Annotated in this window: 53 protein-coding genes and 1 tRNA gene (2 of these 54 cut by a window edge); 37 read left to right on the plus strand and 17 right to left on the minus strand. The window is 50.9% G+C overall.

What is annotated here, in order from left to right; all coding sequences use genetic code 11:
* The 4 genes from HYT76_07275 to HYT76_07290 form a co-directional block, all read right to left on the minus strand.
* On the minus strand, positions 1 to 1,258 hold the 5' portion of the coding sequence (locus HYT76_07275) for a DUF4215 domain-containing protein (protein ID MBI2083357.1). Its footprint begins 623 nt before the window's first position; the window shows 1,258 of its 1,881 coding nt (coding positions 1–1,258); the start codon lies at positions 1,256 to 1,258; its stop codon lies beyond the left edge, outside the window.
* 187 nt (positions 1,259 to 1,445) lie between these two features.
* Positions 1,446 to 2,834 (minus strand): serine/threonine protein kinase, encoded by a 1,389-nt coding sequence (locus tag HYT76_07280; GenBank protein ID MBI2083358.1) that lies wholly within the window; start codon positions 2,832 to 2,834, stop codon positions 1,446 to 1,448.
* A 43-nt stretch (positions 2,835 to 2,877) separates the two neighbouring features.
* Positions 2,878 to 4,425: an alkaline phosphatase family protein gene (locus tag HYT76_07285; protein ID MBI2083359.1), complete on the minus strand. Its 1,548-nt coding sequence runs from the start codon at positions 4,423 to 4,425 to the stop codon at positions 2,878 to 2,880.
* Positions 4,406 to 5,956 carry a methylmalonyl-CoA carboxyltransferase gene (locus HYT76_07290; protein ID MBI2083360.1) on the minus strand — a complete coding sequence of 517 codons (1,551 nt, stop codon included), beginning with the start codon at positions 5,954 to 5,956 and terminating at the stop codon, positions 4,406 to 4,408. The genes HYT76_07285 and HYT76_07290 overlap by 20 nt, the downstream gene beginning before the upstream one ends.
* 71 nt (positions 5,957 to 6,027) lie before the next feature.
* Here HYT76_07290 and hisC point away from each other — a divergent pair, with 71 nt between their 5' ends.
* The 9 genes from hisC (at position 6,028) to grxD (ending at position 13,683) form a co-directional block, all read left to right on the plus strand.
* Entirely contained in the window at positions 6,028 to 7,068 is a 1,041-nt protein-coding gene (gene hisC, locus HYT76_07295; protein ID MBI2083361.1) for a histidinol-phosphate transaminase, read from the plus strand.
* A gap of 150 nt (positions 7,069 to 7,218) precedes the next feature.
* The gene (locus HYT76_07300; GenBank protein MBI2083362.1) at positions 7,219 to 7,671 is read left to right on the plus strand and encodes an Rrf2 family transcriptional regulator; all 453 of its coding nucleotides are present in this window, start codon (positions 7,219 to 7,221) and stop codon (positions 7,669 to 7,671) included.
* Between the two features lies 1 nt (position 7,672).
* On the plus strand, positions 7,673 to 9,109 hold the full coding sequence (sufB, locus tag HYT76_07305; GenBank protein ID MBI2083363.1) for a Fe-S cluster assembly protein SufB: 1,437 nt from the start codon (positions 7,673 to 7,675) through the stop codon (positions 9,107 to 9,109).
* A gap of 27 nt (positions 9,110 to 9,136) precedes the next feature.
* Positions 9,137 to 9,898, plus strand: coding sequence for a Fe-S cluster assembly ATPase SufC (sufC, locus tag HYT76_07310; GenBank protein ID MBI2083364.1), 762 nt, complete (start codon positions 9,137 to 9,139; stop codon positions 9,896 to 9,898).
* A complete protein-coding gene (gene sufD, locus HYT76_07315) occupies positions 9,895 to 11,208 on the plus strand; it encodes a Fe-S cluster assembly protein SufD (protein MBI2083365.1) in 1,314 nt (437 codons plus the stop codon). Before sufC ends, sufD begins: the two co-directional genes overlap by 4 nt.
* On the plus strand, positions 11,208 to 12,422 hold the full coding sequence (locus HYT76_07320) for a cysteine desulfurase (protein MBI2083366.1): 1,215 nt from the start codon (positions 11,208 to 11,210) through the stop codon (positions 12,420 to 12,422). The genes sufD and HYT76_07320 overlap by 1 nt, the downstream gene beginning before the upstream one ends.
* A gap of 111 nt (positions 12,423 to 12,533) precedes the next feature.
* Positions 12,534 to 13,010, plus strand: a complete 477-nt coding sequence (locus HYT76_07325; GenBank protein ID MBI2083367.1) for an SUF system NifU family Fe-S cluster assembly protein — start codon at positions 12,534 to 12,536, stop codon at positions 13,008 to 13,010.
* A complete protein-coding gene (locus HYT76_07330) occupies positions 12,988 to 13,296 on the plus strand; it encodes an SUF system Fe-S cluster assembly protein (protein ID MBI2083368.1) in 309 nt (102 codons plus the stop codon). The genes HYT76_07325 and HYT76_07330 overlap by 23 nt, the downstream gene beginning before the upstream one ends.
* Before the next feature lie 78 nt (positions 13,297 to 13,374).
* Positions 13,375 to 13,683, plus strand: a complete 309-nt coding sequence (gene grxD / locus HYT76_07335) for a Grx4 family monothiol glutaredoxin (protein MBI2083369.1) — start codon at positions 13,375 to 13,377, stop codon at positions 13,681 to 13,683.
* Positions 13,684 to 13,689: 6 nt separating this feature from the next.
* Here grxD and HYT76_07340 read toward each other — a convergent pair whose 3' ends face one another.
* Both HYT76_07340 and HYT76_07345 read right to left on the minus strand, forming a co-directional pair.
* Positions 13,690 to 14,595 carry a hypothetical protein gene (locus HYT76_07340; GenBank protein MBI2083370.1) on the minus strand — a complete coding sequence of 302 codons (906 nt, stop codon included), beginning with the start codon at positions 14,593 to 14,595 and terminating at the stop codon, positions 13,690 to 13,692.
* Positions 14,596 to 14,633: 38 nt separating this feature from the next.
* On the minus strand, positions 14,634 to 14,927 hold the full coding sequence (locus tag HYT76_07345; GenBank protein MBI2083371.1) for a hypothetical protein: 294 nt from the start codon (positions 14,925 to 14,927) through the stop codon (positions 14,634 to 14,636).
* A 75-nt stretch (positions 14,928 to 15,002) separates the two neighbouring features.
* Between HYT76_07345 and HYT76_07350 the strand changes: the two genes are divergently transcribed.
* Positions 15,003 to 16,160 (plus strand): aminotransferase class V-fold PLP-dependent enzyme, encoded by a 1,158-nt coding sequence (locus HYT76_07350; protein ID MBI2083372.1) that lies wholly within the window; start codon positions 15,003 to 15,005, stop codon positions 16,158 to 16,160.
* Here HYT76_07350 and HYT76_07355 read toward each other — a convergent pair.
* Positions 16,138 to 16,437 (minus strand): MGMT family protein, encoded by a 300-nt coding sequence (locus HYT76_07355; protein MBI2083373.1) that lies wholly within the window; start codon positions 16,435 to 16,437, stop codon positions 16,138 to 16,140. The genes HYT76_07350 and HYT76_07355 overlap by 23 nt on opposite strands.
* Positions 16,438 to 16,640: 203 nt before the next feature.
* Between HYT76_07355 and HYT76_07360 the strand changes: the two genes are divergently transcribed.
* Genes HYT76_07360 through HYT76_07370 form a run of 3 tightly spaced genes read left to right on the plus strand, consistent with a single transcriptional unit; the run spans position 16,641 to position 19,798 of the window.
* Complete coding sequence (locus tag HYT76_07360) at positions 16,641 to 17,018, plus strand: hypothetical protein (protein MBI2083374.1); 378 nt, start codon at positions 16,641 to 16,643, stop codon at positions 17,016 to 17,018.
* A gap of 7 nt (positions 17,019 to 17,025) precedes the next feature.
* The gene (locus HYT76_07365) at positions 17,026 to 17,664 is read left to right on the plus strand and encodes a hypothetical protein (GenBank protein ID MBI2083375.1); all 639 of its coding nucleotides are present in this window, start codon (positions 17,026 to 17,028) and stop codon (positions 17,662 to 17,664) included.
* A complete protein-coding gene (locus HYT76_07370; protein MBI2083376.1) occupies positions 17,546 to 19,798 on the plus strand; it encodes a DNA internalization-related competence protein ComEC/Rec2 in 2,253 nt (750 codons plus the stop codon). Before HYT76_07365 ends, HYT76_07370 begins: the two co-directional genes overlap by 119 nt.
* On the opposite strand, the gene HYT76_07375 is transcribed toward HYT76_07370, so the two are convergent.
* From HYT76_07375 to HYT76_07385, 3 genes are all read right to left on the minus strand, one after another.
* The gene (locus tag HYT76_07375) at positions 19,768 to 20,091 is read right to left on the minus strand and encodes a hypothetical protein (protein MBI2083377.1); all 324 of its coding nucleotides are present in this window, start codon (positions 20,089 to 20,091) and stop codon (positions 19,768 to 19,770) included. The two genes, HYT76_07370 and HYT76_07375, sit on opposite strands and share 31 nt — an antisense overlap.
* Positions 20,088 to 20,543, minus strand: a complete 456-nt coding sequence (locus HYT76_07380) for a peroxiredoxin (protein ID MBI2083378.1) — start codon at positions 20,541 to 20,543, stop codon at positions 20,088 to 20,090. Before HYT76_07380 ends, HYT76_07375 begins: the two co-directional genes overlap by 4 nt.
* 1 nt (position 20,544) lies before the next feature.
* Positions 20,545 to 20,616: transfer RNA gene (locus HYT76_07385), tRNA-Val, on the minus strand.
* Positions 20,617 to 20,665: 49 nt separating this feature from the next.
* On the opposite strand from HYT76_07385, the gene HYT76_07390 reads away from it, so the two are divergent.
* Positions 20,666 to 21,769 carry a hypothetical protein gene (locus HYT76_07390; protein MBI2083379.1) on the plus strand — a complete coding sequence of 368 codons (1,104 nt, stop codon included), beginning with the start codon at positions 20,666 to 20,668 and terminating at the stop codon, positions 21,767 to 21,769.
* Here the strand turns inward: HYT76_07390 and HYT76_07395 are convergent.
* On the minus strand, positions 21,726 to 21,914 hold the full coding sequence (locus HYT76_07395) for a hypothetical protein (GenBank protein MBI2083380.1): 189 nt from the start codon (positions 21,912 to 21,914) through the stop codon (positions 21,726 to 21,728). The genes HYT76_07390 and HYT76_07395 overlap by 44 nt on opposite strands.
* A gap of 183 nt (positions 21,915 to 22,097) precedes the next feature.
* Complete coding sequence (locus tag HYT76_07400; protein ID MBI2083381.1) at positions 22,098 to 23,168, minus strand: hypothetical protein; 1,071 nt, start codon at positions 23,166 to 23,168, stop codon at positions 22,098 to 22,100.
* Positions 23,169 to 23,339: 171 nt separating this feature from the next.
* On the opposite strand from HYT76_07400, the gene HYT76_07405 reads away from it, so the two are divergent.
* Positions 23,340 to 25,034 carry a pentapeptide repeat-containing protein gene (locus HYT76_07405; protein MBI2083382.1) on the plus strand — a complete coding sequence of 565 codons (1,695 nt, stop codon included), beginning with the start codon at positions 23,340 to 23,342 and terminating at the stop codon, positions 25,032 to 25,034.
* On the opposite strand, the gene HYT76_07410 is transcribed toward HYT76_07405, so the two are convergent.
* Entirely contained in the window at positions 25,027 to 26,229 is a 1,203-nt protein-coding gene (locus tag HYT76_07410) for a transglycosylase SLT domain-containing protein (protein ID MBI2083383.1), read from the minus strand. The two genes, HYT76_07405 and HYT76_07410, sit on opposite strands and share 8 nt — an antisense overlap.
* Positions 26,226 to 27,632, minus strand: a complete 1,407-nt coding sequence (gene dacB / locus HYT76_07415) for a D-alanyl-D-alanine carboxypeptidase/D-alanyl-D-alanine-endopeptidase (GenBank protein ID MBI2083384.1) — start codon at positions 27,630 to 27,632, stop codon at positions 26,226 to 26,228. Before dacB ends, HYT76_07410 begins: the two co-directional genes overlap by 4 nt.
* 27 nt (positions 27,633 to 27,659) lie before the next feature.
* Between dacB and HYT76_07420 the strand changes: the two genes are divergently transcribed.
* From HYT76_07420 to HYT76_07440, 5 genes are all read left to right on the plus strand, one after another.
* On the plus strand, positions 27,660 to 29,168 hold the full coding sequence (locus HYT76_07420; GenBank protein ID MBI2083385.1) for an ABC transporter substrate-binding protein: 1,509 nt from the start codon (positions 27,660 to 27,662) through the stop codon (positions 29,166 to 29,168).
* Positions 29,165 to 30,088 carry an ABC transporter permease gene (locus tag HYT76_07425; protein MBI2083386.1) on the plus strand — a complete coding sequence of 308 codons (924 nt, stop codon included), beginning with the start codon at positions 29,165 to 29,167 and terminating at the stop codon, positions 30,086 to 30,088. Before HYT76_07420 ends, HYT76_07425 begins: the two co-directional genes overlap by 4 nt.
* On the plus strand, positions 30,085 to 30,888 hold the full coding sequence (locus tag HYT76_07430) for an ABC transporter permease (GenBank protein ID MBI2083387.1): 804 nt from the start codon (positions 30,085 to 30,087) through the stop codon (positions 30,886 to 30,888). The genes HYT76_07425 and HYT76_07430 overlap by 4 nt, the downstream gene beginning before the upstream one ends.
* Positions 30,872 to 31,924 (plus strand): beta-N-acetylhexosaminidase, encoded by a 1,053-nt coding sequence (nagZ, locus tag HYT76_07435; protein ID MBI2083388.1) that lies wholly within the window; start codon positions 30,872 to 30,874, stop codon positions 31,922 to 31,924. Before HYT76_07430 ends, nagZ begins: the two co-directional genes overlap by 17 nt.
* Positions 31,925 to 32,126: 202 nt before the next feature.
* Positions 32,127 to 33,164 (plus strand): hypothetical protein, encoded by a 1,038-nt coding sequence (locus HYT76_07440; protein ID MBI2083389.1) that lies wholly within the window; start codon positions 32,127 to 32,129, stop codon positions 33,162 to 33,164.
* Here the strand turns inward: HYT76_07440 and HYT76_07445 are convergent.
* Positions 33,161 to 33,391, minus strand: coding sequence for a glutaredoxin (locus HYT76_07445; protein MBI2083390.1), 231 nt, complete (start codon positions 33,389 to 33,391; stop codon positions 33,161 to 33,163). The genes HYT76_07440 and HYT76_07445 overlap by 4 nt on opposite strands.
* Positions 33,392 to 33,454: 63 nt before the next feature.
* Here HYT76_07445 and HYT76_07450 point away from each other — a divergent pair, with 63 nt between their 5' ends.
* Positions 33,455 to 34,516, plus strand: coding sequence for a DNA recombination protein RmuC (locus HYT76_07450; GenBank protein ID MBI2083391.1), 1,062 nt, complete (start codon positions 33,455 to 33,457; stop codon positions 34,514 to 34,516).
* On the opposite strand, the gene HYT76_07455 is transcribed toward HYT76_07450, so the two are convergent.
* Entirely contained in the window at positions 34,517 to 35,383 is an 867-nt protein-coding gene (locus tag HYT76_07455) for an NAD(+)/NADH kinase (protein MBI2083392.1), read from the minus strand.
* Positions 35,384 to 35,405: 22 nt separating this feature from the next.
* Between HYT76_07455 and HYT76_07460 the strand changes: the two genes are divergently transcribed.
* The 16 genes from HYT76_07460 to HYT76_07535 all read left to right on the plus strand — a co-directional run bounded on the left by HYT76_07460 (position 35,406) and on the right by HYT76_07535 (position 57,296).
* On the plus strand, positions 35,406 to 35,903 hold the full coding sequence (locus HYT76_07460) for a nicotinate-nicotinamide nucleotide adenylyltransferase (GenBank protein ID MBI2083393.1): 498 nt from the start codon (positions 35,406 to 35,408) through the stop codon (positions 35,901 to 35,903).
* A gap of 142 nt (positions 35,904 to 36,045) precedes the next feature.
* Positions 36,046 to 36,249, plus strand: coding sequence for a hypothetical protein (locus HYT76_07465; protein ID MBI2083394.1), 204 nt, complete (start codon positions 36,046 to 36,048; stop codon positions 36,247 to 36,249).
* A complete protein-coding gene (locus tag HYT76_07470; protein MBI2083395.1) occupies positions 36,250 to 36,990 on the plus strand; it encodes a hypothetical protein in 741 nt (246 codons plus the stop codon).
* Positions 36,991 to 37,890: a hypothetical protein gene (locus tag HYT76_07475; protein ID MBI2083396.1), complete on the plus strand. Its 900-nt coding sequence runs from the start codon at positions 36,991 to 36,993 to the stop codon at positions 37,888 to 37,890.
* Between the two features lie 10 nt (positions 37,891 to 37,900).
* On the plus strand, positions 37,901 to 39,430 hold the full coding sequence (locus tag HYT76_07480) for a hypothetical protein (GenBank protein ID MBI2083397.1): 1,530 nt from the start codon (positions 37,901 to 37,903) through the stop codon (positions 39,428 to 39,430).
* A 24-nt stretch (positions 39,431 to 39,454) separates the two neighbouring features.
* Positions 39,455 to 40,342: a hypothetical protein gene (locus HYT76_07485; GenBank protein MBI2083398.1), complete on the plus strand. Its 888-nt coding sequence runs from the start codon at positions 39,455 to 39,457 to the stop codon at positions 40,340 to 40,342.
* A gap of 8 nt (positions 40,343 to 40,350) precedes the next feature.
* Positions 40,351 to 42,042, plus strand: a complete 1,692-nt coding sequence (locus tag HYT76_07490) for a hypothetical protein (GenBank protein MBI2083399.1) — start codon at positions 40,351 to 40,353, stop codon at positions 42,040 to 42,042.
* A 5-nt stretch (positions 42,043 to 42,047) separates the two neighbouring features.
* Entirely contained in the window at positions 42,048 to 45,944 is a 3,897-nt protein-coding gene (locus tag HYT76_07495; protein ID MBI2083400.1) for a hypothetical protein, read from the plus strand.
* Positions 45,944 to 50,125, plus strand: a complete 4,182-nt coding sequence (locus HYT76_07500) for a hypothetical protein (GenBank protein MBI2083401.1) — start codon at positions 45,944 to 45,946, stop codon at positions 50,123 to 50,125. Before HYT76_07495 ends, HYT76_07500 begins: the two co-directional genes overlap by 1 nt.
* Positions 50,126 to 50,281: 156 nt before the next feature.
* Entirely contained in the window at positions 50,282 to 51,319 is a 1,038-nt protein-coding gene (locus HYT76_07505; protein MBI2083402.1) for a hypothetical protein, read from the plus strand.
* Between the two features lie 45 nt (positions 51,320 to 51,364).
* On the plus strand, positions 51,365 to 52,738 hold the full coding sequence (locus tag HYT76_07510; GenBank protein MBI2083403.1) for a TolC family protein: 1,374 nt from the start codon (positions 51,365 to 51,367) through the stop codon (positions 52,736 to 52,738).
* A complete protein-coding gene (locus HYT76_07515) occupies positions 52,735 to 53,565 on the plus strand; it encodes an ABC transporter substrate-binding protein (protein ID MBI2083404.1) in 831 nt (276 codons plus the stop codon). Before HYT76_07510 ends, HYT76_07515 begins: the two co-directional genes overlap by 4 nt.
* Complete coding sequence (locus HYT76_07520) at positions 53,541 to 54,944, plus strand: alkaline phosphatase family protein (GenBank protein MBI2083405.1); 1,404 nt, start codon at positions 53,541 to 53,543, stop codon at positions 54,942 to 54,944. The genes HYT76_07515 and HYT76_07520 overlap by 25 nt, the downstream gene beginning before the upstream one ends.
* 44 nt (positions 54,945 to 54,988) lie before the next feature.
* The gene (locus tag HYT76_07525) at positions 54,989 to 55,564 is read left to right on the plus strand and encodes a TetR/AcrR family transcriptional regulator (protein MBI2083406.1); all 576 of its coding nucleotides are present in this window, start codon (positions 54,989 to 54,991) and stop codon (positions 55,562 to 55,564) included.
* Positions 55,561 to 56,337: an electron transfer flavoprotein subunit beta/FixA family protein gene (locus tag HYT76_07530; GenBank protein MBI2083407.1), complete on the plus strand. Its 777-nt coding sequence runs from the start codon at positions 55,561 to 55,563 to the stop codon at positions 56,335 to 56,337. The genes HYT76_07525 and HYT76_07530 overlap by 4 nt, the downstream gene beginning before the upstream one ends.
* Complete coding sequence (locus tag HYT76_07535; protein MBI2083408.1) at positions 56,334 to 57,296, plus strand: electron transfer flavoprotein subunit alpha/FixB family protein; 963 nt, start codon at positions 56,334 to 56,336, stop codon at positions 57,294 to 57,296. The genes HYT76_07530 and HYT76_07535 overlap by 4 nt, the downstream gene beginning before the upstream one ends.
* 4 nt (positions 57,297 to 57,300) lie before the next feature.
* Here HYT76_07535 and HYT76_07540 read toward each other — a convergent pair whose 3' ends face one another.
* Positions 57,301 to 57,671: the 3' portion of a hypothetical protein gene (locus HYT76_07540; protein MBI2083409.1), read on the minus strand. Its footprint extends 127 nt past the window's final position; 371 of the gene's 498 nt are visible here — the last part of the coding sequence; its start codon lies beyond the right edge, outside the window; its stop codon occupies positions 57,301 to 57,303.

A 57,671-nucleotide genomic window follows, 5' to 3' on the forward strand; every position in this document is an offset into this window, starting at 1 on the left:
CCAAACCTTCAACATCATTCCACCCCAGGATGTAAAGATTCCCCACTCCATCCAAAATAAGAGAAGCGGGATAATCCCTGTAACCAGATCCCGTATTATATGTGCGCTCCCATTCCAGAACAGGCTCACCCTCTTCCTCCTTGTATTTCCTGATCCAGACATCGTCGGAGTTTTCGCTCGTCAGCCGAGTGCTTCCCGTAGCGTAGATATTCCCATCGCAATCGACAGCAATTGCCGTCCCGCCATTGAAATAGGAGATGGTATAGGCTTCTCGCGTTGAAATCGACCCTGTATAAGAGGTATCCCAGACAACCACCCCGCTATAATTATATTTTCGAATCAAAATATCGTTGAACCGAGCGGTGATCACATAACTATTGCCATTTCCGTCGACCGCAATATGGTCGACCGATTGGGCGATTGTATTCGGAATCCTCTTTTCCCAGATAATCGTCCCACAGGTATCGATCTGCCGCACAGCGGTTTCATGGCGCCACTCCCCTCCGGCAACACCTATCCCCGGTGTCCCGTCTGGATTGTAATGAACATACTCCTGCGAAACAGTGTAGAGGGTACCGTTGGCATCGATCTCCAGACTTCTTCCGACATTGCTGAAACTTGTGCTCCCTCCTGTTGACCCTACAGTGCCTCTTGTATCAATGGTCCTTGTCCATGGCGAGGCCGAATCGGCACAAAACGGGTGGGAATCGGCAGCGCAATTTACCGGCGCCGGCGGTGTCATGACACAGGTGTCCACGGGACATCCTGCCGTAGAATCACAATTCTCCATCGGTCGATCGACGACCCCGTCCCCACACCGTGCCAGTTGACAATCCTTACGACAAACAGATGAATAATCAGCAACAGGGGCATCTGTGTTTGCAGCACCGGCATCACACACCTCGCCCGAATCGATGACTCCATTGCCGCAACTGGTCGGACAATGCAGCGAGGCAACGGAACCGGGCCTCGTCGCACATTCAGGGAGACATGTTGAACTACATCCATCGCCAGAAACGGTATTTCCATCATCGCAACCCTCAGTGCCGGCTCGAATCCCGTCACCGCAAACCGGAAATAGCCTCCACCACCAATCCTTCCATTTGCCTGTGGTAATAATTTCCCTCTTTATTTTTGCTTCTGTAGTTTTTTTGATAACTCCCCTCTTGGGTAAAATCGGTGGTGGTCCGGCAAAAATGGAAGCGGAATAGCCTCCAATTAAACTGAATAGTAATAAGAAAAATGTCCCCCTTTTCATTTAGCCTTTGATAGTGCAAAAAAAAGGCCAAGTTGCGGCTCGAGGAGGTTTTTCAACTATTCAATTTATATAGATATTATTTTATCAAGCAACACATTACCATTCTCAAAATGAGAAAATTATCAATTTGAGAATCTAAAGAGGAATACTCTTTCACCTTCTCAGAGAGCCACATCTTGATCAACGATTAGATCTTGAGATGAGAATAGGTCTGCTGCCAAAGTCTCAACGCACCTGAAAACTCTTCCACGCTCTGCCAACGATTCTCCGGTCTAAACTGGGTCGCTCTCTGGCAGACCAATTCCAGATGGTCGAGCGCCTGACATTCTGAGGAACCTAGCTGATCATAACGCAGTAAATCTCTAAAACGACGAGGTGGTTCCATTAATAATTTCCGAAAATAGACCTCATTCGACATAAAACTTTGGTAGTTGGACCATACTCGTAGATTATATGGGTGATGACCCGTAACGATCTGAAAAAGGGTAATCCCTAAAGAATAAACATCGGAAGAAAAGGTCGGTTTGTGGAGTGGTTGTATCCCCAAACGAGGCGCAGCCTGATCAATCGTTGTCAATTCCACAAAAGTCTCAGGAGCCATGTAGGGCAAGGACCCCAAATTATCGGGTTCAACCGTTTTCAAAACAGGATCAACCGTACGGGCACATCCAAAATCAAAGAGCATTGCCTCATGCGACTTATGAAGCATAAAAACATTTTGTGGTTTGATATCATGATGAAGAATCCCCTTTCGATGCATCGCAGAGACACCCTCCAGGACTTGAAGCATGATCGTCACTGATTCATGGGCCGTGAGTCTCTTCCCTCCCCTGTTCTGCACAAAATGCTCAAGCGTCGACCCTTCCATCAAAGGCATGACAATACCCACTTCGTCCAAAGGACCACGATAAACATTATGATAAACATCATAAAGAGGCATGAGGTGTGGGTCGGATGGACCTCTCATTTTTTCTACCATTGTCGCTTCTGTGCGAATCATTTTTTTAGTGGATTCGACATGTGCCCGCTTAAGAGCGACCCACTCCTTTCGCTTGGGATGCCAGACCTTGACCACTGAAGTTCTACAACTCTCAAAAACAGGAAAAATCTGACGACTTGGCAGACCAAAGAGAAGCGTTATCCCACCTTGAAGAACAACCTGGCCCGCCGTCACCTGTTCTGGTTCTTTTTGGTGTCGATCGACTATACGGATCAACTCAATCGCATCAAAAAGACTCCCAGCCAAGGAAATCAAAAAACCACCGCTTCGCAAACCTTTCTGGGCAATATTGATACTGCAAACACCCAGCACAGCACCTGCTAAGAAGAGGAGGTCACTGATCGGGTCTTGAGATTTCTCGTGCCACTGGGTCGTCAGTCGATCTAAAGATCGGTACCCATTCCAATAAAGGGGGATTTTCCCGATGCCGGATGAAAATCGGAAAAAACCCATCCCCTCAGGAAGAAATGACCGTCGAGTGGCTACTTGGCAAACCCTGGCCACCCCCCCTCCAACAAAAGAGGCCCATCCGAGCCAACAGGCGACATTGTCGATCCCTTCAACTTGAGAAACCATATCAAGGCGATTATCGGGGAAAGTCAGAAAAAGTTTTGGTAAATTAAAGACAATTAACATTACCATCCAGCCAGGACGGCGGATCCACTCCAATTGACCGCATGACAACAGGCATGAGATCAACGAGTCGAATCGGACACTGGCTTGCCTTTGCGGGACGATCCAGCCCATGGACAAGCATTGGAATACGCATCACCTTTTCCTGTAGCCCTCCATGATCACCGAGCAGTCGATAGCCGGTATCATCCTCCAACTGAATCACCAGATCCGGCGAATCCTTTTGAACCATCGTATTGAGAATGGGAACAGGGGAAAGAAAATCCGGAACCTTTTCCCCTCTAAAAACGGAACAGAGTTGATACCCGGCGTCTTGAACCACCTCCTGTTTCTTATAAACGGCAATGGCCCCCGGCATTTTTGAAAATGAACGGCATTGGCTCTCTGAATCTTTTTCTGCCTCCTCCGTCAACCAAATGCGTATCGCTGTGTCGGCGATTCCGTGATCCACAATCTCCCTCTGAAACCATTTCTGGGCCGCCTGTGGCATCTCACGATGATCCTTTTTAGACAATTGGCCATAAATGAATTTGAGTTCCCTTGGGTCTCCATAAAAATTCTTGGCCGCTGAGAGCCCCCCATGATCCGCTGTCACGATAAAAAGGGTTTCCTCCCATTGATTTTGCCTTTTAAGTTCGGCGATGATTTTTCCAACCTGTTGATCGGCAACCTTGAGGATGCCCGAAAGACGGAAGGAAGGATTTTTGGGCTTATGCCCGTCCATCTCACCATAAATATGTCCGATCTTGTCAATCCCTCCCATGGTGATGAGGAGTACTCGCCAATTCTTCTCCCTCCTCATAACTTCCAAGGCTGCATCCGCAGTCCAAACGTCGCCTCCTTGATGCCCCGGATCGTCGCCGGGAACATAATGATCCCCGTCGAGGGGATAGAGGGTCTTTTTGGTTCCGTAATCGCCAGAACAGTGCAGATAGAATCGTCCCCCCTCCGGTTTTGAAATATAAGTCGGAACCCTGAGACCCGAGGGAACACACCAGCCCTTCCATTCCCCCTCCTTAACCCGCTCCAGAGTGATCACTCGATCCGCATCCCTCCCGCCCAAAAGGATGGTCGCATAACTCTTTTGTCCGACGGCAATAGCAGTTCCCTTCAACTTCCTCTTAAGAAGGGAGAGGGCGCCTGGGCGTGGAGTAAATTTTTTGAAAAACCTTCGATATTGCGGAAGGGAAAGTTCATAAGAGCTGTGCCACGATCCTTTTTCGCCAACAAGTCCCTCAGCATCACGAAAAATCTCATCACCCCAACCAAATCGTTTGGGAAAGAGCCCCGTGCCGATCACGGCATGACTCACTGGTGTGATCGCCGGAAAGTGCCCCACGGAGGCGTTGACAAAATCGACCGAATCCCTTCGCAAGCCCCGCAGATGAGTGAGGTCATAGTTATTGATGAAGTCAGGTCGCATCTGATCAAGCACCACAATAACGACCCTTTTGGTCCCGGCCTCAGAGGACGAAAGAGAGAGGGTGATCAGAAAACCAGCAAGAAGAAATGATCTATAAAGGGATATTCCCATGTTTTTTTGGCGGGTTTTTGTCGCGTTTATTTTTGAGCATCTCCAACGCATCGATGATCCGGCGGCGGGTGTCGCGGGGGAGGATCACATCATCGATAAATCCAAGTTCGGCTGCTTTGTACGGATTTGCGAAGGCCTTTCGATAGTCGGCAACTAGTCGCTCCTTCTCCCTTGCTGGATCCTTCGCTTGTGCGAGTTGATTTCTAAAAATTATATTAACCGCCCCCTCAGGTCCCATGACTGCAATCTCCGCCGTCGGATAGGCCAGATTAATATCGCCACGAACATGTTTGGAACTCATGACGTCATACGCTCCACCATACGCCTTTCGCGTAATGATCGTGACCTTCGGGACTGTTGCCTCACAGAAGGCGTACAGAAGCTTCGCCCCATGCCGGATGATCCCACCATACTCCTGATCCGTTCCGGGTAGAAAACCGGGGACATCAACAAACGTGACGATCGGAATATTGAAGGCATCGCAAAACCGGACAAATCTGGCCCCCTTGATTGAGGCATTGATATCGAGACAACCGGCGAGATGGGCCGGCTGATTGGCGACAATCCCGACTGTTTTTCCATTCATCCGCGCAAATCCGATCAACATATTCTTCGCCCAATCGGTCTGAACCTCCAGAAAGGAGCCTTGATCGACAACGAGCTCGATCAATCCCTTCATGTCGTACGGCTTGTTCGGATTGTCCGGGACCCACTCATCCAATTTCTCTTCGATGCGATCTGAGGGGTCATTTGCAGAAACGACTGGTGGATCCTCCAAATTATTCGAGGGGAGATAACTTAAAAGTCGACGGGTCGTCGCAAGACAATTTTTGTCGTTCTCGGTGATGAAATGGGCAACCCCTGATTTCGCGTTATGGGTCATCGCCCCACCGAGGTCCTCTTTGGAAACCTCCTCATGCGTTACCGCTCGGATCACGTCAGGGCCGGTAATAAACATATGACTCGTCTTGTCGACCATCAGCACAAAATCGGTCATGGCGGGTGAATAGACCGCCCCACCGGCACAAGGTCCCATCACCACGGAAATTTGAGGAATCACACCCGAGGCCAAGACATTCCTCAAGAAAATATCGGCGTAACCGGCGAGGCTCATGACTCCTTCCTGAATCCTCGCCCCGCCGGAGTCATTGAGGCCGATCACCGGTGCCCCCACCTTCATCGCATGATCCATCACCTTGCAGATCTTCTGCGCAAACATCTCCCCCAGCGAACCACCGAAAACAGTGAAATCCTGTGAAAAGACAAAAACGAGTCTCCCTTCGACTCGGCCATAACCAACAATGACCCCATCCCCCGGGATTTTTTGCTCACCAATCCCAAACTCGGTCGCGCGATGGACGGCAAATCGATCGATCTCGACAAAGGTCTCTGGATCGAGAAGGAGATCGATCCGCTCACGGGCCGTCAGCTTTCCGGCGGCATGCTGCTTCTCGACCCGCTCCGGGCCCCCTGACTCGATAGCCTCCTGATTACGACGGCTGAGCTCATCAACTTTTTCCTGTGAAGACATAGAGTTAATCTCACGAAATATTTCTTTTCTATTGAACTTGCAAAGCATTTTTTCTTAGAGTCGGACGAACCATGCTTCGCGAACATGTCAAAAAACTAAAGGCCTATTCGGTCGAACAACCAGCTCACCGGATCAAGCTGAATCAAAACGAATCTCCGTACGACCTTCCGGCTGAGTTAAAAAATAAGGTCATCGAAAAGATCCGTGATCTGAACTGGAATCGCTACGCCTCCCCTTTTGCCGATTCCCTGCGTCGCGCCATTGCCAAAAAAGAGGATTGGGATCCGGAAGGGGTTCTCCTGCAAAATGGATCAAACAGCCTTATCAATATTATCGTCACCGCAACGGCGATACGAGGCAAGCTCATGACGGTAGCCCCCAGCTTTTCTCTCTACGCCATGGAAGGGAAAATCTTTGAAAATCGCGTGATCGAGATCCCCTTGGATCCGGAAGATTTTTCATTGCCGCTGAAATCCTTTTTGCAAAAGCTAAAGAAAGAAAAACCGTCGGTTGTTTTTTTGGCCAATCCCAACGCCCCGACCGGCAATCTTTTCCCTGAAGAGGAACTGCTTCAAATCGTGAAGGCAAGGAAAGAAACGATCGTGGTGGTCGATGAGGCCTACTACCCCTTCTCCAAAAAAACGATGAGACCGCACCTCAAGGATTATGAGAATTTAGTCATTCTGCGCACCTTCTCGAAGGCCTTTTCCGCCGCAGGGATCCGTCTCGGATATCTTCTGGCTGCCCCCTCGCTCGCTCGGGAACTTAGAAAGGTTATGCGCCCCTTTTGCATCAACCTCTTTCAGGAGGCTGTGGGACAAGTGATGCTCGATCACCCTGGATATGTGAGTGATGTTGTCAATCAGATCGTCCGGGAACGGGAGATGCTTTTCAATGAGCTCAAAAAAATCCCGGGGACGATCTCCTACCCCTCTCAGGCGAATTACATCCTGTTTCGTGTTGCGAACGCCTCCAAGACATATACCAGTCTCCTGGATCAGGGGGTTCTCGTCCGTCCGATGCACGGCAAGGGGATCGAAAACTGCCTTCGTGTAACGATCGGAACCCCCGAAGAAAACCGGCTCTTCCTTCAGGCCTTATCAAAACCTTGACAAGCAGCCCGATTTTCACCTAGTGGGTCTTGACTCGGATATAGGACCTTGCTAGTCTTATATCGCTAATATTGGTGGGGTTAAACACATTAACATACTGATTTAATTAACTAAAATAAACGCCCCATCAAAGACTAAAAGGATCTTAAAATGCTTCACTTCAATAGAAAAACAGAATATGCCCTCCTGGCGCTCGAGCATATGGCGCGAAAGGATGATTCGACGGAAACAGTCACGAGCGCCCGGGAAATAGCGATTGCTCACCGGATCCCGTACCCGATTATGGCAAAAGTGATGCAGCTCCTCGCGAACAAAGGGTTCATTAAGTCGGTCCAGGGGACCAAGGGAGGTTATGTCCTCGCAAAAAGCCCGGAGGAGATCACTGTTGAGAACATTGTCTATATCTTTGAGGGGTCATTGGCGGTCGCCGAATGTTTCAAAGAGGAGAAGATCTCCTGCCCTCAATGGGATGGTTGCTTGATCAAAGGTCCCTTCTCGGAACTCAATCGAAAGATCCATACCCTCTTGGCCCAAACGACGGTGAAACAACTGATCAAAACGGATCACAAAGAATTCGAGCTCCCGAGTCATAAGGAGATGTGAAATGGAAGAAATAGAGAAAATAACGAGTCAGGAATACAAATACGGCTTCATCAGCCCGATTGAGGCAGAGTCTGTACCAGCAGGGCTCAACGAAGAGACGATCAAACTCATCTCAAAAAAGAAAAATGAACCGTCTTTCATGTTGGAATGGAGGCTGAAGGCGTATCGACACTGGCTCACGATGCAAGAGCCGAAGTGGGCCAATGTCCATTATTCCCCGATCGATTATCAGGGAATCGTCTATTATTCGGCCCCAAAATCCAAGAAGGAGGGGCCAAAGAGCCTGGACGAGATCGATCCAGAAGTTCGAAAGACATTTGAGAAACTTGGCATCTCGCTCGAGGAACAGATGAGATTGTCGGGCGTTGCGGTCGATGCGGTCCTCGATAGTGTCTCTGTCGCAACGACTTTTAAGGAAAAGCTTGCGGAGCTGGGAATTATCTTTTGTTCGTTTTCAGAGGCGGTCCAAAACCATCCTGACCTCGTGAAGAAATATCTGGGATCGGTTGTTCCTTATACAGACAATTTCTTTGCAACCCTTAACTCAGCAGTCTTTTCCGATGGCTCCTTTTGTTACATCCCAAAAGGGGTCCGCTGTCCGATGGAACTTTCCACGTATTTCCGGATCAATGCCGCCAATACCGGTCAGTTTGAACGAACATTGATCATTGCGGATGAGGGAAGTTATGTCAGTTACTTGGAAGGTTGTACCGCCCCGATGCGTGATGAAAACCAATTGCATGCCGCTGTCGTGGAACTGATCGCCCTCGATAACGCCCAGATCAAGTATTCCACCGTCCAGAACTGGTATCCTGGAGACAAAGAAGGCAAGGGGGGGATCTACAACTTCGTTACGAAACGAGGCAAATGCGTCGGAAAAAATTCAAAGATCTCATGGACGCAGGTCGAGACCGGCTCCGCAATCACCTGGAAATATCCGAGCTGTATCCTTCAGGGTGACAACTCCATCGGAGAATTCTATTCTGTTGCGGTGACGAATAACTATCAGCAGGCTGACACCGGCACGAAAATGATCCATATTGGTAAAAATACGCGCAGCACGATCATTAGCAAAGGGATCTCGGCGGGCCATGGGCAAAATACCTATCGCGGACTCGTCAAGATTCAAAAGGGGGCGACTAATGCAAGGAACTATTCCCAGTGCGATTCCCTGCTGATGGGGCCCCAGTGTGGGGCTCACACATTCCCCTATGTCGAGGTGAAAAACAGTTCTTCAACACTTGAGCATGAGGCCTCGACCTCGAAGATTAACGAGGATCAACTCTTTTACTGTCGCCAGAGAGGGATCTCTTCGGAGGATGCTGTGAACCTGATCGTAAACGGATTTTGTAAAGAAGTCTTCCGCGAGCTCCCGATGGAGTTCGCCGTCGAGGCTCAGAAACTTTTAGGGGTTAGCTTGGAAGGAGCGGTTGGATAAGGGGGAAAAGGAGAAATTAAAATGACGATGCTCGAAATAAAAAATTTGCATGCACGAATCGGCCAGGATGAAATTCTTCAAGGAATCAATCTGAAGGTTCAGCCAGGAGAGGTTCATGCCATTATGGGACCCAACGCCTCCGGAAAGAGCACCCTCGCCAACGTCCTCGCCGGACGGGAAAGTTATGAGGTCACGAAGGGAGAGGTTCTTTATGAGGGGAAGAATCTCCTCAAGGTATCCCCGGAAGAAAGGGCTCGGGAGGGGATCTTCCTCGCCTTTCAATATCCTGTGGAGATCCCGGGAATCAGCAATGCCTACTTCCTCAAGGCGGCCCTGAATGCGATCCGAAAACATCGTGGTGAAGAGGAACTCGATGCGATGGAATTTCTGGCTCTGGCAAAGGAAAAGATGAAACTCCTTCAAATGGAGGATTCTCTCTTGAATCGTCCTGTGAACGAAGGATTCTCCGGTGGGGAAAAGAAGAGAAACGAGATCCTTCAGATGGCGATCCTCGATCCGAAACTGGCCATTTTGGATGAAACCGATTCCGGTCTGGATATCGATGCGTTGCGCATCGTCGCAAATGGCGTCAACACACTCCGAAATAAGAATCGAGCGATTATCATGGTCACCCATTACCAAAGGCTCCTGAATTATATTGTCCCTGACTTCGTTCATGTCCTCGCGGACGGTCGTATTGTTCATTCAGGAACCAAAGAGCTGGCTCATGAACTCGAGGCCAAAGGCTACAGCTGGCTCGAGAAGGAAAAAAAGACGGCGAACTTATGACGAATGAGATGACCCAAAAATATCTCTCTGATTTTGAAGGCGTGGGGACCACCCATCCCTTGTGGCTTCAGAAAATCCGGCACCAGGCGATGCGTCGGTTTGGTGAATTAGGTTTCCCAACAACGAGACAGGAAGAGTGGCGTTATACCTCGGTCGAACCGATCATCAAAAAAACATTCCGAACCCCGGAGACCTATCGCCCCGATGGTTTAAACCCCTCCGACCTCGATCCTTTGGGGTGCGGTGCGCTTGCCTCGATCCGACTCGTCTTCATCAATGGGCAATGGATGGAAAAATTCTCTCATCTGGAGGGAATCGATGGGATTCTTGTCTCATCTCTCGCAAATCAGCTTAAGGCAGGAGATGACCGTGTAAAAAACTCTCTCACCCGTTATGCACCTTATTCAGAAAACCCTTTCACGGCGCTGAATACCGCTTTTATCTCCGACGGGGCTTTTATTTTGCTGCCTAAAAACAGCCGTTTTGAAAAACCGATCGAAATCCTCTGGTACACCGACAGCAAGGACAACCCCCTGATGACACACCCTCGTCACCTTATTATCGCTGAAGAGGGGAGTGAGGCAACTATCCTGGAAAGTTATTTCGGGCAAGGATCCTACTTCACGAACGCGGTGACCGAAATTGTGCTGGGCGAAAATGCCACGCTTCATCATTATAAGTTGCAGCGAGAGGATGAAGAGGCCTTTCACCTCTCAACGATTCAGGCCTCCGAGGGTCAGGCAAGCCGTTTCACCTCTCATTCCCTTTCGATGGGGGGAAGAATCGCCCGAAACGAGATCCGCTCCTCGCTGAATGAAGAAGGGGCTGAATGTGTGCTGAATGGATTTTATCTGACTCAAGGAAATCAGCATGTCGATCATCATACCTTGATTGACCATATCAAACCGCATGGGACAAGCCTGGAGCTCTACAAGGGGATCCTCGATGGTCAATCAACAGCGGTCTTCGATGGAAATATCATCGTCCGCCCTCATGCGAATCAAACGAACGCGAGACAGACAAACAAAAATCTCCTGCTGTCCAACGATGCCCTCGTGAACACGAGACCGCTTCTGGAGATCCATAATGATGATGTCAAATGCAATCACGGGGCAACGATCGGTCGATTGGACGAGACACAGCTCTTCTATCTGCGTTCGCGAGGGATCGAAAATCAGGAGGCTCGAGCCCTACTGACCGCTGCATTTGCCCAGGAGGTCATTCAAGGGGTCAAGATCGACCCCCTGAAGGCCTATCTCGATCATGAACTTCGAAACCGGCTTAAGAATCGAAGACAGGAGGTGTCGTAATGTCCTGGGGTGATTGGTGGTACGATTTTCCTATCCTGCATCAAAAGGTTCGTGGCAAGCCACTCGTCTATCTGGATAGCGCCGCAACCTCCCAAAAACCGAAGGCAGTTCTCGAGGCGATGGAGCGATACTATCGTCAGGACAACGCCAATATTCACCGCGGGATCCACACCTTAAGCGAACGTGCCACTCAAGAGTATGAAAAAACCCGTACAAAAGTTCAGCATTTTCTGAATGCCCGTGAGAGTCGTGAAATTATCTTCGTCAGAGGGACAACAGAGGCGATTAACCTTGTGGCGCAAACATTCGGTCGTCAACAGGTCCATGCCGGCGATGAAGTCCTGATCTCTCACATGGAACACCACTCCAATATCGTCCCTTGGCAAATTCTCTGTGAGGAGGTCGGCGCGCATCTTAAAATTATTCCGATCACGGACGCCGGGGAACTCAGGATGGATGACTATGAAAAACTCCTCGGCCCGAGGACAAAACTGGTCTCGATTGCCCATGTCTCGAATGCGCTGGGAACGATTAACCCGGTCAAAGAGATTGTTCGTTTGGCCCACAAGAAAGAAATTCCGGTACTGATCGATGGAGCCCAGGCAGCACCGCATATGAAGGTAGACGTCCAGGATCTCGACTGTGACTTCTACACCTTTTCTGGGCACAAACTTTACGGACCGACCGGCGTCGGCGTCCTGTATGGGAAGGCTCAACTTTTGGAATCGATGCCTCCGTATCAAGGGGGGGGCGACATGATCAGCGCCGTGACATTTGAAAAAACCACCTACAATGTCATCCCGTACAAATTCGAGGCGGGGACCCCGCACATTGCGGGTGTCATTGGGCTCGGAACAGCGATCGATTACCTTGAGACCGTGGGCCTGCAAACTATTGAGACCTACGAGAAGAGTCTCCTGAAGTATGCGACAGAGGCACTCCTTTCTGTCCCGACCGTTAAAATTATCGGGACGGCGCGTGAAAAGGCGGCGGTGATTTCGTTCATCATGGATGATATTCACCCCCATGATATTGGGACGATCCTCGATCAGGAAGGGATCGCGATCCGGACAGGCCATCACTGTGCGATGCCGCTCATGGATCGTTTTCAGGTCCCCGCAACAGCGAGGATCTCATTCGCCCTTTATAATAAAAAAGAAGATATCGACGCCTTGATTAAAGGGCTTAAAAAGGTCGTGGAGGTGTTTGGGTGAATTATCAAATAACCAGCCCCAAAGGGGCGTTGAGGGGGAGGCTCCATCCCCGCCGTTTCCAAGGCGGGGTGGAGGGGGCGACGTGAGCCCCTACAAAGTTGAGGTGTTTGGATAATGTCTGAACTTTCTGGACTCTATCAAGAAGTGATTCTTGATCATAATCGCCAACCCCGAAATTTTCAAAAAATGGAGGGGGCCGATCGGATTCAGGAGGGATACAATCCTCTCTGTGGGGATCGTCTCACCCTCTTCGTCAAACTGGAGGGGGATCGGATCCAGAATATCAGTTTTGTCGGATCGGGATGCGCGATCTCGAAGGCCTCCAGTTCCTTGATGACCACCGTCGTGAAAGGAAAGGAGATCCAGGAGATCGAAAAACTCTTTAGTGGGTTTCATGACCTGGTCACCACCAAAACGACCTCAATCTCCCAAGAAAAACTGGGTAAGTTAGTCGTTTTTTCGGGCGTCTCTGAATTTCCAGCCAGGGTCAAGTGTGCTACACTCGCCTGGCATACGCTCCTCGCCGCGCTTCATGGGGAGAAGAAAATTGTTTCAACAGAAGAGGATGGGGATGGAACTCAAGGATGAAATTATTGAGGCGTTGAAGAACTGCTACGATCCTGAGATCCCGGTAAATATTTATGAACTGGGATTGATTTATGATATTCAGGTTGATGAATCGAAGGCTGTTGCAATCAAAATGACCTTGACCTCCCCTGCCTGTCCTGTGGCCGGTTCTCTGCCTCCGGAGGTTCAGAGAAAAGTAAAAGGGGTCACTGGAGTCACTGATGCGAAGGTTGATGTCGTCTGGGATCCGCCCTGGGGACCCCAGATGATGAGTGAGGCGGCAAGGTTGCAGTTGGGGATAGGGTAATCACCTCTCCCTCCGTCTCCCTCTCCTTATTAAGGAGAGGGAGAGTCAGAGGGTGAGGTCAAAAAAGGAGAAACAAACATGTCAGATGACCTGCATAAAAAAATCGAGGGGATCGTGAGATCAAACAAGATCGTGATCTTTATGAAAGGAACCCCAGAAGCACCACGATGTGGCTTCTCGAATCAGGCAGTCCAGGTCTTGAAAACACTGGGCCAACAGATCCATGCCGTCGATGTCCTTCAGGACGAACTTCTCTGGGATGCACTCGAGAAATACACCGAATGGCCGACGGTTCCTCAGATCTTTATCAACGGGGAATTTGTTGGAGGGTGTGATATCGTCACGGAACTCAATGAGCGTGGTGAGTTGGCCAAACTGGCAAAATAATTTCTACTAATTGGTGACCGTACAGCTTGTTGTAATGTCTTCTTCACAAACCCCGCTTGCACCGATGACCGGTGTTCCGTTCCCAACATTCGTCGTACAACTCACCCCTGAAATGGCGGTACGGGTCGTCTTCCTGACAGTCACCTGACAAGAGGTCTTTGTCACTGAAATCTTCTTGGTCCTTGCTGCGCTAAAGGTACACCCATTGATGGTGGTTTCTCCGAGAGAGTTTTCCCATGTTAAGACATTCCCAGATCTTGTGTACGTCACATTGGTGCTCCCCGTTCCTTCAACAAAAACGGAGGTGACCACTTGTGTCTCTGACTCGCTTGTCACCGTATCTGTGACTGTCACAAGCGGCGGAGGGCCAAACGGCCCAACCGGTGATTCAGGACAGGTCGTCGTGTAGCCCGACTCTACAATCCTCCATCCCAAGGGAAGCGTGCTGGCCGTTGTCGTCCCTCCATCATCATCACTCGAATCATTCGTCGTACTCGTAGTTACGCTTACGGAAAGTGTTGTATCGGAAATCTTCTTCGCCTTGGAATCGGCAATCCCCGAGGCAGAAAAGACACAGGTCGCCCCTTCCGGCAAACTGTTGTTGGGCACAAAACAACATTCATTATCGGCGATGTCATCACTATCGACCGAGGTGTGAATCACACCAGCAACTGCGGTATTATTGCAAACCAGTTTCAAAGTCTCCGTTGTGCAGGTCGAGGTATCGACCGACTTGTTAAAACTGACACAGAAAGTTGCGTTTTTACCGACGGAAGAATTCGATTCGATCGTGTTTCCTAGATCGTCCTGGAAATTATCGACAGTCGGATCTGCTGCAGCCTCTTCCGTCGTCCCAACACTCGAGGCACACCCGATACAAAAAAAGGCAAGGCTAACCCCCCAAATAAACAAGGAAATTTTAACTGTTTTACTACTGACCATCAAATCGATTACATCCTACCACGACCTTGAAACCTTTTCATCCGAAAAAAGTAGGCGAGGAAAACCACCCCACTAAAGAAGATCAGATTCATCGTGGCGAAGAGCTTGAAGATCCAATCGGTTGAAAAAAGGGCTAGGGGCTCCATCGCCACCATACAGAGGTAAACCCCTGTAACCCAAAGAAGACTAAGATCGGCAGAGGAGCGTCTCTGAATCATTCGAACGATCAAGGGGATATTAAAAAAGGGGAGGATCACAGAGGCGACAAGTCCGATTTTTTGCCACAAAACAATCTGACTCATAAGAAGTACTTCTCCTTATCTCATTATCAGCTCGTTGACAAATTGATCTAATAGAAGGATGGTCGGAAAGTTCTTATGTCTCTCAAACTCCCAATTTATCTGGATAATCACGCCACCACACCTGTTGACCCACGTGTCTTTGAGGTGATGAAACCTTATTTTACGGAAATCTTCGGGAACGCCGCCTCGAGTACGCACCCGTTTGGTTGGCAGGCAGAGGCAGCGGTCGAAAAGGCGCGCGAACAGGTCGCCGCTCTGATCAACTCAGAACCCAAAGAGATTATCTGGACAAGCGGCACGACCGAATCGATCAATCTCGCAGTCATCGGCGCTGCTCAACTCTATCGCTCTAAAGGAAATCATATGATTACCTGTGTCACGGAACACCGCTCCTCGCTCGGCCCCTCAAAATATCTCGAAACCCTTGGCTTCAAGGTCACCTTTCTCCCGGTTAATAAAGAAGGATGTCTGGATTTAGAAGAGCTCAGGAAGGCGATCAACTCTCAGACAATCCTTGTCTCCCTCATGGCGGCAAATAATGAAATCGGAACAGTCCATCCGATCGAAGAGATTGGCAAGATGACAAGGGAGAAAGGGATCCTTTTTCATGTCGACGCCGCGCAGGGGTGTGGTCGCATTCCTATCGATGTCCAGAAAATGGGGATCGACCTTCTTTCGATGTCGGCCCATAAGGTCTATGGGCCTAAGGGAACTGGGGCCCTCTACATCCGCAAAAAAAATCCCCATGTCCGTATCATGCCGATCCTCCACGGAGGGAGTCAGGAGGGGGAAATCCGTCCGGGAACCTTGGCGGTCCCGAATATTGTCGGGATGGGAAAGGCGTTCGAGATAGCCCGCCAGGAAATAACGGAGGAGTGCCAGCGCATCCTGAGATTTCGTGAAAAGCTAAAGGACGGACTCATGAAAAACCTCGATAACGTCTACCTGAACGGACACCCAACCCAGCGGTTAGCAGGAAATCTGAACTTGAGTTTCCCCCCATTGCGATCAAGCGATATCATGTCAAACCTCCGGGATGTCGCCGTTTCCTCAGGCTCCGCCTGCGCCTCAGGATCCTTCGAACCTTCTTATGTCCTGAAGGCGCTTGGTGTCGGCGATGAAAGGGGTCGATCTTCTATCCGTTTCGGTATCGGCCGATTCAATACGGAAGAAGAGATCGATTACGCGATTCAGGCGGTTACAGAGACAGTCAAGAAACTTCGTTCAGTTTAATTCCTTCCTTAGCAAGCAGTCGTCTCTTTTTTCTCGCTCCCCCTCGACCACTATACCCCCCAATCCCATTCGAAGCGACAATACGATGACATGGCACATGGGGGGCTAAGGGATTTTTGCCAAGCGCATTTCCGACAGCCCGGCAGGCCTTCGGACTTCCAATTGTTTTGGCAAGCCACCCATAAGTCCTCACCTCTCCTCGAGGAATCTCCAAAAGCGCCCTCCAAACCCTCTTCTGGAACGGAGATGCCTTCTGTTTTAGAATGAGCCCGATCATTTTTCCCTTCCCCTTCATCCCCCCTCCTTATCAGTTTGATTGTATCAAAATGAGAAAATTATCAGTTTGAGAATCGCGTTAAAAATTGACAAAATAAAAAAATCGTTTTAAATCAAATGGTTATAAATTTTGCGGCATTGCCTCTAATTGGCATACGAAATGCATTTTCTTCCCAGTGAAGGAGTTAATTAAAAGGAGATCCGGTGTCAATAAACTCGAATGAACCGAAGCTGGAAAGATTAAACGACATCAAAGAAAAATTGTCACAAAAGGGGCCTGCCCCTTCCGGGCCAGAACGTCCCTCTCCACTTTCTTCAGTAGATCAACTCATGAGTTTTGGACAAAAAATCACCTATACCTTTATGCATGAGAAAGAGGTCGGCTCTATTCACTTCGATAAGGCGCGTCATGAGATTTATTACAAAGGACATAACCTTAAAAATATGGAAGTCGAGTCGGAGCATCTCAAGATGTTGGAGCAGATGAGGGTTGTCCTCAAATCTGATTCGAAAGGAAAACGTTTCGCCGAGGCGTATAGTCAGACCTTAGACAAATTGATCCTGCGAAAAAAGAAGTCCTAGGGGTCAAATGTCACGAACGCGTGATATCAGCTCTAAAGGCCGCGTTAGTCGCCCTCTAGGGCGACCGAGTTATCCTGCCCCACTGCCTGGTCTCGATCGAGACCTTACCTACTACCGGGAAGGGATGCGATGGAGTTTTTCCGGTGGGAAAATTCTGCTGGACGGTTACGATGTCAACGAATTGATCTCCAACCCGAATGCGGAGATCGGGATGTGGTTGGGGATCGCCGGTGGTCTTGATGACTATCGAAAAAAAGTAGTCAAGGAGGCAAGGGATCACAATCAGTTTGTCAGGTTCGAGGCTGTCATCGAAGCGCTTCTGGGAAAGGTCTTTGGACGTCTCAAAAAGGTTTACGATGAAAAAACAAGCGGCATCACCTGGTCAATGGAAAAAGGACAATTTATTCTAAACGGCATCAATGTCCGTTCCTTTCTTGCCCTTTATCGTGTAAAGAGGACCGAGAAGGCGAGAAGGTTTCTGGAGGGGTTGAAGACCAAATTAGCACTGATTCTTAGAAATCCTGACCATGAGAAGATTCGGAAAACGGTTGAAGAGCTTTACGAGGAAATCACTGAAGAGCTTAAGTCTGGGTCGCCCTCTTCTCCCACTCGCACTCTGCCTGCTCCTCCTCATTTGGGCCGCTGACCGATACCTCCCCCACCCCTTCCCGAAAGAGCTTCAAAAATTTCTTGGCGAAAAACAGACGTACGAAACAGTTGTCCTGTCGGCTCCAAAACAGGCCCGATCCGGATTTCGCATTGAAACAAACCTTGCCCTCTTGACCCTTGAGACCGAATCGGAACAGGACTTCCAGAGGGTTCAGGGTCTCAGACAGGGAGACACAATCTCCTTCACGACACGCCTGAAGCGACCCAACTGGTATAAAAATCCGGGCGGATTTAACTATCGACGATTCCTGGAGAGGAAAGGGATCTATCTGACGGGATATGTCCCGGCTGAAAAATGGCGGATTCAGAAAAAAGAAGCCTCTTCACTCTTCTCGTTAGATCCACTGCGCCGTGAGCTCAAGAAAACGATTGATGCCGGGATTTCACCTCCAGCCAACAGCCTCCTCAAATCCCTTCTGGTCGGAGACACCTCGGGATTGACACCCGAAATCTGGGAAGACTTCCGAATCACCGGAACAGCACACCTTCTCGCCATCTCGGGCCAACATATCGCCATCATCGCAGCGATCTGTTTTGCCTTGTTCTCCTGGCTCTTAAAACGCTCTCCACGATTGATACTCGCCTTTTCTGTCAGAAAACTGGCGTTGCTCCTGACCATCATCCCTGTCATCGTTTATATCTTGCTTGCCGGCTCCCCTCCTTCCGCTGTTCGGGCAGGGCTCATGTTTTTCGCCACTGTCCTCGCCTTTTCTCTAAAAAGGGATCTGGACCTCCTCTCATCCATCGCCTTCGCAGCGATCATGATCACTCTCTTTGATTTCTCAGCCCCTTTTAGTCTCTCCTTTCAACTTTCTTTCCTCGCCGTTCTCTCGATGGTCCTTTTTCTTCCCCCTTTTCAGCAGAAGGCGCCTCGTTTGCTTCTCCCCCTTCTGGTGACAATTGCCGCGACACTAGGCACTGCTCCTTTAGCCGCCTATCATTTCCACCTGCTCCCGATCAGCGGTGTTCTCATGAATCTCTGGGCAGTCCCTTTCGTTGGATTTCTCCTCCCTTTAAGTGGAGCCTCCCTTTTCTTGATCTTGCTTTTGCCTCCGTTAGGAATGCTACTTCTTCCCCTTCTGGAAAAGCTCTCCCTCCTCTTTCTGGGACTACTGCACCGTTCCGCTTCCTGGTCCTTCGCCTATGAGGTTTACCCAACCGAAACGACCATTCTTCTGGTTTATCTCCTCCTCGCCCTCTTTCTAACGATCCTTTATAAAAAATGGATCCGATCATTCGCCCTCATCTCCATAGGACTTCTCCTCATGATCGGACTCAAACCACTCCTTTCTTCCCAAGATACCCTCAAGGTGACCTTCATCGATGTCGGTCAGGGGGACGCTGCACTGATCGAATCCCCTGAGGGACAGACGATCTTGATCGATGGAGGGGGATTTTTGATCCCCGATCAGAAGAATCTGTTCGATGTCGGACGAGAGGTTGTTGTCCCCTTCCTGAAGAGAAAAGGGGTTAAGAAAATTGATCTCATGATCCTCTCCCATCCGCATCCAGACCACTACGGAGGACTGGCCGCAGTCGTCGAGTCTTTTCCTATCGATGAATTCTGGTGGAATGGTCAGAAATTCCTCGATGAAAGCTTTGATCTCCTCATGAAGGCTTTGGAAAAGAATCAAACGAAAATTCAAAAGGTCAGCGCCCCCTTCGTTCGAGACATCGGTCCACTTCAATTCTCCATGATTCATCCAGAAAAAATTGACCGTTCTCAAAACATCAACAACAACTGCCTCGCCGTTCGAGCGACCTTCAAGGATGTCAGTTTCTTTTTTGCCGGTGATATTGAAAAGGATGCCGAAGAGGAAATTATTCGTAAAGGAATAAAAATTGAATCAACCGTCCTGAAGATCCCCCACCATGGGAGTCGAACCTCCAGTTCGGTCCCTTTCATCGACACGGTAAAACCACGATATGGCGTGGTGAGCCTCTCTGAAGGAAACCACTTTGGCTTCCCTCACCCCGGTATCTTGGAAAAATATGAGCGGCGTGATGTTCAACTCTTCCGAACAGATAGAAATGGTGCCGTAACCTTTGAATCCGATGGCAAGAAAATCGAGGTGAAGCGCTATCTCTTTCCCAAATTCTCCCAGGACTGATACCGCCACCCCAAGGCTTTCCTCTGAAGTGTTACACGAACGCGATACACCGAACTCCCTTCAGCGAGGTAGGTAAACGCCTCGACGGAGGCGAGATTCTTCTGGATCTCTTCGATATGATCGATCTCAACCTTCTCGACCTTGTAGCGTCCGAAATCGGTCTCCTTGTATTTCTTTCCGTACTTCTTGAAGTGCTTGGTGACCACTCTTTCGGCGGTATGAGGAGACGGGAGCCGACCCCCACAAGCGGTCAATATAAAAAGGCAAACACCGTAAAGAAAAAATCTCTTCATGGATTCCCCCTCAAAACCTTTTTCGCCTCTTGGATATGCCGTTCCACCTGAAATTGGGAAGAGAAAATATGTCGAACGATCCCATCTGGATCGATCACATAGGTCACACGTCCTGGCAGAAATCCAAGGGTCGACGAAACCCCAAAAAGTTTGCGCACCTTTCCTCCCTCATCGCTCAAGAGAATAAAGGGGAGTCGGTATTTTGAGGCAAAATTTTTGTGGGAATCAACTGAGTCCGAACTCACGCCAATCACCTCGGCCCCAATCCCTTTAAATTCCTCATACGCATCGCGAAAGGTACAGGCCTCCTTCGTACAGCCGGGCGTCTCATCCTTCGGATAAAAGAAAAGGACGACCGCGGAACGACCCTTGAAATCCGCCAACCGGATTTTTCTCCCCTCCTGATTTTTTAATTCAAAATCAGGGACACTGTCTCCTATCTGAATTGCCATATGGGCGCCGCTGGGATCGGACCAGCGACCTCTTCCGTGTGAAGGAAGCGCTCTACCACTGAGCTAGGCGCCCGGGGAATTTTCCTTTCGAAAATTCTGATCTGTCGTATAACGACTGAAGCATGAAACTTCAAATCCTTTTCTCCACCCTGACCCTCTTCATGCCGATCTGTCTTTTGGCTGAAGCGGATTCGATAAAATGGTCCATCACCGATCCTCAAGTCTATGACCTCCATCTCCCGCAAAATCTCTTTCTGGGAAAACTTGGTTCAAACAAAAATCAGAAAACCTGCCACACCCAAGGACTCGCGATCACGGATTCCGAAATAGGGATCAGTTGCTGCCTCTATGATCCCAATAACAGAAAAGAGAGGACCTACCAGAACGAGGCCTATCTTCTTTCTACGGACTTGAAACCACTCCTCTCCGGGTCAACCCGAAGACCAAAATGGAGGCTAGAAAAAATAACCGAGTTTGCACCTCTCGAAGAGAGTGAGCGGATCTCAAAATCGGTGCTTGAGAAAAATGGGAGATTCGATCCCAAGCGAGACCGCTTCCCGATGGGTCATCCATCCGGAATTGCGTTGGATGAAGATTCAAAAAAACTGATGCTCGCCTTGAGTGTCTATGGCCCACGCGGCTACTCACGACTCAAACAATTCAATCTCGAATCACAATCCTGGGACAAAAAATCTTACGACATCCCGGATCACCTCGGAGCGGTTGTTCCCTTGCCAAAAGATCTTATTGTAGGGCCGACATGGGGCAGCCATGAATTTATCGTTCTCGACAGGAAAAGTGGAGAATGGAGAAAATATCCGAATCGTCTCCCCGAGCAGGTTGACTATCAGGAATGCGAGGCGCTGGAGAAACGGATTTTTATCTGTAGTGGAAACCTGATCGACAGGGAATGGCTCGTAAAACGTCGCATTGGGAAAATCCATCTCATTGAACTTATCGGTGCCCATTTTGATTCCTTCCAATTCGAGCTAAAAGGAGAGATCAAAGGAGACTTGGGGGTTCGCGAATTCAGCTACCAGGAAGGCGAGGAGGTCGTTGAGAAACGACAAAACCGCTATGGCACCTATTGGATCCCACTGACTCTACCCAATGAGGGACTCTCTTTAAGCCCTGATCAAAAATTTATCTATTTTCTTCCTGAAGATATTCCGGGAGGGAGGCTTATTCGCTATCGTCTGATCCATCCCTCTTCTTCCGACCAATAAAGGTACGGGTCGTGATCTCAAGGAAGTCGATGAACTGATACTGTTTCCGACTGATCGCCTTCAGAAAAACCTTAAAGGTCCCCAGCAGGCCGTAGATCGAGAAGACTTCCCTTGGATTCAAGAAAAGGTCTTTGGTTTTAATCACCCCGACGATCATAAAGGCTCCTACCCAGTTAGAAAGCAACCTTCGTGCCAAAATTTCAAAGCGCACGATCTTTTCTAACCATTTGATTTAAAAGTAATTTTAAATATGGTGTTTCAGGGATGGGGCCTTGGAGACCCCAGAAGGTGTCAAAAATTCACCACCCCGGTATCAATTTGATAACAATTAGCGGTGGTCAAATGGGAGTGTCACCAAAAACGCCTCAAACCCCTTATGGGGAAGTCGATAAACAGCCTCCTCCCCTGTCTGAACCCAGGTCTTACGAAAACATTCAAGCGTCCTTCCAGAACGTGTATCTTCGCGTACCAGGATAGAACCGTTGAGAAAAGAATTTGTTCCAAAAGGTTTGTGTCCGAAGGAGACCTTCCACCATCCTGGGACAGGGGTCGAAAGATAGGATTGAAAAGGGTCTATTTCCGTGTCCCAGCCAACCCCATTCATGTCGACCTCCCTCACGCCATAAGTGTAAGCCCTTCCTTTCCCCCGCCTGGCGAGTCGCGTGACCGCCGATACAGGATGTCCCGTCACTCCCCGAACGGAAGGATTAAGAAAAATAACCCCACCTCTTTCAAGCGCAATAAAGCTCTCCGTGCCCGGAGCGGTCATCAGCATCGCGAGTCTTTCGGCAAGCCAACAATGATCAGTGCCGGCCCGCTTCCCGTCCCACAAGGTTTGGTTGTCGATCAAAAATCGGTGCCACGGAGTTCCTACCCCAAAAACCACCTGTCCCCCTTCTCCCCCGACATCCACAAATGACAGGGAGATGGAGCCATCGGCACGAGGGAGAAACCTCACAGTTTCTGCACGCGCCTTGTAGCTGAATCGAAGGGTTGGTGCCTCTGTGATGACCTCGGTTAGTGGTTCCGGAGCGAGCATTTTTGAATGAGAACCGGTCATGACCTTTTCAATCTGATAGACCCCATCCTCTCCGCGTCTGAATGCGGTCAAGAGCTCGGTCTCATGGAGCGTGACCGGGCTGTGGAATCGCCTTGCAGACACATTCCATCTGACAGCAGAGAGAAAGCGGACCAGGACTCCTCCCCCAACAAGCCTTAAGGTTGCGTAAATCCCCAGAGAGAAAACAGAGACAGCGAGTAAACCCTTACCTATTTGACAGAACTCAGGTGAAAGATAGTGATCAATGCCTGACCTGTCTTGAATAGGATCAGGGGCACCTTGAATTGGAGTCAACCGGCTGGTGGAAAAAAGATATCCCGTAGTTTCTCTCAGTGCCATTTCTTGCGGAAAGATCGGTTGTTTCAATGTGGAGTTGCTATAAAGACACTTGAAAGCTCCATTTTCAGAGCAACAAGCTCTTAACAGAGGTCGAAGTTTCCAACAGTGATCCACCAGCTCTCATCAGCAGGAGTTGCCACGTTGAGGCCACCCCCGATCGGGTTGTCAGTAATGCCGAAGGCGCTGCCGTTCGTCGGGAGTGCATTTCTCGTTGCCACCGCCGGAGTGGCATTCCAACGTATAATCGATGGAAATACCCAACAAAGAGCTGATGAAAATACACCTGACCTCCTTCTGCTAGCAGGTAGTCTCATCGGTCTCATTGTGCTGAGTGTCATCACACGTAAGGCTCCTCCCGCCTCTTCAACCCCTCCCGCTTTATCTCCCGCCAGAATACTGATGGCCTCTCCGACCCCCGGCAGTCCCCTCCGAACCAATCAACAAATTTTTCAGTCGGCAATCGTCCGGTACTCCACGACTAAGCGCACTACCAACTGGAATTTCGATTTCGTCGATGCCCTTATTCAAGAGCAGGCACGAACCAGAAAGATCCTGCAGGATGGCGAATGGAAGGTGATCATCGACATGACAGGCATCGATGGGAGTAACCTCCAGCTCAAGCATATCGATTTCTGGAAAAAGGGGTACATCCTCGACTTCACCGGATCCAATTTTGACAAACTCAATCTGACGGAATGTGACTTCACCCGATGCATCCTCGACGGGGTCAAGATGCGCGGGATCGATTTTTCGGCGACCAAATTCATGCGATGCCAATTTGGGAAACGGGCCGAGATCAAGGGAAAGATCTGGGGGAGTTCCCGATTCGAGGAATGTCTGTTCCAGCAAGGCACAACCCTCGATGGATCGACGTTTGAGAATGTGCAGTTTGTCCGCTGCCGCTTTCGTGGGGTCACGCTCCGCTCTTGTCTCTTTGATAAGGTCGATTTTGAATGGCGCCCCTCTCTCAATGAGTACGACGCCCTGCAACCGGATTTTAATGGGGTCATCTTTGATCGAAGCGAGTTCAAGAGCGGATCCTTCGATCTGATTACGGCGGTTGAAACCAGCTTCCGGGGATGCCGGTTTGATACATTTGAATTTAAAAGACTTCGTTTTAACGGCGTGACTTTCGATTCGTTCCCCAGCACCGAAAAAAACTGGGAGACCATATTTGACAGCTGTGGCCTCGGCGAAAATTCACGATTGACACAATGTGAACTTCGCCGCGTGCGATTTCGGAATAGTTTGATCATCGGGGGTAAACACCCTAATATTTTCGAACATTGCGATTTCTCGGAAAGCCGGTTTGAACCCGGAACCGACCCTGTATTTTTTCTCCTTCATATCACCGGTTCTCATTTTAAAAAGTGTCGCCTCAATCGTGTTTTTATCGATCCTCGCTACCAATTTGGTGATCCAGATGATGTTAAGGCCAAGGTGATCTTTGAATCTTCTGACCTCTCGGAATCGATCCTCTCCGCAATCATAGACCGTCAATGGGTGGGGGCGACGCTTGGACCAGAATTGGTTGAATTCCGCGGATGGAATCTCTTTAAGAGAGCGATCTGGAGATTTGTGCAGATGGCTGATCCAAACCGTGTCGGGTCGAAAATTGAGGGGGATTTCACGGAGGCCTATCTCACAGGGGGCGACTTTTACATGAGGGATTTTGGAAGATCAATTCTCGACACAACCCACCTCGAAAGAAGTCGGTGCCAAAGTGTACGATTCAGAGGGTGTCAAAAATTGAAAAAAGCAATTGTCAGTGACCAAACTGCGCTCTACCGTGCCGAACTCCCACGCGATGTCCGCTACTCCCCGATTGGAAAGATCGGGGCAAAACAAGGTGCAGTTTTTAATTAAGATTGGCCAAGGTCCGTCCCTTCGGAACACGGATCTTCGCGCCTACCGGAAGTTTCATCCCTTCTAGAAAAACGCGCGACTCATACGCGGGATTGAGAAACTGGATCTCGAGCAGTGACGAGCCACTGAGTTCCGCCACCTGCAAAAAAGTCACACTGACCGGCAGGGTCACTTGATCGAATTCAAGGACCGGTTCTTTCTCGAGGGACCCAAAATAACGCTCCCGATTTTCATAAACATGATAGGCAGCCAAAAACGAAGGGTAGAAATTCCGGGAGGCGAAACCAAAACCATCGCTTCGGTAACGTTTGATGATCGTTCCGATATCGGTTGTCCCTACCGTATGAACCGCCTTCTTCACATGACCGGTCCCGGTATTATAAGAGGTGATTGCGAGGGGCCAACTCCCGACCTCTTCCATATTCTTGAGGAGGAGCCGTGCCGCCGCGTGAGTGGAGACGATCGGGTCGTAACGTTCATCAATCCAGTGATCGACCTTGATAAAACGCCTCGCGGTCCCCGGAAGAAACTGCCAGAGCCCACCTGCCCCTACCTTTGAACGGGCCCGTTCCTGAAACATTGATTCGACGAAGACAAGTCGCGTGATCTCCTGGGGAACCCCGTAAGAGACAAAAATCTCCTCGAAGAGAGGCAGATATCTTCCGGAGACCCTTACCGCCTGAATAAATTTGTCTTTAAGTCCGGTTTGACTTCGGACACGATCAGCATGCTCCTCATCGAGACGCTCCTGCAACAATCGAGTCGCCTCCAGAACCCGTGACTCCCGACTCTTCATCTTTTCCTTTTCCGGCAAATTATTGAGATCTTTAAGATCGATCACCCCATAAATGACCGAGAGATCCTCGGCATCATGCAAAACCACCTGGTCTGAATCATAAACCGCGTAGATCTTCCGCCAAAAATCAACCGCCGCCTCCAAGGCAGCGGGGACGGAGAAATCAGCCGAGGTAATGAGCGGAAGGGGCTCGATTGAAATGGAGGTCTGGGATCTAAGTGGTGTAGGTCCCTCCTGAACCGGCTCCTCGATCTCGGCAATAATAACTTCTTTGGAAGGAAGGGGATTTGGGAAACGGGACTGAAGAACCCCGCCCAAATTTGCAAAAAGAAACCACAGACCGGTGATCAGACCACCGGCGACCAAAAGACTTCCCCAATTTTTCCGTCCCGAAGTCATCGAACTGCCCTCATCGCGTGAACTTCCTTATAGACCGCCTCCAGAATCTTCTCCTCTGCCCTCTGAATTCGGTGGGGGGAGGCTGAAAAATCATTGAAGAGAAAGGCAAAGGCGACCGGCTCTTCCTCCACAAAAAGATACCCGGCCAGCGATACGACCTGATTTAAGGAACCGGTCTTTCCAAAAACCTTTCCCTTAAGCATCCCCCTAAACCTGCGTCTGAGAGTACCATCAATTCCCCCAACACTCAAGGATGAGATTGCCTCTTCACGCCACCGCTTCTGGTAAAGTTCGCGAAGCACAGCAATGATCTGGTTCGAAGAGAGCCTGGACAGCTTCGAAAGACCCGAACCATTTTCAACATAGTAATTGTTCGAAACCCCAAGGGAGGCGAGATACTCGGCAGCGGCCCGACTCCCCTTGTCCAAAACACCGGGAGGACCGTACCGCGCAGCGCCCAGGGCGAGAAAGAGCTGTTCCGCCACAAAATTGTTTGAAAGCTTCCCCATCGCCCGCATCAGCGTCGGCAAAGGGGCGGAGAGATGTTGCAAGACAGGCTTGGCCGCAATCGGCACCGGCTCCCTCCGGATATGTCCGCCAAAACTGATTCCTGCCCGCTCCATCGCCTCCCGAATTACGGTTCCGGTATAGAGGGTCGGCTCTGAGACCGCCTGCCGGAAACTCGCACCGCGAGACCGAAGCGGCACACGCCCCTCGACAATCAGCCTCTGTCCCTGGACTTCGAGGGAGGAGGAGACACTGGCCCTCCTTCCATCAGTTTTCGTCTGATTGACGACAGAGAAATACTGCGTCTCGGGTTTAAGTTGAATCAGCGCAGGAACCCCACGATGGCTGGCCGGCCGAACAAAAATCTCTACCGTATTAAAATTAAAAGAAAGCGGACCGGTCACCACACGATACACCTTTTCCGATTCGTCGGAAAAATAGGTGACGGGATGATCATGATTAAAAAAGGTATCATCAATCAAAAAATCCCCCTCCACCTTCGTCCATCCTTTTGATTGAATGGTCTGGATCAACATCTCCAACTCTTCGGTAACAAAAAGGGGATTGCCGTACCCCTTCACCCAGAGATGGTGAAAAACCCCCTCGGCCTTCTCCTGATCGGTATAAAACTCTGTGCGAAACTGATAGTCAGGACCCAAAATCTGAAGCGCAGCGGCGGCGGTCACTAATTTCGAGACCGAGGCGGGATTCAACAGGCGATCAGGATCCTTTTCATAGAGAATCGCCCCATCAGAGAGCCGGATGATCTGCATCGAAACCTTCGCCGATAACAACCGCTGATGTTGAAGGATCTCGTCAATCTTCTGGGAAAGGGTTGCCGCCTCTGCGGTGGCCGCTAGAAAAAACAGGAGCAGGGCAAATTTAACTCGAATCAACGTGGTCACTGTGATACCGAAAAATTTGTGCGCATTTTCTCTTCTTTACCACTATTTTTATTTCTTTTCATTATTTCCTGTTCCCCCTCCATCAAAACACCGTCCGATACCATCGTGATCGGTATCGAGGCAGCCCCCAAGACACCCAATGACCCCCGCCTCTCGATGGCGGATGCCTACTCCTCAAAGATTTCCGACCTGATTTTCAATGGCCTTTTCCGGATCAATGAACGGATGGAGGTGATCCCTGACCTCGTGAAGTCGTATCAGTTGATCCAGCCAACCCTCTACCGTTTTCACCTCAAATCAGGTGTCGTCTTTCATGACGGCCGCCCCTTGACCGCCAACGACGTCAAGAAAACGATCGAGGCGATCCTCGATCCGACACTCGCCTCTCCGCATCGAAGTCTGCTCTCGAAAATCGAGGCGATTCATGTTTTAAATGACCTTTCTCTTGAGATCAAATTGGCAGAGCCTTTCGCCCCCCTCCCCGACGCCCTCCGATTAGGAATCCTCCCGGACGGGAAAGATATCGGTATCGGAACAGGCCCCTATAAGATTGAAAAATTTATCCCGGCGGAAGGGATTACTCTCACACGAAACGAAAACTATTTCGGAGAAAAACCGCGAATGGCCCGCCTTCATTTTAAGGTGATCCCCGATGACAACGTGCGTGTGCTGGAGCTTCTCAGCGGACAGGTCGATTTTCTACAAAACAACATCCCCTATCTGATGGTTGATTATCTCAGAAAAAAACCGGCGCTTCAGGTCGCTGTCACGAACGGTGTCAATTTTACCTACCTGGGAATGAATCTGAATCAGGAGCCACTCAATAAACAGGAGGTGCGAGAGGCGATCGCGCATGCGATCGATGTCCCGAGCATCATCCGTTATCGATTTGGGGACCTCGCCACTCCGGCGACAGGGATCCTGCCACCAATCCATTGGGCCTACGAAGGCAACGTCAAAAAATATCCCTACAATCCACCACTGGCCCGCAAGCTTCTCGATCAGGCAGGATACCGAGACCCTGACGGTGTCGGTCCCAAATCCCGTTTTTCCTTCACCTACAAAACATCGACGAATCGTGAGAGGATCGGACTCGCACGATTGATCGCGCGTTATCTCAAGGAGGTCGGGATTGGGGTCCATATCTTGCCTTTTGAGTGGGGGACATTCTTTCATGATATCCAGACCGGTAATTTTCAGCTCTACTCGCTAACCTGGGTCCGAATCACCGAGCCGGATATCTATCATTATATCTTTCATTCATCCCAAACCCCGCCAAACGGTGCCAACCGCGGATCTTATAAAAATGAATCGATCGATCGACTCACCACGGAGGCCCGCAAGACACTCGATCTCCCAAAAAGACACGAGCTCTATTCCTATACTCAAAAAGTCATCGCACAGGAGATTCCCTATATTAACCTCTGGTATGAGAAAAATGTGGCGGTCTTTCAGAAAAATCTGAGAGGGGTCCGATTGCGGCCCGATGCCGGGTTTGAGATTTTTACTGAAGTCTATAAAGAATGATGGCCTATCTTCTCAGACGCCTCTTGCTTCTGATCCCCACCCTCTTTTTCGTCTCCTCTCTTGTCTTTTTTCTGATCCACCTTGTCCCGGGAGATCCTGTCGACCTGATCCTTGGGGAACAGGCCTTATCTGTGGATAAAGAAGCCTTTCGCCAGATGCTCCATCTCGATCGGCCTCTTGGGGAGCAATACCTGCTCTTTTTTAAACAACTGTTTCAGGGGGATCTGGGGGTTTCTCTTTTCGACCGTCGGGCAGTTGCCGACATTCTTTTCGAGCGTTTTCCTGCGAGCCTCGAACTCGCCCTCACTTCACTGGGGATCGCCCTCCTGATGTCTCTTTCCCTTGGAGTCTTTGCCGCGATCCGAAAAGATACCCCTTGGGATCGGGGGGCCCTCCTTTTCTCACTCCTCGGAATCTCCATCCCCTCTTTTTGGCTTGGCCCCCTTTTGATCCTCTTTTTCTCTATCTTTCTCTCACTGCTCCCGGTCTCGGGTCGTAGCAACATCGCAAGCCTGATCCTCCCCTCACTGACACTTGGGACAGGCATGGCAGCGCTCCTGACCCGAATGACACGATCGTCACTTCTCGAAACGCTTCAGGAGGATTACGTCCGAACCGCCCGGGCCAAGGGAGTTCCCGAAAAAAGAGTGATCCTCCGGCATGCCTTGCGAAATGCCCTGAATCCTGTCGTGACGATTATTGGTCTGCAATTCGGATCGGTCCTGACGGGGGCTATTGTCACAGAAAAAATCTTCGCCTGGCCCGGTGTCGGATCCCTGCTCGTGCTCGCCATCGAACGACGCGACTACCCCGTGCTGCAGGGTTGTATCCTCCTGATCGCCGTTACCTATTGTTTGGTGAATTTGATGACCGACCTCTTTTACTCAAAACTCGATCCGCGAATCAGGTATAGCGCATGAAAGGAAGGCTTTTCAAATTCGGTTGTCTCGTGATTGGGGTTGCCGTCGTCCTGGCGATCACAGCGCCGTTTCTCGTCGGAGATATTCATCACTTTACCCTTGAGAAACGTCTCCAGCCCCCTTCCCCCCAACACCTGCTGGGTCTGGATCTCGATGGGCGAGATCTCTTGGGGTTAATCCTCTACGGCACGAAACTCTCTCTCACAGTAAGCCTGGCGACTGTCTTTCTGAGCGGACTCTTCGGAAGTCTCGCGGGAATCATCGCCGGCACCCTCGGTGGTCGCTGGGATTCTTTCTTCATCTTTGTCACCGACACGGTCCTTTCATTCCCCTCTCTGCTTTTGATCATCGCGCTTGCCGCCTTTCAGAGAGAAAGCTCGGCCGCAACAGTCATCCTGATCCTGTCAGCAGTCGGGTGGGTCAGCTATGCCCGGATCGCGCGCGGGCAGGTTTTATCATTAAAAGAAAGGGAGTTCATCCTCGCCGCACAAGCGATCGGTGTCCCTTTTCGAAGACTCTGTCTCAGACATCTCCTGCCCAACATGATCGGTCCACTTCTCGTGAATGCGACTTTTGCAATGGGAGGGGTGATCCTCGCCGAATCGACACTCTCCTTCTTGGGCTTGGGACTCCCGCCCGATATCCCTTCGTGGGGACGCCTGCTCGACCAGGGGGTTCAATATCTCTTGATCGCACCTCACCTCGCAATTTTCCCTGGCCTCGCGATGGCGCTGTTGATACTGGCGTTTAATGTAGTCGGTGAAGGGTTAAGAGATTACTTTGATGTTAAAGAAAATTAGCCAACTTTTTATTTGGGGTTTTAGCGGCACCCGAGTTTCTCGGGATCTCAAGAAGGCCCTGCTCCAATACCCACCTGCCGGTCTGATCCTGTTCAAGCGAAACATCGAGTCCCCTCGTCAACTCCGTCATCTGACCAGTGAACTCCAGTCACTCTCCGAAAAACCGCTCCTGATCGGAATCGACCAGGAGGGGGGGCGTGTCAGCCGACTCCCGGAACCCTTTACGCAATACCCCCCCGCGGCAACCTGGGGAGAAATTTATCAAAGGATGGGACACCGTGAGGGACAGAATTTTCTCCGGAGGATTGGACGCTATCTGGGACGCGAGCTAAAATCGGCCGGGATCAATCTCGACTTCGCCCCTGTCCTGGATGTCGACTCAAATCCGAAAAATCCAATCATTGGGGATCGCGCCTTCTCCACCAATCCGAATATTGTGATTAAAACAACGATCCCCTTTTTCAAGGGGCTCCTGGATTCCGGAGTCATCCCTTGCGGAAAACATTTTCCAGGGCACGGAGACACGATGACCGATTCACATCTCACACTCCCTGTCGTGAAAAAAACCAAAGCCGCTTTGGAAAAAACCGAGCTCGCTCCATTTCGAGCCGCAATTCAAGCGAAGATCCCGATGCTCATGACCGCCCATGTCGTCTACCCTGCCTTGGATCCAAAAAATCCCGCGACCCTTTCGCGAAAAATCCTGACAAATTTTCTCCGAAAAAAATTACGGTTCAAAGGGATCGTGATCTCGGACGATCTGGATATGAAGGCGATTGCGAATCGATACTCGCTGACGGAGGCCTCCTCTCTGGCCTTCAACGCCGGTGTCGATCTCATTTTGATCTGCAAGGACTTTGAAAAAAGGGGATCAATTGTTGAAGGGCTTGCTAAAGAAGCAGAGAAGGGCCCAACACTGAGGGCGAGGCTTGCCGAGAGTCTTGGTCGAATTACTAATCCCATAGGGGTGGGTCCTGTCTTAAGGTTCCGCCCACCCGTGCTCACCCGTTGCGCGCGGGCGGGCGCCCGACCTTAAGCCACCCACCCCAGAACGTTAATAAAGTTCCCGATCAGGGGTCTTAAAACCCCATTTTCCCTGTTATCCACAAGAGAACTCAACGGATTTTATGTAAAACAATAACGATTTCATGGCTTTAAAATGGTGCCTGGTACCACCCTTTAGGCACCGGAATTGCAAAACAAAGGGTTGGAGGACCCTCATTTAGGGAGAGGAGTGTATGGCAGACCCGATTAAAGAACGGCTAGAACGAAGAAATGAACAACATGATCTCATTCGAGAGCAGGTTGAGATTGAGACCCTTCGAGATGGATCTCAACAGGCAGCGACTGTTCGAAACCGCGATGTAGCACGTTCTCAGGATGCGGCAAAAACGAGGGTGGATCTCACAAGGGTTTCTGAATCAACTCGTTCCGATACTCCGAAAACTGACAAGGCTGCACCCACTGAAAAACCTCCCGAAAAACCACCGACCGGATTCAAAATCGCGGATGGCCGAGATCTCGAGAAGCTCATGGCGGGTCGTCCGCAACCGAAGGCACCGCCCGCTGAAGCGGCTCAGACTCGACGGGCCGATGCAAGGGCTGAGACACGAGCCCCACGTCCCGCAGCGGAAACCTCGAGACCCCCTGGCGCCACACGAATTGCCGAGGGACGCGCGGTCCAAGGAAGACGAGAAGCGGCAATTACCGAGCGTCCGAGAAATGATCAAATTCCACGAGAGCAGCTCCGCCCTGGAAACCAAAAACCTCTAACAACAGCCCAAAGACAAGGTTTAGTGGCCCAGATGCGGGCTTATATGGCAAAGCTTCTCAGACCCAGTAAGCCAGCCTCTGCTGACGGTATGAAAAATCTCCATGCAGGTGTGGCTCACAAAAAAGCTGCCGGCGGCCTTCCCCTCTCAAAAACAGGCCCTCTTCCGAAAGGGACCTCTTCTCCAACATCCGGCTCTCCCGCCCTCGCCTCAAAAGGACCCTTCACCGCAGAAGCAAGGGATAAATCTCCTGTTATTGAAGCAGGAAAGATCCTGGCCTTTGACGGACAAGCGGGAGATGCAGAAACCCAAGCCCAAGTCTGTGACCGGCGTGATGCCTTCTGTCGATTGGGCGCCGGAGAATCACCTCTCGTCTTTGATGCAGGGGCCTGGCATGAGGTCCAGCAGGAAAGAAGCCGGCCGATTCAGGTTCGAATTGCCAATAATGGAAACGCCGATCACCGGAGGGTCGAGGCGCTCCGAGGTCGACAAGCGAAGACTTAAAGTTTTCCTTGCTGATCCAGTTTCTTCAGCTCTTCAAAACCACCGATCAGTTTCCCATCAATAAAAATCTGCGGCACCGTCTTCCATCCGGTCTTCTCGACCAAGGCATCAAACTCCTCGTCCGCTGAGACGTCAATCTCCTCAAAGGGAAGTTTTTTACTCGTGAGCAGATCCTTCGCGGCGCGACAGTAGGAGCAATAGTGAGCGGTATAAACCTTGATTTTCATTTCAATAAAAACATAAGAGTTTCTGATTGCTTTCACAAGGGGACAAAATTAAGATCGCCACTAATGTCCCTTTTGATTGTCTCGATCCTTCTTTCAGGTCTTGTCCTGGTAACGCTTCTGGGCATTCTATTCCGACGTCGTGATCCGACATCACTTCTTTTGAAACAAGAGATCGATCATCTGCGCCAAACCCAGGAGTCAAACTCAAAACAGGTCAGTGATCAACTTGGCAAACTAACAGGTGAAATCGGACTCCGGCTCGAGGAAAGCCTCAAACATTTTCGAGAGGCGAACAAACATGTCGGTGACCGGCTTGATAACGCCGCTCGTGTTGTGGGCGAGGTCCAGAACCGGCTTGGAAAATTAGAGGTGGCGACCGAACAGATCCATGCCGTCGGTCGGGATATCGCCACGCTGCAGGAATCGCTGCGATCCCCGAAATTCCGTGGAGGTTTTGGAGAATTCACGTTGGAGACGATCCTCTCCCAAATCCTTCCGGGAGAATTCTTTACACTTCAATATCGTTATAAAAGTGGAGAGATCGTTGATGCCGTGATTCAGACGAAAGAAGGCCTGATCCCGGTCGACTCAAAATTTCCACTCCCGAATTTTAAAAGAATTATCGAGGCGCCAACCGACGAAGAAAAAAAATCAGCGCGTAAGGATTTCGTCCGTGACGTTCGGAAACATGTCGATGACATCGTTAAATACATACGTCCTGAGGAAGGGACACTCCCCTTCGCCCTTATGTATATCCCCGCGGAGAATGTTTATTACGAAACAATAATCAAGGAAGACGAGGTCGGGAGCGAATTTCTGGATTATGCGCAGAAGAAACGCGTCTTTCCCGTCTCACCGAACAGTTTCTACGCCTACCTCCAGACGATCGCGATTGGACTCCGTGGAATGAAGATCGAAGAATGGGCAAAGACAATCGATGCCAATTTGCAGAGCCTGAAACAGGACCTCGGTCGTTTCGTCGAGGAGTTTTCGCAAGTCGGTGGACATCTCAAAAATCTCCGACTGAAATACGAATCGGCCGAGAAACGTCTCGAGCGTTTCCAGGACGACCTCACCACCCTCGAGGTTCCCACCGAAAATAAAAAACTGCTGAAGACCGCCTGATCACCACACGGCGTACAGAGGCTGGTTCGATTGGCAGACGGTAAATTTCTCTCCGCGACGGAGCGGAAACATCAGGTGCGGCCCATCGACATAAATCGCCGCCTCGTCCATCATGGAAAGAATCTTTATTTCCTGAGCAGGGCTAACAATCCTTTTAAGCAACCGATACCGATTCCCAAAAGGTTGATAAGGTTCGCGGACGACAAATTGAAATTTTTTTGAGGTCACTGGAAGGACGCGACCCCCTGCCGAATGGATCGCTGCTGTTGAGCCCGGAGCCGGAGCGATCCAGATACCGGAGGATTTTTGTTCCTCCTCGATACGACCGATACTCAAAAGATAGCGCGTTGTCCCCGCCGGATGGCAATTGGTAAACAGAATATCGTTGAGTACAAGAGGCACCCTCTCTCCCCGAGGGAGCCGCACCAAAAGACGTGCAAGCCTTTGGAGACGAAATTTGCCCCGAAGGATCGCCATCATTTTCTGTCTGAAATTTTTACGATACGTACGACAATAATAACCAACCGATTGGGAGGGAGCGGAGTTAATCCCCATCAGGAGTTGATCACTCACATAGTGAGAGGCCTCGAGGAATGTCCCATCCCCTCCGATCGTCAAAATCAGGTTATATCCTAGAACCTCCTTCAGATAATATCTTTGTCGAATGACAAACGGAATCCCGAGAGAAGCAAGATCCTCCTGAACCTGCCAAAAGGTCTCGAGATGTTCCTGATGGATCTTCTTCGATCCCCCGATCGCCACACTCCTCTCACGAACGAGCCTCAAGTAGTTGGGATCTTTTTCCTGAAGCGCATGCTCCTCGTAGGAGCTCTTTTTGTAAACGATAAGGACTTTCTTAATTTTCATGAATTGCTATATACAGATCGAAATGCGATCGCGCAAGAAACAGATTGCCCTCTTCGGAGGCTCTTTCAATCCCCCTCACGAGGGACATCGGGAAATCGTCAGGCGTATTGCCCAGAGAAAAACAATCGATGAGGTCTGGATCTTGCCGGTGTACAAGCACCCGTTTGGAAAGAAACTTCTCTCCTTCAAAAAGAGAGTCTCTCTCTGTCGTCAATATTTTAACTCCCCCACTTTGAAAAAGGGGGGGCGGGGGGGGGGATTTTTCAGAAAAATCCGAATCAAATCCTACGAACACCGCCCCCACGCGACCGGTTTCACCATCGACCTTGTCCAGTACCTTAAAAAGAAGTTCCCTACTTACCGCTTCTCGTGGGTCATGGGGGCGGATACTTACCGAGAGAGAAAGAAGTGGAAGGATTTTGGTGGGCTCAAGAAATTAGTCCGGTTCATCATTTTTCCAAGAGGACCGCGATCACCGATTCCCCATATCTCGAGCACTGAAATCAGAAAAACGCTCTGAGTGAGGACTCATTCCCCCACCCCTCACTGCGTCAAAAAAATCGAATAATCTCGTTGATTTGAACAGATAGCGACGCGTCACATTATTTTCGCAACTCTCATCCACCCTTTTCGATTTGGACGGTAGAAAAGGGGGACAAACTTTGACATGTCGCGACATACAGGTGGGGCAACAATCGAAGGAATTAGCCGAGAATATTAATGTCATGAAGGCTGGTGAAAAAGGTCTCAGATGCAAGGCGACCGCTGAGGCCCGACTGAGGCGTACTTGGACCGTACGCCGCAAGGAGTGGCCGAAGAGGGCAACGAAGCAGATGAGCCTTTATCAGCAGCCGAGGAGGGTTTAAGTGGCTGAGACCGGGGGCATCAATCCCCTTAAAAAGGCATTTGAGGCGGCTCTTGTTGGCGATGGGATCGTCAAGGAGGGAGAACGCGCGGCGATTGAGGCGGCGGTCGATTCTCTGGCAACATCTCCTGATGCGATCGAAGAGGCGCTCCATACAATCTACTGGGGAAGTGGTGTCATCACACCTGCCGTCCTCGATCCCCTAAAAGCGAAGCTTCAAGCAGCCGGGATTTCCACCGCCACTTTGGACAGGATTCGAGCGAGTTATGATCAGCAAACTCACTGGGCGAAGAAGATCCTACTCCCCCTTGCAAAAGATGGACTCACCACCGACGAACTAAAGCATGTTTTTAATACCGGTGACGGAGAGCTTGGCCTTCGGCTCTTCATGAATCATTGGGGGGTCGGCGCCATCAATCTCTTTTTGGATGAGGTGATCACACTCGCCTCTTCAGGAACCAAGATCTGGATTGAAGAGGGGGGACTCGTCTTGATCGAAAATCAGCTCGTCTCTCTCGGTGTCCGAAAGGAACTGATCGATCGAGCCCTGAAAATTAAGCCTCCAGAAAAGAAACAGTCAAAGGAAAGCACTGAGGAGCGAAGGAGAAGAATAGAGAAAGAGAAAGAAACGGCAGAGGCCGAGAGACAAAGGAAGGCCAATGAGGAGGCTGAGCGATTAAGAAAAGCAGCACCACCAAAAGGAGACGGGGCTGCAGCGCCTCGCCTTCCACAAGGATTTTAAATGAGCACTGAAATCTTCTGCCATTATGAAAACTTCAACCCACTGAATCAGGAGGAGTACTATCTCTCGAAGACGGTTGTCGGTCTTGCAAACAAGATCCTCTGCGAACAGGTCGATCGATTCTTGCAACCAGGGGAGAGCATCCCGATCGCTCCATTAAACAATAAAAAACTCCAAAATACCTGGGCAAGTTTTATTGAATCAAAGAGAAATCCGTCGACCTACCAAAAATTTGGGGCCGAGGAAGATGCGGAAAAAACTCTGAAGCGCCTCCAAAAATACAATGCCAACGGTGACGACCAGGTGACCTACGAAGAGATTGTTGATGGACTTAAGCTCGAGATTCAGGAGGCATCTGTCCCTCTCTCTTCTGTGGAAGGGATGCTCGATAAACTTGTTGCGGAACGGGCTGAATCATTCCGCGCCCTCTCCACCCTCTATCTGTTTGCAAAGAATCCGAAGAAGAAGATCGAGGCAAAGAGGGAATACACCCCCAAGTTTGCGCGACCGGCGGCCGGCGCGATCTGGCTCTCCGGTGCGATCATGACCTATGCCGTTCCGATTCGATATGCGTTGTGGCCAATCTGCAGTCTCATCTCATGGAGGACCAGTCTCGCAAGCGAAACCTCATGGCTTGTGACACGATGGCTCCGTCAGACCCCGTTTGTCTGGCCGCTCATGAGATGGCCATCACTGATAAGGGTCGGAGGACTCGTCCCTTTAAGTATCGGCGCGATTCTCCTGACAACAGGGGTTCTCTATGCAGGGGCGATGGGGCTGAATTATCTGTTCTCTCGAGGAAACGAAGAGAACTCTTTCTTGAAGAAGATTGGAAAGAACAAGGCGGAGCCTTTTTTCACCGGTCTCGTGGAGAAGGCAACGTCACTGATCCCGGATTAATGGAGCGAAGATGAGTCGTATTGAAACAAAAGACGGACGCACAAAGACAACCGAGGCGCTCGAGTTGGCGACGACGGACGGAATCCTCGAAGACGCCGACCTGGACCCTGATAAAAACCCTGACTTCTTCACAGAGACGACCACGCAAGACGGTTGGGTCGATGGATTTAAACTCGCTGTCACCAATTTTCTGGAGGATATCCGACAGGGGAAACGAAAAATCTGTGTCACAGAAAAGGGGCTCGCACTTTTATCAGGGCTAGAAGGAGTTTCTCTCAAAGAGGGGGCAAAACCTGCCGATTATTGTCGACCCCCTTCCGCGAGCACTTCGCCAGCACCGGTACCGGCTCCCCCACCAGCGCCGTCCCCTTCTGAACCACCGTCCCTTGGCCCTGTCGCTCCAGCACCTGAAGCTCGGGAACCGCTCCCGATTCCAGCCCCCCCACCTCTCCCTGATTCGTTTGGTGTCCCTGAGGCTAGGACAGAACCGCCACCCCCTCCCGTGGCACCAGCACCACCTGCTCCACCACCCCCTGAAGCACTGGCGGCACCGATCACTGATCCAGCCGCTTTATTAGAGGCAAACAAAAAGAAGGCAGCCCCCTTTGTCGAGAGGGCAACACGAGCCGCAAACGCTGCAGGGACTGCTAAGGTCGAGACCGAGAAGACCGGGATTGCTGCCGAGATCGATAAGGCAAAAAAGGGGGCGGAAAAGGCAGCTCAGGCGAAAAAGGAGGCGGATCAGGCTGCAGCGGCAGGAGATGTTGAGAGGACGAAGGCAGCAGCAGCCAAGGCCGAAGAGGGACAGAGGGAGGCTGAGGCGGCGCTTCAAGCGGCGCGCGCCGCTAAGACAGCGGCAGACACTGCGGCGACATCAACCCACGACCTCTCCGGGGCAGTCCCCTATAACGAACTCTCTGACACCGTTCGTTCTCGAAAGGTCAAGATCACGCTCTCCACTTATAAAAAAGGAGATTACCTGAAAAAAATTGAGGCCCAATTCTATATCCCGGAGACTGATCCGGCGAAGGTCTTTGAATTTTTGAAAAATAGCCTGAGAGGGAAGACAAGATTCAACAATTCATGGGAAAGAGACTCCCATGTGACTGACTGGCGGGATGATGGGATTAGCGGGACCTGCATCCATAATGTGCTGATCAATTCCAGTGGGGTCAAGTTCGCAAGCAGTGCCCGCTACACGATGCGAGACAACGAGGATGGGACCTATGGGCTCACATGGACGACTGTTACTCCGATCCGTATCAAGATGGCTCAATATCCGGAACATACCCCGCTTACACAAAACATCGGTGCCTGGACAATCAAGGCAGTAGTCGAAATGAAAAATGGAAAACCGGTTATCGTAGGGACCCTCGTCGAACTCTGGGCCTGGACACACCCGGCAGAAAAACTCGAGGCGGCCAAGAAGGTACTGGGTGATGCGGTCGTAAAGGAGGCCCCTGGGATGGCAGCTAACATCTCTAAAGGTACAGGCGGGGAATGGACAAGTTATGAATACGAAAACCCCTCGGTAGAATGATCGGAAAGAAGGAATTGGTTTATTATGGCTGACACTGACACACTGGAAGCAAGACGACGCAAATATGAAAGCGGAATAACGCCGCCTCCCGCGGAGGACACGCTCGATCGGCGCGCGGCGAAGGCGACAGGGAGGCTTGCGCCCGAAGAGAAAAAAGAAGAAGCACCACCCCCCGCTTCTGCGAACGAAAGCGGCTTCAGGAGTGTCCGTATCCGTGTCGGTCATCATGTCGGATTCTCCTCGATCGCAACCCCTCATCCTGCTGAAGAGCAAGGGACATCAGAAAGAAGCGCTGGCGAAGCGCTCGACGATCTGCCGGTCGATTTTCATGTCAGCTATTTCTGGAGACAGGATGTCACACCACTCAAACCACGATTCGGTGTTTTTGTAAGCTATCGCAATTTCCAGGTGACACAAGAGGTCGGCGATCAGAAACAAACCTCAACCGTCCATCTCGGGGGGATAGGAGGCACTGTTGCCTTCGGTCCTTTTTTAAGTCCACTCAATGGGGAGGCGTGGAAGGCACTGCTCCAATGGGGAGAGTCAACCCGCATCGGGATTGGTGGAGTTCAGGTCTCTGGAGGGATCGCGGTCGGTCGGATAGGTGTCGAGACGACCAGACCGAATCCTGATGAACCCGCGGCCAAGGGGAGTGAGTGGGTCATTAGCTCAACCCTCCCGATTCCCGCCTACTTAGAGGCAGAGGTGATCCTCCTCAGTGCCTTGTTTGGAAAGGAAGATCAGCCATGGGGACAGGTCACGTTGGGAGTCGATAATTTCTTTGTCTTAAAAAAGGCAGAATTTTGGGAAGAAGGAAGTGATGCGATCGAAGAAGGAGAAGAAAAGGTGAGAGGGAATTTCAGGGCGATTGGGTATCTGACCCCCACCTTAGGTTTGACACTTTTTTGGTAAGGAGAAAAATGGCAGACGTCGATACAAAAATTAAGGCCCCGAAGGCAACCTTCTCAGAACCGTCCCCTGCTGAGGCCGCTACACCACAGCCGTTCACGGGGACAGAGCTTCAGGCAGGGTATGCGGGAGCGACCTTTTCTGACGGGGTCCTCCGCGATGTCGCCTCGGTCTTTCCTGAATCGATCGGGGTCTCCGCCGGCGCGCTGTTTCGAAGTGGTGACCAGCTCTGGGGTATCGAAGGAGAGGTACGTCGAAGAATTGTCAAGGGCTCACCGGACGCTCGTTATCTCGACACCCAGGTCCGCCTCTTCGCCGCCGATGTCCGCTCCTGGTATCCGATGGAGGGGAAGGATCTCGCGGTCGTCTATATCCCGCGCGCCGGTATCGAGGGGACCATGACAAGTGAGATGGGGAGTGGCGATAGTCGTGGCGGAGGGGTCGCACTTTTCACGAGTGATGAGATCGGCATCGGTCTTCGCAAGGGGTTCATGATGAGTTTCCGTGTCACGCAGACAGGTGAACTCGTCTCTTCGGATCCTTCGTCACCTGACTGGAACCTGACAGAGGGGGTTTACCTCGTCTGGACACCAGGGCTTCAAGGATCACGCGATGATATTGATGATATCGCGAAGGAGCTCAAATTCCTGCAGGGAGACGATGGAAAAGGGGGAAAGATCCCGGAGCGTGACAAGGCGAGAGAGCGACTGGCCCAATACGAGCTGTTGCTCGCGAATCTTCAGGAAACGGAGAGACTGGCTGAAGGGACGCCTCCCCGACACCGCTACGATCTGGATCAACTGATTCACCATTATCGAGAACTCTCCGATGTCGAACAGATGGCGAAGAAGAAGATTGAAGAGGAGATTGGGTCGCGTCTCAGAGACCATGCGACCCCCGCTGACGAAAAGAAAAAACTTCGCGCGCTCAGAGATCAATTAGTAAAATTAACACTGGATCAGTTGCTCGAAAAAGGGGGCGAACAGGCGCTTCTGGTCTCTTCCTTTCTGGAGAAAATGGACCGTGAAAAATTCGGAAACGACGTAGAGCATCTCCACCTGGCAAACGTGCGTGAATTTAAAAAGCATTATGGAGACTTGGACGAACAAATCGCCACGCTAAAGACAAAGAAGGAACAGCTCGAAAAGTCAGCCGAGGAAGGACGGGCCCTCTTCAACGCCGCGAATATCACCGCCCGCTCGATGGTCGGTATGAGGATGAATGAGGTCGCAGAGTCAACGGCAACCATCGATGGTACCGAAGGGATGGGGAACCTCTTCCTGCTTGTGGTGAATCCGATGCAGGATATCCCTATGAAGTTGAGTGTTGAAGAGCTTGCCACGAGCGAATCCAAATGGGTTGGAGGGACTGCTGTTGTCCTCATCGCACTTGTCGGAGGACTCCAGGTCTGGCGCGGCTCCGCCACGGACGATATCGGACAGATGACCAATGGAATGGTCATGATCAGTTCCGCCGGACAGGCGTTGCCACGACTGATCAAAGGAAAAGACAACTATTTGGGGAACGCCACACGACTCGCACTCGGGGCGCTGACTTCCTTAGGCTTTGGACTCGTGGGCCTCAAGATGACCCGGGACGGTAATCCGGATAACGATGCGTTAGGTTATCGACTCATGAGCATGGGGGCGAGTGAGGCGATCAGCGGCGCGGTCATCGCTGGAGGGATTACTTTTAGTTTTTAAAAAAAATGAAACGAACACGAAAAATTTTATTCGTCTTTTTTATTCTCCCTGCCGCTCTTCTTGCCGCTTGCGCCGGTGGAGGGAAGGACGAACCGTACCTCTTCCCCTCGATCGTCCCTTCAGAGGGCACCCCCGCGCCAAGTGGTGAACCTCAACCCGACGAAGGGGTCCCCTGTGAGGACAATTCAAACTGTCCTGAAGGACAGGTCTGTCGAGAGGGAACTTGCACCGCTGAAACTGAGGTTGTCTGTACAGAGGACTCCGAATGTGAGGAGGGAAAGATCTGCAAGATTGGAGAGGATGAAAAGGGAACCTGTATCGAGGGATGCCGAACCAACGAACAATGCGAGGATGGTGAGCAGTGCACCGAAAACAACACCTGCCAACCGGTTATCGGAGGGAACCTCTGCGAGACGCAATTTGAGGCGACATTGACCCTTTATATTGACGCCTCTCTCGGAACCTCCGATGCCCCGAGTGCCTGTAACAATTATCCCTCGCCTCCGCATACCGATCTCTTTTGTTGCCACTCAACGAGCGATACCGCCACCCCCCTCAACGGAGAAGAGCGATTTTGTGCCCGTGCCGAAACGCTTGCCCTGACGCGATTTCTGGGGAGCCAACCGATGAAGATGAAGTTTGATTTTTCGAACGGATGCAAGGTCTACGTCGCCGCAGTCGATTTCCCTGGTTTTCGGTTGGACAATACGGCACTCGAAGCGGCGCTCATCATCGATGCCGGCGCTACTTACGACCGCCTCAAGGATCACATCGCTGTCAGTGATTGCCATGAGACAGAAAATGGCGGGATTGCGATCGACAGCCTTCCGCTTCAATTCATGATCCGGCTCTATGACAACTTTAACCGCTGTCAGATTCTGGGGGAGGATGATTGTGTCGGCCCTGCCTATAGCCGATGGTTTTCCGATTTTAGTCCGACGACCAATCCGCCACCCAATCAGTCGTTTCAGATTATTCCCGGGCTTTCAAAGGAGTTTCTGCATCTCACAACCGATGAGATTGAGATTACGCCGGTACCCGGAACAGTAGACGTCGGACCGGTCCGTATCTCCGGTAGCCCCACCACTTTTGATGCCAGCGCTGGCGAAACGAGAATGACACTTGTCACGGGGCTCATCGTCCCTGAGGGGACTTCCTCAGACCCTGACCAAGGTACCGGCCAGCTCGGAGCCGCACTCGGCAATGCGGTTATGGCGGCCGAGATTACGGGCATCCTAAGAAATCCGGCAAAAGAAGACGGAACCATCGAGAGTCTTTCGGATCTCAGAGAAAATTGTGGGGGGGGTGGCGGTGGTGGTGGAACCCCGGTCTTAAATCTGACCGCCTCTGTCGCAACACCACTCGGTCAAGGTGAACTCCTCTCGGAAGATCTTCCAGTCGTGAGGGATGCTAATGGTAAGATCACGATCGATCTCTGCCTCCCAGGAACTCATCAGCAAGGAAATTGTATCGCTGTTCCGACGAGCGATCTCCCTTTTGCGAAGGAGGATGGCGATCCCCTCTTTCCCGGGATAGAGGAGCGGTTTATTCAACAAGCAACAGTCACCTTGACGATCGGCGCCGGCTCCAATCAAAACCTTGATTTGAACGTCCCCGATCAGGTCGGCCCGCTCAAGATTGTCAACGCCCATGACCTGAACACCGCTATCTTCGCACCGATCGTAAATAGCGCGATCGCCCTGCAGTTGGAATTCCATCCCGAGCTGGCGGGTCAAGGCTGTTCGAGTTCAGGCGGCCAGGTTACCTGTTCCTCAGAGGTCCGCATCAGTGAGAACCCTGAAGTCACCCTCTCTCTTCATGGCTTTGGTCGCCCCCCGGCCCCATCGATCGAGATCTCGGAATTAAACCTTTCTGAACCCGGCAGTGGTGGAACGCCTCTCGCTGTTCATAGTTCAACGCCACCTACCATCACCTTTTCAGAACAGATCGTCGGGATTCAAACGGAAAACAAACTCCTCCGGGTCTCAAACAACGGTGTCCGCACTCTCGAAGTCACAAGCATTGAGGCTCAGGATCTGAATCTGAACTTCCGGGTCGGCGCTATTTATCAGGGGGAAAGCTTTGAGGAACGGGAGTGGAGGGGGAATAGAGATCAATGGTCGGTCCCGCCCGACGGCCGCAGAGACCTCTTTTTCTTCCTGAACTATGGTCCCTTCGCGAAACCGGTCATCACCTCAGCGGACAGGAGACGGACCGATCATACCCTCTTGAAGGTAGAGGGGGATGGAATCAACCCGGCAACAGCGGTCTTGAGTGGGATCGCCAAACAGGATCGTCGTGGGACACTCTCTCTGTATCTTCAAGATGAATCCCGCTTTATCGCTTCGGGAGTCAGTTGTGATCCGACCTGTCCTGAAGGAATTGATCAGCTCGTGATCAGCGAAACAGAAACCGATCACCTCTTCCGAGCCAGCAATTTTCTCGCCAGTTTCCGTCAGGATGGTGCTGAAAAGGCGCTCTACCTCAAAAACGACGGGATCTCAGGTACAGAAGATATCGTGATGGCATCACGTCCGCAATTTTCCGGAACGGATATCGGAAAATTCTGTATCAAATGGACAGATCTTGGAGAGACCGCATGCCACACCGACGGAAGTGGCGACGAAGGGACGGAGACGCCTCCCCTGACGTTCAGTTTGGCAGCCGGTGAAAAACGGAAGATTGCGACGATCCAGTTCGATGTGCCAGAGGGATCTTCTAATTATCGCGTCTTCGAGGCCCAATTCGACGTTAATGCCTACTCCGGTCGCCCCGGGAACCGACCCAAGATCGGTGGAGTCCCATCCGACAGCGGCAACAGTACCCAAATCACCTTTAATATGAAGGGGAGCAATGGGGCGCCGGACGGAACACGAAATCTGATTGTCCATCGACTCATGGCTGGAATGGATAAGCGATTGAGCGATAGCCTCCAGAGGACACGCATCTTAACAACAGCCACTCGAGGGATTCTCGATCGAGCAGGGATCACCGATATCACTCGCTACCTCGATCGCTTTACGCTGCCAGGTGGGATCCGGCTCGATCCGGTCAGTGGTACCGCCATCTTAAAACCGATTTTTACGACCCCCGACCCTGATCGCAACAACCCCGTAGCCGCGACAAACCCCAGCTTCAATGGAGTCCGGATCTACAACACGATTGGATCAGACCCCTCACGAACCGAGTATCGATTCCAGTGCGAAAATGCCTCTGGACACTCTTGTTCCTATTTCTATCTGTACCTCTCGGATTGGGAGGCGGCCGATCAAAGCCCCTCTTGTGGTGGAGGCAAGGTCACGGTCACAAGCTCCAACTTCTCGAACATCTTGAACCCCGCGATCGCCTCCGAGGCTGATTGTATCCAGAGCTATTACAATGAGACCGATTCTCCGGCACTTGCCACCGGGACTTATGATCCTGTCACCGGCGAGATCTCATTCTCAAACCTTGCGGTAAGACTCTTCTCTCCTGTGGTACCAGCCTTGGGAAATGACCCGATCGACGCGGTCCTTCAGCTCGCCCTCACGACTGAATGTATCTCTTCGGCCTTCATCCCGGATCAGGCAGCGCAATCCAAGAGACTTGTTCCCGAAGCGACACTCAACGATCCAGGAACCGGTTGTGGTCCCTGTTTTGACACATTACTCATGGGGCTCGAGGGGAGAAATCCGATCTCACCTTATGTGGAAGGACCTCGCTGCGCCGATCCCGACGAACTCCATGGCCGACGACTTCTCGAACCCGATACGAGTGGCACATTCGATCGAGGAGCAATTGAGGGGGAACTGCCAGCTGGATCGTTAACAATGGATTTGGCCGGAGTGGCGCGGATTGCGAGTCCGAACCCTCAGGCACAAGGAACGATGATGTACATTATTATTAAAGCGGAGATCGATTAATGATTAGAATCTTTCTGAGCATTCTCTTTATATTCCTTTCTCAGGTCAGTTTTGCAGACTGGCGGGGCAACACCATTGCCCTCACCTGCCCGAATCCACCGGCAGGTCTTGAGGAGGGAACAGCACTTTGCGACTGTGAGTTTGATACCGATGCTGCTTGTGACCCTGAGGAAAATTATATCGGAGGAAAGATCTGTATTGTTCAGCCGGTAGCCGATCAAAACATCAATGATTCTACCGTTTGTATTCTTGGAAAGATCCGCTCTTATGAAGATCTTCAAAATCTGATCGATCTGGTCGCTGCTATCTCTTCCCCGGATGAGTCGAATCCGATTCCGGATGAATTAGCCGAACCGGATCCGATCGAAATAGAAAACAACGGCGGCTCCTTCCGAATTCTTCTCCCGCTTCAGCGAGAGGGGGAATTTCAGGCGATCGTCCATGCCGATTTTTTCACCGGCGGAAGCAATCCGATCCAGAAGATTGCCGAGGTACGAGACGTCACCCGCATCAGTGTCCCCGACTTGAATGTCACTGCCGCGCGTGAGAACGGTACTGTCGGTCAGGCGAACTATATCACGTCGCCCCTCACCGATACCGATGGGGATGGAATCCCCGACAGTGAAGATCCTGATTGGGACAACGATGGAATTTACAATGACGCCGATCCTGATGACGACAACGACGGGATCTGTGACCGGATGGAAAATGTCGTTGATTCCGAAGGGAATCGTATCTGCGTCGCCGGAGACCGGCCGGACGAGGTCGCCAGACGTCGCGTGCAAGTGACACTGCCACCGGAGCTTCAGGAGATCGACGATACATTTAGCGCCAACAACATCGATCTCTGCCTCAGAACAGAAGAGGGCTCGAGCCCCGGTAGTGAGCTGACCTTCACTGTTTACAATGAGATTGTCGATTCAACCGCTGGTTATGAAAAAACCCTTCAAAACAATTCTGAAGTCACCGCGACCCAAGACGGTCTCTTCTGCCCTGAGGGTCACGTGATTACCGTCCCACTCGGTCATGGAGAAAACCGCATCGCAGTTGAGGTCAGTAACGCCGCTACTGTCGGCTCCGTGGGACATCGAATCGCCCTCGCCCCGATCCAGAATGATATCCGCGGTCCCGAGCTCTGCGTCTCCTATTTCCGTGACGATGACCTCGAGGAACCACTGGAAGAGGTCGATGGGCAGGTATTGGCGGTTCGTCAACGAACCTCAATCCGATACAGTCGTATCTTCGGCGTCAATATTCCCGTTGGCGTTGACCTTGTCGATGAGATCCCTTCTTTCGTGATGGTCGCCGTCTCGGTGTGTGGTGAAGAACCAGACCAACTTCCGGAACGACCACGCCGAAGAAATCGATGGGGAATGGAAATCCTCTGCAACGAAGAACATTCGATCTGTTTCTGGCCCAACAACCAGACGATAGAAGACGGAACCCCCCTCCGAACACCAATGGCGGAGCGAACGCGCGGTGGCACGACCTACCATGCCTCTCCATTTTATGACTTAAGATTCCCGGTCAATACCTTCACGATCAGCGCGCGTGACGTTCATGGAAACAAAACGGTTCAGTCGCATTCCTTCGGATTTGGAAAGGTACGATCGATGGCGGATGCATCAGGTGCCTTCCAACCACGATCGGCGCAGGTCCCGAAGGCACTTTCGATGTATCTGCCGGCAAGTTACGTTACGGGGGAACTCAAGCAAACCCTTCTCAAGATCCTCAACTCCGACAAGTTTAAGCAAGAGACCTTTCCCTCTCTCTTCGAGCCTCACCGACCTGCCACGAGCGTCGAATCCTCCTGTCCTGAGGCGTTCCCCGAAGGGAAATTGAGGGTCATCAATCTCTTTGAACATACCATTGGAGATATTGAAATCCCGCGACTTCAGCTCCTCTCGGGCAACCGTCTTCGCGTAACCCTTCAAATCAACGATCTCGAAGGAAAGGCAGACCTTTTCGAGATCGAACTGACCGATACCGACGATGATGGGATCCCGGATGTCGATGATACGGACGATGATTGCGCCGAAGGCAACCCGGAATGTCAGGGTCTCTCACCGGATACCGACAATCCCACCGGAGACAACGACGGCGATGGTCATCCGAATCAATCCGACTTTCCCGGAGAATTGGCACGGATCCCGGTGTATGAAACCTGGATGCTCCCCGCCCTCCTGACTGTCGAAAGGCTGACCGTACGCATCCAGATGGAGTTTTATCGGGAAAATGACAAACTTCGGGTACGGATTCTTAATCCCCCAGGAGAAATGCTGATCTCTGTCAATGGAATGGGAGAACCCGGTCGTCTCGTGCAACTTGAATGTAACCGAGAGGCCCATACCTACTTTGATGGAGAACCGGCAACGATTGATTCTGCCTGTGCGGAACTCGCCAGCTTGAACGAAAGGGTTAGTGGAAGTGGACGCGATGAAAACTGTCTGAATCAAAATCTCGATGACCAGCTTGAGTCCACGTTGGAAGAGATGCTCAGACGACAGATCCCGTTTGCCCTCAACCAGGCGATCGATGAATCGGCAGAGACGAGGCTCAGTCAGGTAGCACTCGACATGTTCGATAAAAAACTGGCGCTGGATCTTTACGCCGATCTTTCAAAATCCGATATCCGTGTCAGTCCGATCGGTCTTTTTCTAAAACTGGATGCCCTCCTCGCCCCAGCGGGACTGACAGAAGCGGATGCGACCGATGAGGAGATTGAGGAGCTAAACGCCTTCGAATTCTTCCGAAATAACTTGGGTCCTCAATTTGAGAATAACAACTTGACCGCCTTGAACTTCGGTCCGATCCGTGAGGTGGAATCTCCGGAACCGGTCGATCCGGCGGAGGAGGCGTCTCATGTCGGATCTGAGTTAAACCTGGCCTTGGGTGAGGAATTCGTAAACTCCCTCCTCCATTCAGCGAATACCCTGCTTCACCAATTAAGCCTTGAGAAGCCGGATTTCATGGATATGAGTGTGACGCAACTTCGAGAGATGGGGATGGCGGCACCGGATATCGGTGGCTCTGTCTGTCTCGATAAGGAGGGGCATGATGTCCTGGACGATGGTCGGGGGCCCGGTGAAACAGACGATCCGACAAACAATTGGAAATGCTTCCCGTTCAATCTCGACCTCGGAACAATGCTTGGTGATGGAATGATCGCAGGACTCCCTGGCGAGACACCGCTTGTTGTTCGGACCAAACTGAATCCGAACGCCCCCCTGATGGCGAGAATCGTCAATTTCAGTACGATGGCGACTCCACCGGATGAAAGTGGCTCAACCCGCCCTCCGATGATCACGGCAGAGCTTGAGATCGGCATGAGAGATGGTGAGATGCAGGTCTTCGAAGGACAGTTTATCGACACCGGAAGAAGACGGGAAGGGTATAAGAGGACGGAACGAAAGATTGAGGTTAAAGACTGGTGTGAGCGGCAACCACTTGCGCATCCTCGCTGCGCCGATCCGAACCATGAAGATCTCCCGATGGTCAGCTACAAGACGAATGGGCGGATTTCGATCTCCCTTACATTTTTGATCGACGAGGGGTTGGTCACCATTACCGGCGGGATTACGGGACACTCCGTCTCGACATCGACGGAACTGACAGAAGAAAGTACCAGTTACGCCGTCCCGACAGACTGGGAGGTCGATACCGATCGGACCTACCTGAATCTGAGTGTGAAAGAGAACTACACGTTGGCACGGGACACAAACGACTCTACAACCTCTTCCCAGGGAATCGTTACCACGTTCCAAAACCAGATCATCGCGCTATTAACCAGATATCTTGCTGAGACCGATCATTCAATCTGGGTCGATGTCCCGTTGAAGGCCCCCTTGAGCCAGTTCTGTGCCCTTCATCCGGAGGTTCGAGAGATCTGTGACTGTGTTGGGGATCACAAGGGCCAGACCTGCCAGGCGACCTCCGCAGTCGATGACCTGCTCGAAGAGACGGAACCCTACGGTATCTTCGGAATCGAGATTAATGACCTCCTGATCGGCATGACCGGCAGTGCCTATGTCGGCGACACACGAGAGGAATCTGTGGAATCAATCAATGCCGCCCCGCGTTATCTATTGATGGGGGCGGGGGTCTGTATGAGGGATTGTCTACGGGGGGCAGATGGGGAATGCGTCGAACCGATGGAATATGGGGAGTGTATTGGTGATTAAGGTTAACTTAATTTTAAATGGAACGGGTCCTGTCTGGGGGTTCCGCCCACCCGTGCTCACCCGTTGCGCGCGGGCGGGCGCCCGACCCCCAGTCACCCGTTCCAAAGAAAAAGTGCAACATCTCATTAAGTCTACCGATAATAATAAAGAGAGCTTATGAGATTAAATGGTCCAAGACTGATTCAATATATCCCCTGGCTGGTAACAGCCCTGATGGCAGCCGCCTGCGGCGAGGACGATTCCACCCCCGAAGAGCCCCATTTCCGGCAGACCGAACCAGATCCGGATAATGCGATCGCCGATCGAAACTGTCGCCTCACCTTGACCACCTATGCCGATGATGTCTCGTTTAGTGCACCATTCCGAAATTTTCCAAACACACCGGCACAGCCGGTCAACATCTGTGTGAAGCAGGCGATCGACCGAAACCAACTCGCCTTCCGAGCCAAAGCGGCAGGTCAGACTTATGATCTCTCCGGGATTGAGAAATGGGCCAGTTTCCCACGACTCCTTGAAGAGAAAAACTGGAGCGCCATCTGCCGTGAAAGCAGCGCCAATTTTACCGATTGCCAGAAGGTCCTGCGCTACACAAACCCGCGTGCCGAGGGGCGTGATCTCTACCAAATCGAGCATGAGATCGCAAACTCCAATCCGACTGCCACTGGAAACTTGGGGAGAATGTTCGTCGACATGCTCGGCCTCCTGACAAGGAGTGAGGCGCTCACGATTGGTACCCATTCCCATGCGATCGGTCTTGCAGAATTCTTAGACACAAAACCGACCGAAGCCCCTCGTGCCAACATCAGCTTTGACCTTGAGTCAACAGTCGCCGGATTCGACGGTTACCTGCCGTCGAGTGGAAAATATCTCCTCGCCGGTTATCGCCGCACAGGGACTCCGGAAACACCGGATCCCAATGATTGCCTCCCAACGGTAGGGAAAGAGGTCGAAACAGCCGACGGGACGGTTATTACTTTTCCCTTTTACGAAGACGAGATCCCGGTCCTCTTTACGGAAGGGGTCCAATTTCTCTATCAAAACGTAAGTGGGGCTGGCACCTATTGGGCCACCGCCTGTGAAGGGGACTGCCCAACCATCATGGGAACAGCCGTTGGTAGACTTTACAAAAAGATGGAAGTTGCCTGTGATGGACAGGATGCGTCACCTGTACCCGAAGAAGAAGAAGAAGAATAAATTCTTGCTTTAGTCATCTCCCATTAGCTAAATCTTCCTACTCTCATGTCTTTAATGAAATCTGTATTGATAGGCCTCGTCGTACTTCGGGCATTCCCGCTATCGGCTGCTGAAGAGATCAACTCAGCAACGGAAAAGGCACAGAAGTTTTGGGGACCACGATCGGAAGAGATCCTGATCCTCGACCTTAAAGAATGCATCCATCGAGCAGCCCTCTTCAACGGAGAGATCCAGGCGGCCGATTACGACATCGAAACAGCCGAGGCACGGAAAGACAATGTCCGGAAGATCGGAATCCCTGTCGCCGAATATGAATACAACGTCGGCCCTGCCCCCCGTGATGTCTCGAACGCCGTCGAAAGCTTCTTCACAGGAGACCTGACGGTCTTTAACCGCGTGAAGGTCGGAGTCGGTGTCCCCCTGCAGACATTTGGGAAGGTCAAGACAGGAAAGGCGCTGGCCGATCTTGGCATCATGGCTGAAAAAGAAAAGAAAATGGGGAAGAAGGCGGAGATCGGGCTCAAGGTCGCTCAACTCTACAACGGCATCCTGCTCGCGCGTGAGGTCAGACGTCTGATCAAGACAGCGAAGGACGAACTCGCGAAAGAAATCAAAAAAAGGGAACAACATGAAGGGGGAGATCCCTCGGAACTTCTGAAACTGAAACTTTTCCATGCCGAAATTGAGCGACGCGTCGAAGAGGTCGATAAAAAAGAGATCATGGCAAAAGAAGCGCTCCGTGTCTTGATCGACGTCGATCCTCGTGTCCGTTTCGAAATCAAGACGGAACGTCTCGAACCACAGCTTCGCACCCTCCCCCCTTACGAAAAGATTCGTGAAGAGGCGCTCGTAAACCGAAGCGATCTGAAACAATTGGATATCCTCTACGAGGTCCGCCAAAAAAAGCTGACGCTGGAAAAGAGACTTCCGACGCCGAATCTCGGTATCGGTGCCTTTTTTGAGCTCGGTCGTACACCCGGCATCACAGGACTCTCAGCAACGGACGATTACACAGATCCCTTTAACTACACCCGAGCCGGGATCGGTCTTCGTCTCAAGGGGGAGTTTGATTTCCGAAGCACCGCCTCGAAGATTCGTGAGGCAAAGAGTGAATTGATGAAGACGCAAATTCAAAGGGAGATGGCACACGAGGGTTCATTGCTTGAAGTCAAAGAGGCCTATCTTGATGCCCAAAATGCCCAGCAGGAGATTGTACGGGCGGAAGAAGCGGGAAAACTCTCTCGCCAACTTCTCTTCCTGACTCAAAGCAACTATGACATTGGTCTTGCAGAACCGAAGGATTTTGTTGATGCGGTCCAGTCTTTTCTGGAGACGCGGGGAAAATATTTTGAGGCGCTCTTTAATTATAATGTAGCCCTTGCTAAGTTAGACCAAAAAACTGGGAGGAAACCTGAATGAAGTTTGATCTTTTATTAAAATCCCCCTGTGTCCCCCTTTTACAAAGGGGGAAAAGAGGAGTCCCCCCCTTTGACAAAGGGGGGCTAGGGGGGATTTTCATTGCTATTTTCTTTATTATTTTCTCACTATCTCTTCCCACAGGAAATGCTGCTAAAACCCAAGCATCGATCGGCTCCCCGACGCGTGCCATCCAAGATCTCGATGACATGCTCGACTCTTACATCCTCCATCCTAAAAATGATGAGGAGAAAAAAAGAAATGCGGATCTAAAAAAGAATGTCCTGCATGGAACCTTCGACATCCGCGAACTCTGTCGGCTCGCATTGGATAAGAACTGGAAAGATTTAAGCTCCAGAGAAAGAGATCGGTTTGTGGATCTGATGACACAACTACTTGAAAATAAAGCGATTTTCTCTGCGGAGCGGGGCGGAGGAAGAGAGGGGGAATCGAAAGCGAAAAAGACCTCTTACTTCATCACCTATGAAGGGGAAAGATTTTTAAATCCAGACAAGAGCGGGGCCTTCGTCCATACCTTTGTCCGAATCCCTTCAGAGAATCTGAAAATCTCACTCGACTATAAACTGACCAAGGTCCAAGAAGGGTGGAAGATTTATGATGTCATTGTCGATGACGCCAGTCTTGTCGATAATTACAAATATCAATTCGATAAGATTATCAAACAGCATGGCTACCCCGATCTGATTCATCGAATGGAAGCGAAGCTTACCGAAATTCAACAAAAGAAAGGGGGCATTGTGGAGATCCCCCCCCCTCTCCCACCTCAACCAGAAAAGAAATCAGGATGCAGACTCGTTCCGTCATCATGATCCTTGCGGATGGTGCCCGCTTCGACATCATCCAGGACCTCTTGCTGAAAAACCAACTCCCTCAGATCGCGGAGCACCTTCCTCACCTTCGAGAGGGGGTGACGGCATTTCCCTCAACAACCGGCCCCGCCTATCTGCCTTATCTGACAGGGTGCTATCCGGGCACCTGCAATATCCCCGGTATCCGATGGTTCGATAAAAACCGTTACGCCAAACCATTCTCAAGAAAAAAATTCAGGAGTTATGTGGGGGCGGAGACATTCTTTATGGGACATGACATCCGGGAAGGAATTGAAACAATATTTGGTCTGACTCCAAACTCACACAACATCTTCAACGGAATCACACGAGGCATTAAACGACGACATAATCGCACCTGGTTTTCTCGTATCTGGTATTGGTATTATGCCCACCTGACAGACCACTGGGCCCTTGCGGATAAAGCGGCTGCTAAAAAAATAGTTCAAGATCTCGATCACAATCCCGAGTTTCTTTTTGTGGTCTTCCCCGGAATCGACGAACATTCGCACCTTGCCAGCCCCTTCCACCCTGAAACCATAAAATCGTATCTCCACCTCGACGAAGCGATTGGCAACATTGTCAAAAAACTGAAAAAACAGGAGAGGTGGGAAGAGACCGCCATTTTCATCGTGAGCGATCATGGGCTCTCGGAAACAAAAACACACTTGGGACTTAATTCCTTTTTGGAAGGCTTGGGGGTCGACACCTTTTTTTATCCCAAGGTGGTCTTTCGATACGGTTTTGATGCCGCCAGCATGGTCTCCGGAAATGGAATGGCCCATCTTTATTTCAAAAATCAAAATGGGTGGGCCGGGAGAATGCCGTGGGAAGAATTGATCCGGAGACAAGATCGACTCGTTGAAAAATTGTTGGAAAGACCCGAGATTGATCTCATCGCGGGACAAAGGGGTGATGGGACGATTGTTGTCAAAAGCCGGCGTGGTGAAGCGACAATACGAACCACCGATGGCGGGATCTTGCGGTACCAAGTTCATCAATCAGATCCGTTCGGTTACCCAAACCTCCCTTCTTCAATGACTGATCGTGGTTCATTGGAACTCACATTTAACAGTGATTATCCTGATGCCCCGGCCCAGCTCCTTCAAATTTTTCGCTCGGCACGGTGTGGCGACTTGGTCCTCTCGGCGACAAAAGGGTTTGACCTCCGAAAACGTCATGAAGTCCCTGAGCATAAATCCTCGCACGGATCACTCCACTGGGAACATATGAAAGTGCCGATTGTCACAAACCTCCCACTGCCTCAACGCCCGATCCGATCGGTCGATATTTTTCCGACAATGCTCAAACTCTTGGGACGACCAATCCCTGAGAAGATCGATGGAGCTCCTCTTATCTAATTCCCCTTGACGCCCCCCTTCCCCACTCGTTATCCATCGTCGCCATGTCAAACAAGTCGGTCAGAATCATCGAGGCAGCGACCAAGGTTTTTGCCAAAAAAGGCTTTTATAACGCTACGATAGCGGATGTTGCCAAAACGGCGGAAGTGGCTGAGGGGACGATTTATCTTTATTTCAAAAACAAAGACGACCTGCTGATCTCGATCTTTGAACATTCGATCGATCTTTTTATTCAGGCGGTCAACAAGAAGCTCAAGGAAATAACCGACCCTAAAGAAAAATTGCGGCAATTCATCTGGGTCCACCTGAAGCTGGTCGAGGAAAACCCCAACCTGGCTCAGGTTCTTCAGATAGAACTCCGACAATCCTCCAAATTTATGGAGGAGTACCGTGGAGGTAAGTTCGCGGAATATCTTCATGTTGTCGAAGGAATCCTGATGGAGGGACAAGAAAAGGGGGTTTTTCGAAAAGATCTCAATACCCACCTTTTAAGACGAACCCTTTTCGGAGCGGTCGATGAGATGGCACTCGATTGGCTCTTGATGAAAAAGAAAAGATATAGTTTAGAAGAATGTGCGAGTCAGTTGAGCCAGATGTTTATCCAAGGAATGGTGGTATGAAAATAGGAGTCTTTGTCAAACAGGTCCCTGATACGGAAACCAAGATCCGAACAAAAGCGGATGGTTCAGGGATCGAAATCGATGGCGTAAAATTCATCGTGAATCCTTACGACGAATTCGCGATCGAAGAGGCGTTGAAGACAAAAGAAAAAGCAGGGGCTGCTGAGGTTGTCATTCTTTCTCTGGGACCAACACGAGTTGTCGAAGCCCTACGCTCAGGGCTTGCAATGGGGGCCGATCGGGCGATCCATATTGACGACAGTGGGATTGTGCTTGATTCTTTCGTCACCGCTAAAATCCTGGCGAAGACTGCGGAGACAGAAAAGTTTGATCTGATTTTCTGCGGCAAGCAGGCGATTGACGATGATGCCGCACAGGTTCCTCAAATGGTCGCTGAACTCCTGAATATTCCGCATGTCATGGTGATTGAAAAATTTGAAATGAATGCGGAAAAGAACGGGGTTGTTGTCCACCGTCGGATTGGCGGCGGGGCCAAGGAAGTCTATGATGTGAAACTTCCCGCAATTTTTGGTTGTGAAAAAGGATTGAACACCCCGCGTTATGCATCACTCCCCGGCATCATGAAGGCACGATCAAAGCCGGTAACCACCTTAAAGGCCTTGGAACTCATGGGGGATTCGAAACCAAGAACAGGAAATCGCAACTATCGTCTCCCCCCTGAACGACCGGCAGGGAAGATGCTTCAGGGAACACCAGAAGAGGTGGCAAAGGAGTTGGTAAGGTTGTTAAGAGAAGAGGCAAAAGTGATATGATCCTCGTACTTGGCGAACATTCAGAAGGGAAAATCAAGAAAACGACATTCGAGCTTGTCAGCAAGGCAACTGAGCTTGGACAGGCCTTGAATACAGAGGTTTCTGTCGCTCTCATTGGGAAAGGTATCGAGGGGGCTGAAGGGCTTGGCACTTACGGGGCACAGAAGGTCTACCACATCCCCACACTCGAAAAATATAACCCCGAGGGGATGACGAAGATTCTTCACACACTTGTCTCAGAATTGAAACCATCCATTGTCTTGGGAACGGCTAGCCCGATGGGGAAAGATCTTTTTCCACGGCTGGCACTAAGGACAGGGGCTGGTCTCACGACAGACTGTACCGGCCTTAAGGTAGACAATGGGAAGCTCGTCGCAACGCGACCAATCTTTGCGGGAAAGGCATTCATTGATGTCACGTACGAAACTGAAATTCAGATGGCGACGACACGACCAAATTCCTTCATGCTGAAAACTTTATCTCCGGATCAAAAGGCGCAGGTTATTGAGAAATCAATAGAGCCTGGTGAGATGAGGACAAATCTTGTCGAAATTGTTAAAGGGAAATCGGACCGCCCCGATCTCACGGAGGCCTCGATCATTGTCTCGGGGGGACGCGCGATGCAAAATTCTGAAAACTTCAAGATCCTCTGGGAATTGGCCGATACGATCGGTGCGACTGTCGGAGCCTCCCGTGCCGCCGTTGATTCCGGTTATGCCCCGCACGATATGCAGGTCGGCCAGACTGGCAAGACGGTCAACCCAAATCTTTATGTAGCCTGCGGGATTTCAGGGGCAATCCAACATCTCGCCGGCATGCGAACATCAAAAGTTATTGTCGCGATCAATAAAGACCCCGAGGCACCGATCTTCAAGAGGGCGACTTACGGAATCACCGGAGACCTCTTCCAGATCGTCCCACTCTTAACGCAGGAGTTTAAGAAAGTGTTGGCAGAGTAAGGCTCTACCTATTTTCCCAATCAATTGCGCACTGATTGTTCTCGAGTGAATCTCCAACTCTACGTATCCAAGGTTCTGATCCGGGGGAAGAAAAGATCTCAACCTGACATTCGCTCCCATCTCTTAAGGTCCAGAAACAGGAGATGTAACATTCATCAGACAAAATCATTCGTCGGTAAACAGATAATTCAATTCCGTGGGGAATAAACAAGGATGCGTGGGAGATGTTTTCTGCGGCATAATCGAGATTCGCAGCAACATTACATCCTGGTCGGGCGTCGTAGAAATCTTCCCTCGCCTGACATGCCTCTCGAGAATTATAAAAAAAGCCTGCCGTACACTGATCCCTCTGGTCCCCCGATAGCGTATCAAGGG

Source organism: Deltaproteobacteria bacterium, assembly GCA_016180845.1.
GTDB lineage: Bacteria > UBA10199 > UBA10199 > JACPAL01 > JACPAL01 > JACPAK01.

Excerpts from the sequence above, each read along its gene's own strand:
- HYT76_07520 (MBI2083405.1), top strand. The coding sequence starts at position 53,541 with ATGCAGACTCGTTCCGTCATCATGATCCTTGCGGATGGTGCCCGCTTC.
- HYT76_07445 (MBI2083390.1), bottom strand. The coding sequence starts at position 33,391 with ATGAAAATCAAGGTTTATACCGCTCACTATTGCTCCTACTGTCGCGCC.
- HYT76_07460 (MBI2083393.1), top strand. The coding sequence starts at position 35,406 with ATGCGATCGCGCAAGAAACAGATTGCCCTCTTCGGAGGCTCTTTCAAT.
- HYT76_07500 (MBI2083401.1), top strand. The coding sequence starts at position 45,944 with ATGATTAGAATCTTTCTGAGCATTCTCTTTATATTCCTTTCTCAGGTC.
- HYT76_07505 (MBI2083402.1), top strand. The coding sequence starts at position 50,282 with ATGAGATTAAATGGTCCAAGACTGATTCAATATATCCCCTGGCTGGTA.
- HYT76_07525 (MBI2083406.1), top strand. The coding sequence starts at position 54,989 with ATGTCAAACAAGTCGGTCAGAATCATCGAGGCAGCGACCAAGGTTTTT.
- HYT76_07400 (MBI2083381.1), bottom strand. The coding sequence starts at position 23,168 with ATGGCACTGAGAGAAACTACGGGATATCTTTTTTCCACCAGCCGGTTG.
- HYT76_07515 (MBI2083404.1), top strand. The coding sequence starts at position 52,735 with ATGAAGTTTGATCTTTTATTAAAATCCCCCTGTGTCCCCCTTTTACAA.
- HYT76_07390 (MBI2083379.1), top strand. The coding sequence starts at position 20,666 with ATGAAACTTCAAATCCTTTTCTCCACCCTGACCCTCTTCATGCCGATC.
- HYT76_07405 (MBI2083382.1), top strand. The coding sequence starts at position 23,340 with ATGCCGAAGGCGCTGCCGTTCGTCGGGAGTGCATTTCTCGTTGCCACC.
- HYT76_07330 (MBI2083368.1), top strand. The coding sequence starts at position 12,988 with ATGGGGATGGAACTCAAGGATGAAATTATTGAGGCGTTGAAGAACTGC.
- HYT76_07380 (MBI2083378.1), bottom strand. The coding sequence starts at position 20,543 with ATGGCAATTCAGATAGGAGACAGTGTCCCTGATTTTGAATTAAAAAAT.
- sufC (MBI2083364.1), top strand. The coding sequence starts at position 9,137 with ATGCTCGAAATAAAAAATTTGCATGCACGAATCGGCCAGGATGAAATT.
- HYT76_07480 (MBI2083397.1), top strand. The coding sequence starts at position 37,901 with ATGAGTCGTATTGAAACAAAAGACGGACGCACAAAGACAACCGAGGCG.
- HYT76_07355 (MBI2083373.1), bottom strand. The coding sequence starts at position 16,437 with ATGATCGGGCTCATTCTAAAACAGAAGGCATCTCCGTTCCAGAAGAGG.
- HYT76_07535 (MBI2083408.1), top strand. The coding sequence starts at position 56,334 with ATGATCCTCGTACTTGGCGAACATTCAGAAGGGAAAATCAAGAAAACG.
- HYT76_07280 (MBI2083358.1), bottom strand. The coding sequence starts at position 2,834 with ATGGTTTCTCAAGTTGAAGGGATCGACAATGTCGCCTGTTGGCTCGGA.
- nagZ (MBI2083388.1), top strand. The coding sequence starts at position 30,872 with ATGTTAAAGAAAATTAGCCAACTTTTTATTTGGGGTTTTAGCGGCACC.
- HYT76_07410 (MBI2083383.1), bottom strand. The coding sequence starts at position 26,229 with ATGACTTCGGGACGGAAAAATTGGGGAAGTCTTTTGGTCGCCGGTGGT.
- HYT76_07375 (MBI2083377.1), bottom strand. The coding sequence starts at position 20,091 with ATGAAGAGATTTTTTCTTTACGGTGTTTGCCTTTTTATATTGACCGCT.
- sufD (MBI2083365.1), top strand. The coding sequence starts at position 9,895 with ATGACGAATGAGATGACCCAAAAATATCTCTCTGATTTTGAAGGCGTG.
- HYT76_07485 (MBI2083398.1), top strand. The coding sequence starts at position 39,455 with ATGGCTGACACTGACACACTGGAAGCAAGACGACGCAAATATGAAAGC.
- HYT76_07290 (MBI2083360.1), bottom strand. The coding sequence starts at position 5,956 with ATGTCTTCACAGGAAAAAGTTGATGAGCTCAGCCGTCGTAATCAGGAG.
- HYT76_07285 (MBI2083359.1), bottom strand. The coding sequence starts at position 4,425 with ATGGGAATATCCCTTTATAGATCATTTCTTCTTGCTGGTTTTCTGATC.
- HYT76_07450 (MBI2083391.1), top strand. The coding sequence starts at position 33,455 with ATGTCCCTTTTGATTGTCTCGATCCTTCTTTCAGGTCTTGTCCTGGTA.
- HYT76_07510 (MBI2083403.1), top strand. The coding sequence starts at position 51,365 with ATGTCTTTAATGAAATCTGTATTGATAGGCCTCGTCGTACTTCGGGCA.
- HYT76_07495 (MBI2083400.1), top strand. The coding sequence starts at position 42,048 with ATGAAACGAACACGAAAAATTTTATTCGTCTTTTTTATTCTCCCTGCC.
- HYT76_07365 (MBI2083375.1), top strand. The coding sequence starts at position 17,026 with ATGTCACGAACGCGTGATATCAGCTCTAAAGGCCGCGTTAGTCGCCCT.
- HYT76_07440 (MBI2083389.1), top strand. The coding sequence starts at position 32,127 with ATGGCAGACCCGATTAAAGAACGGCTAGAACGAAGAAATGAACAACAT.
- HYT76_07370 (MBI2083376.1), top strand. The coding sequence starts at position 17,546 with ATGAGAAGATTCGGAAAACGGTTGAAGAGCTTTACGAGGAAATCACTG.
- HYT76_07455 (MBI2083392.1), bottom strand. The coding sequence starts at position 35,383 with ATGAAAATTAAGAAAGTCCTTATCGTTTACAAAAAGAGCTCCTACGAG.
- HYT76_07530 (MBI2083407.1), top strand. The coding sequence starts at position 55,561 with ATGAAAATAGGAGTCTTTGTCAAACAGGTCCCTGATACGGAAACCAAG.
- grxD (MBI2083369.1), top strand. The coding sequence starts at position 13,375 with ATGTCAGATGACCTGCATAAAAAAATCGAGGGGATCGTGAGATCAAAC.
- HYT76_07475 (MBI2083396.1), top strand. The coding sequence starts at position 36,991 with ATGAGCACTGAAATCTTCTGCCATTATGAAAACTTCAACCCACTGAAT.
- HYT76_07345 (MBI2083371.1), bottom strand. The coding sequence starts at position 14,927 with ATGAGTCAGATTGTTTTGTGGCAAAAAATCGGACTTGTCGCCTCTGTG.
- HYT76_07490 (MBI2083399.1), top strand. The coding sequence starts at position 40,351 with ATGGCAGACGTCGATACAAAAATTAAGGCCCCGAAGGCAACCTTCTCA.
- HYT76_07300 (MBI2083362.1), top strand. The coding sequence starts at position 7,219 with ATGCTTCACTTCAATAGAAAAACAGAATATGCCCTCCTGGCGCTCGAG.
- HYT76_07425 (MBI2083386.1), top strand. The coding sequence starts at position 29,165 with ATGATGGCCTATCTTCTCAGACGCCTCTTGCTTCTGATCCCCACCCTC.
- HYT76_07430 (MBI2083387.1), top strand. The coding sequence starts at position 30,085 with ATGAAAGGAAGGCTTTTCAAATTCGGTTGTCTCGTGATTGGGGTTGCC.
- HYT76_07350 (MBI2083372.1), top strand. The coding sequence starts at position 15,003 with ATGTCTCTCAAACTCCCAATTTATCTGGATAATCACGCCACCACACCT.
- hisC (MBI2083361.1), top strand. The coding sequence starts at position 6,028 with ATGCTTCGCGAACATGTCAAAAAACTAAAGGCCTATTCGGTCGAACAA.
- HYT76_07320 (MBI2083366.1), top strand. The coding sequence starts at position 11,208 with ATGTCCTGGGGTGATTGGTGGTACGATTTTCCTATCCTGCATCAAAAG.
- sufB (MBI2083363.1), top strand. The coding sequence starts at position 7,673 with ATGGAAGAAATAGAGAAAATAACGAGTCAGGAATACAAATACGGCTTC.